The 55,727-nt window shown below is 66.1% G+C and carries 54 protein-coding genes and 1 tRNA gene (2 of these 55 running past the window's edge); 17 read left to right on the top strand and 38 right to left on the bottom strand.

All coding sequences use genetic code 11. From position 1 onward, the window contains the following. Window positions 1–44: the 5' end (the start) of a 2-keto-4-pentenoate hydratase gene (locus ASF16_RS09005; protein ID WP_056165471.1), read on the bottom strand. The gene continues 835 nt to the left of window position 1, outside the view; only the first 44 of its 879 coding nucleotides appear in the window; it begins with the start codon at window positions 42–44; its stop codon lies off the left edge, out of view. 166 nt (window positions 45–210) lie between these two features. On the opposite strand from ASF16_RS09005, the gene ASF16_RS09000 reads away from it, so the two are divergent. Continuing rightward, a complete protein-coding gene (locus ASF16_RS09000) occupies window positions 211–1,347 on the top strand; it encodes an iron-containing alcohol dehydrogenase (protein WP_056165469.1) in 1,137 nt (378 codons plus the stop codon). Window positions 1,348–1,702: 355 nt separating this feature from the next. Continuing rightward, on the top strand, window positions 1,703–4,510 hold the full coding sequence (locus ASF16_RS08995; RefSeq protein ID WP_056165468.1) for an EAL domain-containing protein: 2,808 nt from the start codon (window positions 1,703–1,705) through the stop codon (window positions 4,508–4,510). 99 nt (window positions 4,511–4,609) lie between these two features. On the opposite strand, the gene ASF16_RS26070 is transcribed toward ASF16_RS08995, so the two are convergent. From ASF16_RS26070 to ASF16_RS08980, 5 genes are all read right to left on the bottom strand, one after another. Next, on the bottom strand, window positions 4,610–5,158 hold the full coding sequence (locus ASF16_RS26070) for a hypothetical protein (protein ID WP_156372007.1): 549 nt from the start codon (window positions 5,156–5,158) through the stop codon (window positions 4,610–4,612). Then, complete coding sequence (locus ASF16_RS25370; RefSeq protein WP_082516813.1) at window positions 5,152–5,808, bottom strand: N-acetylmuramoyl-L-alanine amidase; 657 nt, start codon at window positions 5,806–5,808, stop codon at window positions 5,152–5,154. The genes ASF16_RS26070 and ASF16_RS25370 overlap by 7 nt, the downstream gene beginning before the upstream one ends. Before the next feature lie 169 nt (window positions 5,809–5,977). Continuing rightward, window positions 5,978–7,258, bottom strand: coding sequence for a patatin-like phospholipase family protein (locus ASF16_RS08990; RefSeq protein ID WP_056165466.1), 1,281 nt, complete (start codon window positions 7,256–7,258; stop codon window positions 5,978–5,980). Between the two features lie 112 nt (window positions 7,259–7,370). Then, on the bottom strand, window positions 7,371–8,198 hold the full coding sequence (locus ASF16_RS08985; protein ID WP_056165464.1) for an HDOD domain-containing protein: 828 nt from the start codon (window positions 8,196–8,198) through the stop codon (window positions 7,371–7,373). 60 nt (window positions 8,199–8,258) lie between these two features. Next, window positions 8,259–10,628, bottom strand: a complete 2,370-nt coding sequence (locus ASF16_RS08980) for a Tex family protein (RefSeq protein WP_056165462.1) — start codon at window positions 10,626–10,628, stop codon at window positions 8,259–8,261. Window positions 10,629–10,796: 168 nt separating this feature from the next. Here ASF16_RS08980 and ASF16_RS08975 point away from each other — a divergent pair, with 168 nt between their 5' ends. From ASF16_RS08975 to ASF16_RS08955, 5 genes are all read left to right on the top strand, one after another. Then, a complete protein-coding gene (locus tag ASF16_RS08975) occupies window positions 10,797–11,204 on the top strand; it encodes a hypothetical protein (protein ID WP_056165460.1) in 408 nt (135 codons plus the stop codon). A gap of 40 nt (window positions 11,205–11,244) precedes the next feature. Further along, window positions 11,245–12,393, top strand: coding sequence for a DUF72 domain-containing protein (locus ASF16_RS08970; protein WP_056165458.1), 1,149 nt, complete (start codon window positions 11,245–11,247; stop codon window positions 12,391–12,393). 98 nt (window positions 12,394–12,491) lie between these two features. After that, entirely contained in the window at window positions 12,492–12,779 is a 288-nt protein-coding gene (locus tag ASF16_RS08965) for a hypothetical protein (protein WP_056165456.1), read from the top strand. 14 nt (window positions 12,780–12,793) lie between these two features. Further along, the gene (locus ASF16_RS08960) at window positions 12,794–13,561 is read left to right on the top strand and encodes a histidine phosphatase family protein (protein WP_056165454.1); all 768 of its coding nucleotides are present in this window, start codon (window positions 12,794–12,796) and stop codon (window positions 13,559–13,561) included. Window positions 13,562–13,563: 2 nt separating this feature from the next. Continuing rightward, window positions 13,564–14,481 carry an NAD(P)H-hydrate dehydratase gene (locus tag ASF16_RS08955; protein WP_056165451.1) on the top strand — a complete coding sequence of 306 codons (918 nt, stop codon included), beginning with the start codon at window positions 13,564–13,566 and terminating at the stop codon, window positions 14,479–14,481. 125 nt (window positions 14,482–14,606) lie between these two features. On the opposite strand, the gene ASF16_RS08950 is transcribed toward ASF16_RS08955, so the two are convergent. After that, a complete protein-coding gene (locus ASF16_RS08950; RefSeq protein ID WP_056165449.1) occupies window positions 14,607–15,824 on the bottom strand; it encodes a multidrug effflux MFS transporter in 1,218 nt (405 codons plus the stop codon). Window positions 15,825–16,026: 202 nt separating this feature from the next. On the opposite strand from ASF16_RS08950, the gene ASF16_RS08945 reads away from it, so the two are divergent. Next, window positions 16,027–16,359, top strand: a complete 333-nt coding sequence (locus ASF16_RS08945; RefSeq protein WP_056165447.1) for a hypothetical protein — start codon at window positions 16,027–16,029, stop codon at window positions 16,357–16,359. A 122-nt stretch (window positions 16,360–16,481) separates the two neighbouring features. Here ASF16_RS08945 and ASF16_RS26065 read toward each other — a convergent pair whose 3' ends face one another. The 6 genes from ASF16_RS26065 to ASF16_RS08920 form a co-directional block, all read right to left on the bottom strand. Further along, the gene (locus ASF16_RS26065) at window positions 16,482–16,928 is read right to left on the bottom strand and encodes a hypothetical protein (RefSeq protein ID WP_156372006.1); all 447 of its coding nucleotides are present in this window, start codon (window positions 16,926–16,928) and stop codon (window positions 16,482–16,484) included. Window positions 16,929–17,121: 193 nt separating this feature from the next. After that, complete coding sequence (locus ASF16_RS08940; RefSeq protein WP_056165445.1) at window positions 17,122–18,207, bottom strand: GGDEF domain-containing protein; 1,086 nt, start codon at window positions 18,205–18,207, stop codon at window positions 17,122–17,124. A 189-nt stretch (window positions 18,208–18,396) separates the two neighbouring features. After that, window positions 18,397–19,677: a TRAP transporter large permease gene (locus ASF16_RS08935; protein ID WP_056165444.1), complete on the bottom strand. Its 1,281-nt coding sequence runs from the start codon at window positions 19,675–19,677 to the stop codon at window positions 18,397–18,399. After that, complete coding sequence (locus ASF16_RS08930) at window positions 19,674–20,252, bottom strand: TRAP transporter small permease (RefSeq protein ID WP_056165441.1); 579 nt, start codon at window positions 20,250–20,252, stop codon at window positions 19,674–19,676. The genes ASF16_RS08935 and ASF16_RS08930 overlap by 4 nt, the downstream gene beginning before the upstream one ends. Before the next feature lie 30 nt (window positions 20,253–20,282). After that, window positions 20,283–20,732 (bottom strand): type II 3-dehydroquinate dehydratase, encoded by a 450-nt coding sequence (locus ASF16_RS08925; RefSeq protein WP_056165439.1) that lies wholly within the window; start codon window positions 20,730–20,732, stop codon window positions 20,283–20,285. A gap of 129 nt (window positions 20,733–20,861) precedes the next feature. Next, complete coding sequence (locus ASF16_RS08920; RefSeq protein ID WP_056165438.1) at window positions 20,862–21,863, bottom strand: TRAP transporter substrate-binding protein; 1,002 nt, start codon at window positions 21,861–21,863, stop codon at window positions 20,862–20,864. Window positions 21,864–22,058: 195 nt separating this feature from the next. Here ASF16_RS08920 and ASF16_RS08915 point away from each other — a divergent pair, with 195 nt between their 5' ends. Continuing rightward, entirely contained in the window at window positions 22,059–22,844 is a 786-nt protein-coding gene (locus ASF16_RS08915; RefSeq protein ID WP_056165436.1) for an IclR family transcriptional regulator, read from the top strand. A 51-nt stretch (window positions 22,845–22,895) separates the two neighbouring features. On the opposite strand, the gene ASF16_RS08910 is transcribed toward ASF16_RS08915, so the two are convergent. The 19 genes from ASF16_RS08910 to ASF16_RS08820 all read right to left on the bottom strand — a co-directional run bounded on the left by ASF16_RS08910 (window position 22,896) and on the right by ASF16_RS08820 (window position 44,181). Next, a complete protein-coding gene (locus ASF16_RS08910; RefSeq protein ID WP_056165435.1) occupies window positions 22,896–23,495 on the bottom strand; it encodes a methylated-DNA--[protein]-cysteine S-methyltransferase in 600 nt (199 codons plus the stop codon). Window positions 23,496–23,562: 67 nt separating this feature from the next. Further along, a complete protein-coding gene (locus ASF16_RS08905; RefSeq protein WP_056165433.1) occupies window positions 23,563–24,471 on the bottom strand; it encodes an SDR family oxidoreductase in 909 nt (302 codons plus the stop codon). A 205-nt stretch (window positions 24,472–24,676) separates the two neighbouring features. After that, entirely contained in the window at window positions 24,677–25,612 is a 936-nt protein-coding gene (locus tag ASF16_RS08900; protein ID WP_056165432.1) for a glutathione S-transferase family protein, read from the bottom strand. Window positions 25,613–25,642: 30 nt separating this feature from the next. After that, window positions 25,643–27,331 (bottom strand): acyl-CoA dehydrogenase family protein, encoded by a 1,689-nt coding sequence (locus tag ASF16_RS08895; protein WP_056165430.1) that lies wholly within the window; start codon window positions 27,329–27,331, stop codon window positions 25,643–25,645. Continuing rightward, window positions 27,328–27,810 carry a GNAT family N-acetyltransferase gene (locus tag ASF16_RS08890; RefSeq protein WP_235507307.1) on the bottom strand — a complete coding sequence of 161 codons (483 nt, stop codon included), beginning with the start codon at window positions 27,808–27,810 and terminating at the stop codon, window positions 27,328–27,330. Before ASF16_RS08890 ends, ASF16_RS08895 begins: the two co-directional genes overlap by 4 nt. 2 nt (window positions 27,811–27,812) lie before the next feature. Then, complete coding sequence (locus ASF16_RS08885) at window positions 27,813–28,829, bottom strand: NADP-dependent oxidoreductase (RefSeq protein ID WP_056165428.1); 1,017 nt, start codon at window positions 28,827–28,829, stop codon at window positions 27,813–27,815. Between the two features lie 94 nt (window positions 28,830–28,923). Then, window positions 28,924–29,355: a PaaI family thioesterase gene (locus ASF16_RS08880; RefSeq protein WP_082485809.1), complete on the bottom strand. Its 432-nt coding sequence runs from the start codon at window positions 29,353–29,355 to the stop codon at window positions 28,924–28,926. Between the two features lie 138 nt (window positions 29,356–29,493). Continuing rightward, a complete protein-coding gene (locus tag ASF16_RS08875; RefSeq protein WP_056165426.1) occupies window positions 29,494–30,285 on the bottom strand; it encodes an SDR family oxidoreductase in 792 nt (263 codons plus the stop codon). A gap of 212 nt (window positions 30,286–30,497) precedes the next feature. Beyond that, the gene (locus tag ASF16_RS08870; RefSeq protein WP_056165424.1) at window positions 30,498–30,707 is read right to left on the bottom strand and encodes a hypothetical protein; all 210 of its coding nucleotides are present in this window, start codon (window positions 30,705–30,707) and stop codon (window positions 30,498–30,500) included. A gap of 2 nt (window positions 30,708–30,709) precedes the next feature. Beyond that, the gene (locus ASF16_RS08865) at window positions 30,710–32,575 is read right to left on the bottom strand and encodes an acyl-CoA dehydrogenase (RefSeq protein ID WP_056165422.1); all 1,866 of its coding nucleotides are present in this window, start codon (window positions 32,573–32,575) and stop codon (window positions 30,710–30,712) included. Window positions 32,576–32,623: 48 nt separating this feature from the next. Further along, on the bottom strand, window positions 32,624–33,097 hold the full coding sequence (locus tag ASF16_RS08860) for a hypothetical protein (RefSeq protein ID WP_056165421.1): 474 nt from the start codon (window positions 33,095–33,097) through the stop codon (window positions 32,624–32,626). Window positions 33,098–33,401: 304 nt separating this feature from the next. Continuing rightward, on the bottom strand, window positions 33,402–34,577 hold the full coding sequence (locus tag ASF16_RS08855) for an acetyl-CoA C-acyltransferase (RefSeq protein ID WP_056165419.1): 1,176 nt from the start codon (window positions 34,575–34,577) through the stop codon (window positions 33,402–33,404). A 200-nt stretch (window positions 34,578–34,777) separates the two neighbouring features. Continuing rightward, window positions 34,778–36,877 carry a 3-hydroxyacyl-CoA dehydrogenase NAD-binding domain-containing protein gene (locus tag ASF16_RS08850; RefSeq protein ID WP_056165417.1) on the bottom strand — a complete coding sequence of 700 codons (2,100 nt, stop codon included), beginning with the start codon at window positions 36,875–36,877 and terminating at the stop codon, window positions 34,778–34,780. A 440-nt stretch (window positions 36,878–37,317) separates the two neighbouring features. Next, window positions 37,318–38,013 carry an ABC transporter ATP-binding protein gene (locus tag ASF16_RS08845; RefSeq protein ID WP_056165416.1) on the bottom strand — a complete coding sequence of 232 codons (696 nt, stop codon included), beginning with the start codon at window positions 38,011–38,013 and terminating at the stop codon, window positions 37,318–37,320. 6 nt (window positions 38,014–38,019) lie between these two features. Continuing rightward, window positions 38,020–38,811, bottom strand: a complete 792-nt coding sequence (locus ASF16_RS08840; protein WP_056165414.1) for an ABC transporter ATP-binding protein — start codon at window positions 38,809–38,811, stop codon at window positions 38,020–38,022. Between the two features lie 2 nt (window positions 38,812–38,813). After that, window positions 38,814–40,145: a branched-chain amino acid ABC transporter permease gene (locus ASF16_RS08835; protein ID WP_056165412.1), complete on the bottom strand. Its 1,332-nt coding sequence runs from the start codon at window positions 40,143–40,145 to the stop codon at window positions 38,814–38,816. A gap of 4 nt (window positions 40,146–40,149) precedes the next feature. After that, window positions 40,150–41,103, bottom strand: coding sequence for a branched-chain amino acid ABC transporter permease (locus ASF16_RS08830; RefSeq protein WP_056165411.1), 954 nt, complete (start codon window positions 41,101–41,103; stop codon window positions 40,150–40,152). A gap of 70 nt (window positions 41,104–41,173) precedes the next feature. Beyond that, complete coding sequence (locus ASF16_RS08825; RefSeq protein ID WP_056165409.1) at window positions 41,174–42,406, bottom strand: branched-chain amino acid ABC transporter substrate-binding protein; 1,233 nt, start codon at window positions 42,404–42,406, stop codon at window positions 41,174–41,176. A 131-nt stretch (window positions 42,407–42,537) separates the two neighbouring features. Next, window positions 42,538–44,181: a 3-(methylthio)propionyl-CoA ligase gene (locus ASF16_RS08820; protein WP_056165407.1), complete on the bottom strand. Its 1,644-nt coding sequence runs from the start codon at window positions 44,179–44,181 to the stop codon at window positions 42,538–42,540. 222 nt (window positions 44,182–44,403) lie between these two features. Here ASF16_RS08820 and ASF16_RS08815 point away from each other — a divergent pair, with 222 nt between their 5' ends. Then, complete coding sequence (locus ASF16_RS08815) at window positions 44,404–45,090, top strand: Crp/Fnr family transcriptional regulator (RefSeq protein ID WP_056166426.1); 687 nt, start codon at window positions 44,404–44,406, stop codon at window positions 45,088–45,090. Window positions 45,091–45,135: 45 nt separating this feature from the next. Here the strand turns inward: ASF16_RS08815 and ASF16_RS08810 are convergent, their stop codons facing one another. Continuing rightward, a complete protein-coding gene (locus tag ASF16_RS08810; RefSeq protein ID WP_056165404.1) occupies window positions 45,136–46,842 on the bottom strand; it encodes a carboxylesterase/lipase family protein in 1,707 nt (568 codons plus the stop codon). A 183-nt stretch (window positions 46,843–47,025) separates the two neighbouring features. Between ASF16_RS08810 and ASF16_RS08805 the strand changes: the two genes are divergently transcribed. The 6 genes from ASF16_RS08805 (at window position 47,026) to ASF16_RS08780 (ending at window position 51,751) form a co-directional block, all read left to right on the top strand. Continuing rightward, the gene (locus ASF16_RS08805) at window positions 47,026–48,060 is read left to right on the top strand and encodes an AraC family transcriptional regulator (RefSeq protein ID WP_056165402.1); all 1,035 of its coding nucleotides are present in this window, start codon (window positions 47,026–47,028) and stop codon (window positions 48,058–48,060) included. Between the two features lie 98 nt (window positions 48,061–48,158). Continuing rightward, window positions 48,159–49,640, top strand: a complete 1,482-nt coding sequence (locus tag ASF16_RS08800; RefSeq protein WP_056165400.1) for a YdiU family protein — start codon at window positions 48,159–48,161, stop codon at window positions 49,638–49,640. Beyond that, a complete protein-coding gene (msrB, locus tag ASF16_RS08795; RefSeq protein WP_056165398.1) occupies window positions 49,637–50,050 on the top strand; it encodes a peptide-methionine (R)-S-oxide reductase MsrB in 414 nt (137 codons plus the stop codon). The genes ASF16_RS08800 and msrB overlap by 4 nt, the downstream gene beginning before the upstream one ends. Before the next feature lie 24 nt (window positions 50,051–50,074). Continuing rightward, entirely contained in the window at window positions 50,075–50,614 is a 540-nt protein-coding gene (locus tag ASF16_RS08790) for a septation protein A (RefSeq protein ID WP_056165396.1), read from the top strand. 11 nt (window positions 50,615–50,625) lie between these two features. After that, a complete protein-coding gene (locus ASF16_RS08785; protein WP_056166423.1) occupies window positions 50,626–50,895 on the top strand; it encodes a BolA family transcriptional regulator in 270 nt (89 codons plus the stop codon). Between the two features lie 70 nt (window positions 50,896–50,965). Further along, on the top strand, window positions 50,966–51,751 hold the full coding sequence (locus ASF16_RS08780; protein ID WP_056165394.1) for a peptidylprolyl isomerase: 786 nt from the start codon (window positions 50,966–50,968) through the stop codon (window positions 51,749–51,751). Between the two features lie 317 nt (window positions 51,752–52,068). Here ASF16_RS08780 and ASF16_RS08775 read toward each other — a convergent pair whose 3' ends face one another. From ASF16_RS08775 to ASF16_RS27120, 5 genes are all read right to left on the bottom strand, one after another. Beyond that, on the bottom strand, window positions 52,069–52,860 hold the full coding sequence (locus ASF16_RS08775; protein WP_056165391.1) for a heparan-alpha-glucosaminide N-acetyltransferase: 792 nt from the start codon (window positions 52,858–52,860) through the stop codon (window positions 52,069–52,071). Between the two features lie 231 nt (window positions 52,861–53,091). Next, window positions 53,092–53,168: transfer RNA gene (locus ASF16_RS08770), tRNA-Pro, on the bottom strand. Window positions 53,169–53,257: 89 nt separating this feature from the next. Next, the gene (gene infA, locus ASF16_RS08765) at window positions 53,258–53,509 is read right to left on the bottom strand and encodes a translation initiation factor IF-1 (protein ID WP_056165388.1); all 252 of its coding nucleotides are present in this window, start codon (window positions 53,507–53,509) and stop codon (window positions 53,258–53,260) included. A gap of 227 nt (window positions 53,510–53,736) precedes the next feature. After that, entirely contained in the window at window positions 53,737–54,870 is a 1,134-nt protein-coding gene (locus ASF16_RS08760; protein WP_156372005.1) for an HPP family protein, read from the bottom strand. Then, the gene (locus ASF16_RS27120; protein WP_156372004.1) at window positions 54,870–55,031 is read right to left on the bottom strand and encodes a hypothetical protein; all 162 of its coding nucleotides are present in this window, start codon (window positions 55,029–55,031) and stop codon (window positions 54,870–54,872) included. Before ASF16_RS27120 ends, ASF16_RS08760 begins: the two co-directional genes overlap by 1 nt. A 301-nt stretch (window positions 55,032–55,332) precedes the next feature. Between ASF16_RS27120 and ASF16_RS08750 the strand changes: the two genes are divergently transcribed. Continuing rightward, window positions 55,333–55,727, top strand: partial view of an ABC transporter substrate-binding protein gene (locus ASF16_RS08750; RefSeq protein ID WP_056165384.1) — the start only. Its footprint extends 793 nt past the window's final position; the window shows 395 of its 1,188 coding nt (coding positions 1–395); its start codon is at window positions 55,333–55,335; the stop codon falls past the right edge of the window.

Raw genomic sequence — 55,727 nt, 5'->3', positions numbered from 1 at the left:
GCGCCTGCCAGAGCGAGGGAAATGAGGGTTTGCTGAGTGGTCATCGGTGTCTCCGGGTTGTAGAGTGCCTGGAACCTGTCCGGCGCCTGCACTCCACGCTCCTCGCAGAGCGGCCCTGCGCACAGCGCAGTGGCCGACTCCATCTCGCTTCGCAGGCACGGCAACGGACAGCTTCAGCGATCCATCGTAAACGTAACTTCTGCAACCACCATGGCTTTCATCTACTACGTCACCCAGATCCAGTTCGAGTTCGGCGCCGTCCAGTTGCTCAAGCAGGAGTGCGAGCGCGTGGGCATCACGCGCCCGCTGGTGGTGACGGACCCGGGCGTGAAGGCCGCGGGCGTACTGCAAAAGGCGCTGGATGCGCTGACCGGCCTGCCCGTGGCAGTGTTCGACCAGACCCCCGCCAACCCCACCGAGGCCGCAGTGCGCGCGGCGGTCGAGGTGTACAAAGCCCACGGCTGCGATGGCCTGATCGCGGTGGGCGGCGGCTCGGCCATCGACTGCGCCAAGGGCATCGCGATTGCTGCCACGCACGAGGGGCCGCTGACGCACTACGCCACCATCGAGGGCGGCTCGCCGCGCATCACCGACCGCGCCGCGCCGCTGATCGCCGTGCCCACCACCAGCGGCACGGGCAGCGAGGTGGCCCGCGGCGCGATCATCATCGTGGACGACCACCGCAAGCTGGGCTTCCATTCGTGGAACCTGGTGCCCAAGACCGCCATCTGCGACCCCGAGCTGACGCTGGGCCTGCCCCCCGCGCTGACCGCTGCCACCGGTATGGATGCGATTGCGCACTGCATGGAAACCTTCATGTCCGCTGCGTTCAACCCGCCGGCCGACGGCATCGCGCTCGACGGCCTCACCCGCGGGTGGGCCCACATCGAGCCCGCCACCAAGGATGGCAGCGACCGCGACGCGCGCCTGCAGATGATGAGCGCCAGCATGCAGGGCGCGATGGCCTTCCAGAAGGGCCTGGGCGCGGTGCACTCGCTGAGCCACAGCCTGGGCGGCGTGAACCCGCGCCTGCACCACGGCACGCTCAACGCCATGTTCCTGCCGGCTGTGGTGCGCTTCAATGCGGGCGCCGAGTCGGTACAAAAGGACAAGCGCCTGGAGCGCATGGCCCACGCCATGGGGCTGGCAGCTGCGGGCGACATTCCCGAAGCCATCCGCGACATGAACGCCCGCCTGGGCCTGCCCACAGGCCTGGCCGCGCTGGGCGTGACCGAGGCGCTGTTCGACGACATCATCAAGGGCGCGATGGCCGACCACTGCCACAAGACCAACCCGCGCGTGGCCACACCTCAGGAATACCGCGACATCCTGGCGCAGTCGCTGTGATGGTGTGAGGGTGGCGGGGCCCACGGGCCTGCCTCACCGCGGGCTCTGCTGTGCGATGCGCAAACGGGGTTGCTGCCACGGCCCTGCCGCCCCCACGGCCTGCATAACCTTCACGGCCCGAATGACAGTCATGGGCAGCGCGCCTACACCGGCATCGCGGCCACTGTGCGCCATGCCGTCAGGATGGGTGCGCGCTCCGGGACCTCCCCGCATGTTCTTCGGCGCGCAACCACTCACGAAAACTCACAACATGGGTTGTCGCCCTGGCGACGCCGCAGCACGAAGCGCTAGACTCCAACAAACAATTAATTAATTAACAATCATTTACCCTGTGGTCCGGGGAAGGCGATTCACCATGCGCAGCGGAAAACTCAGCAACTGGCTCTGGCGGGGCACCTACCCCCGCCTGTACGTGCCCATTGTGCTGATCATTCTCGCGGTCACTGGCGTGCGCTACCACTATCTGCTGTCTACCGAGATTGCAGAATCCCACCGCCTCGCGACGACCGAGTTGCGCCGGGTGGGCGACGCGCTGCTGCCGGCGCTGTCCGCGCTGCCTGTTGGTGATTCCGAAGGCGCGGCCATCGTGCTGCGCGAAGCACTGGCCGGCTCGGCCGCGGTTCGATCCCTGCAATGGACCGCGGGCACGCAGCCCGCTGTGGAAGCCGCCAGCGCCCGCCCAGCCCCGCGCGCGCCAGACTGGTTTGCCCGCTGGCTCGATGTGGGGCCGCTGGTGCAGCAATTCGGTCAGAACACCTTGTCGGGCCAGCCCGGGCGCCTCATGGTCACGCTGCATACAGAGCCACTGGTGGGCCAGATCTGGAGCACGGTGGTGGTGCAGCTGCGCATCACGGCACTCAATATCTTCACCATCTTCTTTCTGCTCACGCTGTTGCTGCGCGCCAATGCACGCATGCTGCGGCGCCTGGCAGAGGCCACCGACGCCTTCCGCCAGGGCCGTCTGGACACCCGCATGGACGTGACCGGCACGCTCGAATCACGCGCCATGGCCGCCACCTTCAATGACATGGCGGGCAAGGTGCAGTCGCTGGTGCTCTCGCTGCGCGAAACCCAGCATCTGCAAAGCGAGCAGCTGCACTTCACGCGCCAGCTGATCGACGCCCTGCCCCTGCCCGTGTTCGTGCGCGACCCCAAGGGCGCCTACCTGGACGTGAACCGTGCCTGGCAGCGCATCTTCCAGCCCCGGGCGGACCTGGGCCACCCCGCACCGCCCAGCACCTTCTACCCGCCGGAGCTCTCGCCCGAGCGCTCGGCCCAGATCGCCATGGCGCAGGACAACGAGATCCGCATCCGCCCCGCCAACCACCACCCGCCGCGGGACATGGCCTACTACGAGGCGCCGTTCACCACCACCAGCGGCGAGCTGGCGGGCACCATCGGCACGCTGGTGGATGTGACCGAGCGCAAGCGCGCGCAAGAGGCCCTGCGGGCAGAAAAAGAGCGTGCCGAAGTCACCCTCGCGTCCATCGGCGACGGCGTGATCACCACCGACCTGGCGGGCTGCATCGAGACCATCAACGAGGCCGCGCAGCTCATGACCGGCTTCAACGCCGACCAGGCCACGGGCCGGCAGCTCGACACCGTGTTCCGCCTGTACGAAGACCCGGCCAGCCGCAATGCCAACGCGGCCGCGGAACGCGACACCGTGCCCGGCGCGCTGCAGCAGGCCACCCACGAATTGCTGATCCACCGCTCCGGCGAGCGCTACGCCATCGAATACACCGCCTCGGCCATCCGCAAGGGCGACGGCATGGCCGTGGGCTGCGTGCTGGTGTTCCGCGACGTGACCGAAACCCGCAACCTGCGCCACCAGATCTCCTGGCACGCGCGGCACGACGCGCTCACGGGCCTGTACAACCGCGCCGCGCTGGCCGAGCGGCTGACCCACGCGATCTTCGTGGCCCGGCAAAAGGGCCTGCTGCTGGCCGTGTGCATGCTCGACCTGGACCACTTCCAGGCCGTGAACGACGCCCACGGCAACCGCGTGGGCGACCGCCTTCTGAAAGAAACCGCCCGGCGCCTGGGCGCCTTCATCACGCCGCAGGATGCGGTGGCGCGCATGGGTGGCGACGAGTTCGTGCTGCTGCTGGGCGAGCAGGCCGACGTGCCGGCGGTCGAATCCCGCGTGCGCGTGCTGATGCAGCAGCTGGCAGCGCCCTACGCCATCGACGACCGCGTGATCACCACCACCGTGAGCGTGGGCGTGGCGGTTTTCCCGCAGGACGACGCCAACCCCGACACCCTGCTGCGCCATGCCGACCAGGCGATGTGCCAGGCCAAGAGTTTCGGGCGCAACCAGATGCACGTGTTCGACGTGCAGCTCGACCATGCCGTGCAGACCCAGCACACCCGCCAGACCCGCGTGGCCCGGGCGCTGCACGCGGGTGAACTGGTGCTGCACTACCAGCCCAAGGTCCACCTGCGCACCGGCGAGATCCTGGGCCTGGAGGCCCTGCTGCGCTGGCAGCACCCCGAGCAAGGCCTGCTGGGCCCGCAGCATGTGCTGCCACTCATCGAGGACGCGGAGCTGGAGGTGGAGCTGGGCGAATGGGTGCTGCGCCAGGCACTGACCCAGATGCGCCACTGGACCGATGCCGGCATGCTCTGGGAGGTCAGCGTGAACATCTCCGCACGGCACTTCCACCGGCCCAACTTCGTCGAGCGCCTGAAAGACATCCTGCACACCTGCCCGGAGGTGTCGCCCACCCGGCTGGAGCTGGAGATCCTCGAATCCGCCGCGCTGGAAGACATGCAGTACATGCGCCACATGATGCAAAGCTGCCAGGCGCTCGGCGTGCGCTTTGCGCTGGACGACTTCGGCACCGGCTTCTCATCGCTGTCTTACCTGAAAAGCCTGCCGGCCGAGACGATCAAGATCGACCAGTCGTTCGTGCGCGGCATCCTCGACGACGAGGACGACCTCACGCTGGTGTGCGCCATCGTCGCGCTGGCAGCGGCCTTCCAGCGCCATGCGGTGGCTGAAGGTGTGGAGACCGCCGAGCAGGCGGCCCGGCTGCTGGAGCTGGGCTGCGAGCGTGCCCAGGGCTTCGGCATTGCACGGCCCATGCCGGCGCATGAGGTGCTGCCGTGGGTGGCCCTTCGAGAGGTAGCGCGGGCACCCACCGCGCCACTGCATACCTAGTTCACTCGGCGACAATGTGAACTGGCTTGGGGTGTTCACGCCCTTCAAAGCATCGCCAAATGCGACAGCGTCAAATTACTACATGCAGCGCAAACACCGTTATTTTGAACATGGCTCACAGTAATAGAAAAAGACGTCTGTCTCTTTTCCCTTTTGCAACGGAGAGAGGTAGCCCACCTTGCCTTCGCTGGACAGCGAAAAATGGGCAGTTCTTCCATTGGAAAATGTGATTTTCACATTTTCGCTGCTGCACTCACCCTGCTGCCCGTAATAATTCATCACGGCCATCTGCGAGACAGGCACAGAGTTCTTGATAAAGAAACGCACACCCGATTCCGTCAAGCGAGGACCAGCGTCACCGGTGCAAATTTTTCCATCTGCATCAAAGTAATGCGAATTTTTAACCTTGACGTTCTTGATGGTGCCGAGTGGAAAGGCTCTGGCGGTATTTCTCACGCAATCTTCGCGTTCGTCCCGCGATTGGATGCCAGTGCAGCTGTCGAGGCCTGCCTTCACCTCGTTAGCGTTTTTTACAATCAAGCCATTGCTTGAAGGGGGCTGAAAGGCCGGCTCGCCCTTATTTTCTGCAAGACAAGGCAATGCGAGCGACGCGATCGATACGCCTACCAACAAAGGCTTGATCACCATGATGCTGTGCTCGCTTCGGTCGGATTCTTTCTGCTGACCACCGGATGGCGAAACACTTCTGATTCGGCGATTTGAAGTGTTTGCCGCAATTCGGAGACCAGCCAGCGCAAAGATAAGTTTTGCGCATGATTCACGTCTTCATATACCGAATTGTTGTTGAAATAGACCTCTTTTTGTCTTGGAGAAGCTCCAGCCGGGGCCGACTTTCCAGGCGGCAGAAATGCTTTTCCGGCAATTTCTATTCCTATGCTATCCACGTTAGATGGGTATCTGGACAGCGTAGACTTCAGCATTTCGATCTCGTGCATCCGGTCTACGGCACTTTCTTGTGGGAAACCTTTGGATTTTGCAAACGCCGCGGGTTTACACGAATATTCAGCCAGACAACGTGCCTGCAGTGCGCCAACGTGGTTGGTTCGTTTGAACACAGAAGCTGTCTGGTAGATGACCCCGTCCTTGTCGATAAGAAAATGCGCGCCGTTTGCCTTTGCGTTTGCGTAGCTGTTGAGGGAGCTTGAAGCACGGTCTGCGCCAGTTTGATGAACAATAATCCCTTTCACGTCAGTCAACGGCTGTCTTTCGATCTGCGAAAACCGCCTAGGACGTACATGCGCGGAAACCAGCATGCCTTGCTCATCAATTTGCAGCATCTCAACTCCTGTGAATATCAGGCGATTGTATTTATCAGACGATAGCAATCTATAAAATTAGAAACACTTGTGTTTTTTGAAACTTGCGCACAACAAGATTGGCAGCGATGAATGCGACTCCCGTGACGACAGATATACCCTGAGATAGTCACGATACCCTGTATCTCTGTTACAAAATGCCTACTTGCGTCATATTCACCCGCTCCAGCCAGGTTACCCATTCGTCCACCAGTTGCTGGCTAGCGCGTGTGGCCGTGAGCCAAGCCTTGGCGCGTGCAGCGCTGTCGGTGCCGTAGTGGGTGAAGTCGTTGCGGTCCGGCAGCTTGGCATTGGGCAGGGAGCGCACCCAGTCCGGGCTGGGTGACAGCACCACCATGTTGTCCAGGGCGGCGGTGGAGCGGTGGCGCCACTTGAGGCCTTTGTCCAGCCAGCCGGGGACCACGCTGTGCTGGAAATGCGGGTACAGCACCAGCCCGGGCGATGGGCGCGAAGGGTATTTGTGTTGATTTTGGCTGCCACCGCTCTCTCCGCTTGCGCTACCAGCTATTAAATCAATAGCACCATCCAACATCGTGTCCGGTGTCCGTGACTGCGCTTGCGCCGGCATCGGTGCCGATGTGGGTGTCGGTGTAGGTTTAGAAGTCTGCGATGGCTTGCCGTACGCCAGGTGCAGGTGGTAGTCGGTGATGCCGCCATCCCAGTAAGCCCCCCGCGGAGCGCCCGGAATGTTGTGCACCGCCTGCAGTACGAAGGGGATGGAGCAGCTGGCCTGCAGCGCCGGCATGAAGTTGCCGGCGTTCAGCAGCACCTGCCGCGTGCGGTAGTCCGACGTGGCAAAGGGCAGCGCAGCGCATGCCCGGGCGGCAGCGTCGGCCCCCGTGCCCACGGCATCGGGCGATGAAAACACCACCCGCTCCAGCCAGGCGCCCAGGGCCTTGCGGTGCACGGTGTTGGTCAGGAAAGCGCCCAGATAGCCCAGCGGCGTGGCCAGGCCGTGCTCACGCCGCAGCATGTGGCGCCCGCGCGAGGTGACGATGTGCAGCCGGTAGCGCGGGTGGTTGAGCACCTCGTCCACCCGGCCGCCGTAGAACGCATCAAGGTTCTGGCCGAACCGCTCGCTCACGTGGGCCGCCGTGGGCCGCTTCTTGCCGGGCGGCAGGTCGTAGTTCTGGTGGATGTAGTCGTGCTCCAGCCGCTCGAATGCCGCCACCGAATCCTGCAGGCAGGCCGTGGCCATGCGCCACGCGCCGATGGAGGCGCCGACCAGGTGCACCGGCTGGGTGGATTGCGGCAGCCACTGGCCGAAGATGAACCGGTCCATGGGCCCCAGGATGAGCCCCTTGGGACCACCCGCTGCGCCGGGGATCACGCCCACATCGGCGGGCTGCAGGCCGTGTTGTTCAAGGTGTTCGCGGGCGCGGGGGCCGGCATGGATGCGCAGGGCTTTCATGGGCGGGGATTGTCGCAAAGCCCGGCGCTTACGCCTGTCGCGCTGTCATCCGCCACGGCCCTGCGAATCACCCGCTGCGGGCGATACGCCGCACCCGGGCTTGGCGGCCAGTTCACACCACGTAGTCGGCCGCCTCGGGCTTCACCGTCCAGTCGATCGGGTCCTGCTGCAGCACCATGTCGATGTCGAGCCCCAGCGTCAGGCCCACCTCGCCGGGGAACGACACCGCCAGCTCCCGGTCATCCAGCTCGGCCTCGCGGGCGCGGGCGCGCCAGGAGGCCAGGTGGATGACGCCGGCCAGCGGCTCGTAGACGTTGTTGTCGAAAGGTGCGCCCTGGTGCTGCAGGGCGTCCACCACCGTTTCGGGCAGCTGCCACCGGCGGGCCAGGGCCGCGGTGACGTGGCCGTAGCTGTAGCCGAAGATGCGGTGCTCGATCTTGCCGCGCCGCAGGTCGAACGGCGCGACCAGGGTGTTGACGGAGTGCGCCTTGTCCGGGTCGGCCAGGTGGATCACCAGCTCGCCCAGCGCATGCAGCAGTCCGGCCGTGAAGGCGGCGATCTGGTTCTGGTGCACGATGCCTGCGAGCGACCGCGCGAGCTTGGCGGTGTTCAGGCTGTAGCGCCAGAACTGCTGCATGTTCACACCCGGCACCGAGCGGGACGTCGTGCCCAGCGTGGCCGACGACACCAGTGCGCGCACCTGCCCGGTGCCCAGCAGCGCCAGCGCTTCCGGGATGCCGGCGATCTGGCGCGGCAGCTGAAAGGTGGGCGAGTTGGCCAGCTCCAGCAGCCGTGCCGCCAGCGTGGGGTCGGTGCCGAAAAGCTGGCTCAGGCGCCGCAGGCTGGGCTCGTCGTGCGCCAGCTCGTTCATCAGCAGCGCCACGGCGCGCGGCAGGCTGGGCAATGCCACTGGTTGGGCCAGCAGTGCGTTCAACTCCATGGGGTAGGGCACCGAAGGGTTTGGTTGGGCCGATTATGGCCCGCCCTCCCCGCCCGGCACCTAACGATTCTTGGCCTGTTGCAACTTGGCGAACGCCGACGCCATGGCCGACTGCTGCGCGGGTTCGTTGGCCCGGCGCTGCGGCTGGGCATAGCCCCGGCCCGCGCCCTCGAAGCGGTTGTCGCGCGGCGCGCCGCGGTCGCCGCTCTGGCGCGGCGGTGCGGCGTCGAGCTTCATCGACAGGCCGATGCGCTTGCGCTCCACGTCCACCTCCATGACCTTGACCTTGACGATGTCGCCGGTCTTGACCACTTCGCGCGCGTCGTTCACGAACTTGTGCGCCAGCTGGCTCACGTGCACCAGGCCGTCCTGGTGCACGCCCAGGTCGATGAAGGCGCCGAACTGGGCCACGTTGCTCACGGTGCCTTCCAGGACCATGCCTTCCTTGAGGTCCTTGATGTCCTCGACGCCGTCGTTGAAACGCGCGACCTTGAAGTCCGGGCGCGGGTCGCGGCCGGGCTTTTCCAGCTCGCCCAGGATGTCCTTGACAGTGATGACGCCGAACCTGTCGTTGGCGAACAGCTCGGGCTTCAGCGTCTTGAGCATGTCGGCGCGGCCCATGATCTCTGCCACGGGCTTGCCCGTCTTCTCCATGATCTGCTCGACCACGGGGTAGGTCTCGGGGTGCACGCCGGTCATGTCGAGCGGGTTCTCGCCGCCGCGGATGCGCAGGAAGCCCGCGCTCTGCTCGAAGGTCTTGGCCCCCAGGCCCGCCACGTCCATGAGCTGCTTGCGGCTCTTGAACGCGCCGTTGGCCTCGCGCCAGCGCACCACGGCCTTGGCCACGCTGCCCGACAGGCCCGACACGCGGCTGAGCAACGGCACGCTGGCCGTGTTCAGGTCCACGCCCACCGAGTTCACGCAGTCCTCCACCACGGTGCTCAGGGTCCGGGCCAGCTCGCTCTGGTTCACGTCGTGCTGGTACTGGCCCACGCCGATGCTCTTGGGGTCGATCTTGACCAGCTCGGCCAGCGGGTCCTGCAGGCGGCGGGCGATGGAGGCCGCGCCGCGCAGGCTCACGTCCACATCGGGCATCTCCTGCGAGGCGTATTCGCTGGCGGAATAGACGGACGCGCCGGCCTCGCTCACCACCACCTTCTCGATGGCGCGCTCGGCCTTGGCGGCCATCTTGATCAGGTCGGCAGCCAGCTTGTCGGTCTCGCGGCTGGCCGTGCCGTTGCCGATCGCGATCAGGTTCACGCCGTGTTTTTCGGCCAGCTTGGCCAGGGTGAACAGCGAGCCGTCCCAGTCGCGCTTGGGCTCGTGCGGGTACACCGTGGCCGTCTCCACCAGCTTGCCGGTGTCGTCCACCACGGCCACCTTCACGCCGGTGCGGATGCCCGGGTCCAGCCCCATCACCACGCGCGGGCCGGCAGGTGCGGCCAGCAACAGGTCGCGCAGGTTGTCGGCAAACACCTTGATGGCGACCTTCTCGGCGTCGTCGCGCAGGCGGGCGAACAGGTCGCGCTCGGTCGACAGCGACAGCTTCACGCGCCAGGTCCAGGCCACGCTCTTGCGGATCAGGTCGTCGGCGGGCCGGCCTGCATGACTCCAGCCCAGGTGCAGGGCGATCTTGCCTTCGGCCAGGCTGGGCTTGCCAGGCTCTGGCTCTACGGGCAGCACCAGCTTGGCTTCCAGAATCTCCAGCCCCCGGCCGCGGAACACCGCCAGTGCGCGGTGCGACGGCACGCGGCCGATGGGTTCGTCGTATTCGAAGTAGTCGCGGAACTTGGAGACCTCAGGGTCGTTCTCGTTCTTGCCGTCGACCTTCTTGCTGCGCAGCAGGCCTTCGGCCCAGAGCCATTCGCGCAGGCCCTGCACCAGCACGGCGTCTTCGGCCCAGCGTTCGGACAGGATGTCGCGCACACCGTCGAGCACGGCCGGCACGGTGGAGAAGTCGGCGCCGGGCTTGCCGTCGTCCAGCACCTCGGGCGGCTTGGTGAAGGCCACAGCCTCTTTGGCGGGGTCGAGCGTGGGGTCGGCAAACAGCTTGTCGGCCAGCGGCTCGATGCCGAATTCGCGGGCGATCTGGCCCTTGGTGCGGCGCTTTTGCTTGAAGGGCAGGTAGATGTCTTCCAGCTCTTGCTTGGTGGGCGCGGCGGCGATGGCAGCGCGCAGCGCGTCGGTCAGCTTGCCCTGCTCGTCGATGCTCTTGAGCACCGCGGCGCGGCGGTCTTCCAGCTCGCGCAGGTACGACAGGCGCGCTTCGATCTCACGCAGTTGGATGTCGTCCAGGCCGCCGGTGACTTCCTTACGGTAGCGCGCGATGAAAGGCACGGTGGCCCCACCGTCCAGCAGCTCGACGGCTGTGCGCACCTGTTGTTCACTGACCCTGATTTCTGCGGCCAACTGCCGGATGATCTGCTGCATGTGTGGGCGAACTCTCTCTGACGGCGAACCGGCCTTTGCCCTGCGGGGCGCAGCCGGTTCTGAAACAAACAAAACGCGAAGCGCGGGAGTTTGCCACAGGCGCTTTGGCCCCCACCCGACCCCACGGCGTGGTGGTCCCGCAGAGGTCCCTAGAATGCGCAGGCTGCCATGAACGCCCCCATCCCCTTCCCCATCCGCACCGAATGCCCGCCCGGCACCTGCGTGTGCGGGCGGGACGCATTGATCGAGGCGCCTGGCGGCGACGTGCGCATTCTTCGCCTGACGCGCACTGAAGAAAAGAAACTGCTCGAGCGGCTGGAAAACCTGACCAGCCTTGAAGACCTGCGCCGCATGCAGGCACGCCTGGAGCAGCAACTGGGCGTGCGCCTGTCCATCACCCCCGGCCCGAACGAGGTGCGCACGCTGCGCGGCATCGCCATCCTGGTGCTCGATCAGCCCGGCCTGTGCCGCAAGACGCGCCAGGCCATCCCCGCCGCCATCAAGAAGAGCCTGGACCAGCGCCCCGAGATCACCTACGAACTGCTTGATGAAAGCGGGCTGTTCGGTGGCCTGTGAGCCTGCCCCCATAAACCAAAGCCCCGCCCTGCCCGCCTGAATGCAAGACGACCTGTTCGGCGGCCCGCCCGCACCGCCGCGCTCGCCCGCCGCCTATAAGCAGCCACCCGAGTCAGGCACGGCCACGGACGGGCTCATCGCCCACCCGGCACAGCCTTCCCGACCACGCCGCACCGGCGTGCACCCCGCCCCCGGCCACGACGACCTGCGCGCCCTGGCTGCCGCCTTGCCCCCGCAACTGCGCATGGGCACGTCGTCGTGGACTTACCCGGGCTGGAAGGGCCTGGTGTGGGAGGGCGATCATTCCGAAGCCATGCTGTCCAAACAAGGCCTGCCGGTGTATGCCCAGCACCCGCTGCTGCGCACCGTGAGCATCGACCGCAGCTTCTACCGGCCGCTCACGGTGAGCCAGTACGAACGCTACGCCTCACAGGTGCCCGACGATTTCCGCTTCGTGGTGAAGGCGCCCAGCGTGGTCACCGACGCACTGGTGCGCGCCGAGGATGGCCGGGGCCGCGAGCCCAACCCCGCGTTTCTGAGCCCCGACCTGGCCCGCAGCGAGTTCGTGGAGCCCGCCCTGCAGGGCCTGGGGCACAAGCTGGGGGTGCTGGTGTTCCAGCTCAGCCCCCTGCCGCTGGCGCAGCTCGACCGCCTACCGCTGCTGCTGGAGCGCCTGCGCGCCATGCTGCTCGCGCAGCCCGCACTGGCCCCGCTGGCACCCGACGGCGTGATCGCTGTGGAGGTGCGCGACCCCGAGTGGCTGACCCCCAACTTCGCCGCCGTGCTGCGCGAGGCCGGCGCCACCTACTGCCTGGGCCTGCACGCCAAGATGCCGGCCCTGAAGGACCAGTTGCCGGTGCTGCGCGCGCTGTGGCCCGGCCCGCTGGTGTGCCGCTGGAACCTGCACCCGGTGCACGGCCCGTACGGCTACGAAGACGCCGAAAAGCTGTACCAGCCCTACGACCGCCTGCACCACCCCGACGAAGAAACCCGCACCGAGCTGGCCGCCGTGATTGCGGGCATGACCGGGCGCGGTCAGAACGCCTTTGTCACCATCAGCAACCATGCCGAAGGCTCAGCCCCGCACACGGTGCTGGGGCTGGCGCGCGCGGTGGCTGCGGCCAGCGGGCACGCCACGCTCGGTGCCGATGCGTCGGCGCAAGTGGAGTCCGCTGGCAGAGCGGTGTAGGACACGGATCACCGCCAGCAAAACCGCAGGCTGACAGCGTGCGGCATTCACCTCGGCAACGATGAAGGCAACGACATCCAATCCAAGGGGAACCACACATGGGCATTCGCCAAAAAGTCAAAGAAGTACGCAATTGGGATGAGGCACGCCCGAGCTTCCCTGCAGAGCATTGGTTGGTGCTGGGCGCAGGCCTGCTGGTCATGCGCAGCGCCGGCAAAAGCCGGGGCTTTCTCGGCCGCATGGTCGGGCGCGCCGTCGGCAGCGCACTGATTGCCCGCGCCGCATCGGGCCGCAATGGCGTGGTGGGCAAGTTGGCAAGTGCCAGCGCCCCTGGCGCAGGCGTTGCAGGTGTGGTCCGCGCACTGCGCGACCGCACCACGCGCTGACCCGCTGCACCGCCATGGAAACCCGTTGGCCCGCCGCGCTGTGGGTGGTACGGCATGGACAAAGTGCCGGCAACGTGGCCCGCGATGCGGCTGAGGCCGCGGGCCTGGAGACCATTGACCTCGCTTGGCGCGACATCGATGTGCCGCTGTCGGACCTGGGCACCGAACAATCCATTGCCCTGGGGCAATGGTGGGGCCAGCAGCCGGTGGATGCACAGCCCGAGGTGATCCTGTGCTCGCCCTACATCCGGGCTGTGCAGACCGCGCGGCTGGTGGCGGAGCACAGCCGGCTCGAGCATGTCACTCTGCGCCTGGACGAACGGCTGCGCGAAAAGGAGTTTGGCATTCTGGACCGGCTCACCAAGTTCGGCATCCAGCAGCAGCACGCCCAGCTGCACGAGCAACGCACGCACGTGGGCAAGTTCTACTTCCGCCCGCCGGGCGGCGAGAGCTGGTGCGACGTGATCCTGCGCCTGCGCAGCCTGCAGGAGATGGTCACGCGCGAATACGCGGGGCGGCGGGTGCTGGTGGTGGCCCACCAGGTCATCGTCAACTGCATGCGCTACCTCATCGAGCAGATGACCGAGGAACAAATCCTCGCCATCGATCGCGAGGGCGACGTGCCCAACTGTGCGGTGACCATCTACCGCGCCCACGCGGAAGGCGAAGGCCGTACCGACCAGGCCATGCAGCTGGTGCAGGCCAACTTCCTCGCGCCACTGCACGCTGCCAACGCGGCCGTGACCCGCGAGCCCGACGCCACCACCGCCCCCAAGCCCTGACCATGTCTACCCATGCACGGTTGCCCCGCCCCCGGGCGCTGACGGAGTCGCTGCTCGCCCGCTGGCCGCTGCCCGATCCGGGCGACCATGCAGACAAGGAAACGCGCGGCCATGTGCTAGTGGTGGCAGGCAGCCACGAGATGCCCGGTGCCGCCCTGCTGGCCGCCATTGCCGCGCTGCGCGCGGGTGCCGGCAAGCTGACGGTGGCCGCACCCGAGCGCGTGGCACTGGGCCTAGCCCTGGCCATACCCGAGGCGCGTGTGATGGGCCTGGCAGAGACGCGCGGCGGCGGGTTTGCCGCGCGCGACTGCGACCGGCTGGGCCCGCTGGCCGAGGGAGTCAGCGCCGTCGTGCTCGGCCCCGGCATGCTGGACGAAGCACGCAGCGTGGCCTTTGTGCGCACCATGCTGCCGCTGTTCACGCAGAGCACGGTGGTGCTCGATGCCTACGCCATGTCTGCCGTGGGCGACCGGCCCTTCGATCAGCCGGTAGTGATGACGCCGCACGCTGGCGAGATGGCCCACCTCACAGGCCAATCCAAGGACGAAATACTGGCCGACCCGTTGGCCGCCGTGCGCGCTGGCGCGCAGCGCTGGGGGGCGTGCGTGGCGCTCAAGGGGGGCATCACCTTCATTGCGCAACCCGACGGCAGCGCGCTGCGGTTTGCGGGGGGCACGCCAGGGCTGGCCACATCGGGCTCGGGCGACACCTTGGCCGGGTTGATCGGCGGGCTGGCGGCGCGCGGCGCACTGCCACTGCACGCCTGCGCCTGGGGCGTGCTGCTGCACGCACGCGCCGGCGCTGCACTGGCCCGAGACCAGGGCACCCTGGGCTACCTCGCACGCGAACTGTCCGCGCAGGTGCCGGCACTCATCCACGCCATGGGGCGACGCACCGGCGGCAAAGGGCCAGCAGGATAAGCAAAAAAAATCTGCCCTGCCGCGCTCTGGGTGAGCGCTAGCAGCTATATTTTCGATAGCATATGGCCGCAACCGTGTCGTTGAGCTGCGGGCCGTGGGCTCGGAGCTTTGGCGTCTTTTTGGCCCTACAAAGCCTGACCGTGCCCATCACCTGGCACCGCTCGACTGCGCCCCAGCGTCACCCAGGTGAGCACCAGGCCCATCAGCGCGCCACTGGCCATGCCCACCACCATCGGCAGCGGTTTGCCGGTGGCAAACAGGCCCACCACGCCCATGGCCACGGCGCCAATCAGCATCTGCAGCGTGCCCAACAGGGCCGATGCGGTGCCCGCGATGGCGCCATGCTCCTCCAGCGCCAGCACCGAGGTCGTCGGGATCACCAGCCCCATGAGTGCGCTGGCGAAGAAGTACAGCCCCAGCAGCACGGCCAGCTGGTCGCCCCCGGCCAGGTAATAGGCCAGCAGGGCCACCATGATCACACCCGCCCCGGTGACGGCCGCCTTGACCGTGTTCACCAAACCAAAGCGCCGCCCCAGTTGCGCATTGAACTGCGCCGCCGCAAAGAACGCCGCAGCGTTGACCGAGAACGCCAGGCTGTACTGCACCGGCGTGAGGCCATAGTGATTGATCAGCACAAACGGCGAGCCCGCCAGGTACACGAAGAACCCTGCCATCGAACACCCGCCGATGAACACCAGGCCCAGGTAGTGCCAGTCACGCAGCAGCAGCGCGTAGCCCGACAGCGCGCTGCCCAGGCTGCTCTCCAGCCGGTCGGCCGCGGGTCGCGTCTCCTGCAGGCCCTGCGACACCAGCACCAACCCGGCCACCGCCGCCGCGGCCACCGCCCAGAAAACGCCACGCCAGCCCGTCAAGGCGATCACGCCGCTGCCGGCCAGAGGCGCAAGCAAGGGCGAAATGCTGAACACCAGCATCAGCAGCGACATCAGCCGCGCGGCCTCGGTGCCCGTGTGCAGGTCGCGCACCACGGCCCGCGGTATCGCCATGCCCGCCGCAGCGCCCAGCCCCTGCACGAAACGCAGGGCCACCAGCGTCTCGATGTCGGTCGCCAACGCGCAGCCCACGCTGGCCACGGTGAAGAGCAGTAGCCCGGCATACAGCGGCGGCTTGCGCCCCGCCATGTCGGAGATGGGTCCGTAGAACAGCTGGCCCACGCCCAGCGAGACGAAGAACGCCGTGAGGCTCCACTGCACCGCGGAGACGTCCGCCCCCAGGCTGGCGCCGATCTCGGGCAGCGCCGGCAGGTACATGTCGATGGCAAAGGGGCCGATGGCCGAGAGCAGGCCCAGGATGAGGGCCATCTTGAAGAAACGGGTCGTTTGCATAGCCGGCCATTGTCACCAGTTTGGTGCGCGGCTGCGGGAAAACCCTGAATTCCCCTGCTTGCGCGCATGCAGGCGGCAGATTACTACGGCCGCGATTTCGCGTGATGCGAACGCCACTGTTCGTTGGAAACTTCGACATCGGATTTGGACGCGGTGCGTCGCAGCAGGCGGCTAGACTTCCGCTGTCGGCCAGAACCGGACCATGATGGTCCCTTCCAAAATGAAGCTAGACGATCAGCAAGACCTCACGGTGCGTCGCGCCTTGATCTATTGGGACGAGCGATGGGATTGGGAGTGTCCGTCGCTATTTGGTCTGTCGCACGAGCAGTACGGCATCGTCGTCCGATCATGGCCGGGCAAATCTGATACCCACCTGCTCGCAGCGTCAGCAGCTCTCCGCGAGCTGCTATATGGCGCTTCGGCATTGCACGATTGCGAGGCTGTCAGGGCTGTCCTTGGTGCGGATAAAGCATCAGTCGTAACGTTACTCGAAACCTTGATGGGCGAGCTTGACAAGCGAGCATCATGCATGTGACTCGCCCGAGCAAGAGAGCCATTGAGTCATACCTACTCGCGAGCACCAGCGAACTGCCGCGCTTGGAGAGTCCGCTTTCGGGCGAAACCTAGGACTGCTTTGGGCCCAAAGCCGACTACCCTTCACGAAAATGGGAAGGTGCCTCCGGTGGAAAACGAGGGGCAAACTTCGGACTGACCTCTACAGAAGGCCAGCACCTGTTTCTGCAGCTCGGCAACTAGCACCGGGTCGGAAACCAAGGTCACCGGATACTGGTCAGCATCGACTTCGCACCAAAGGTTCAGGCTTCGCGCTGCGTCACAAATAGCAGATAGTGCATCTGCAAATTCACTAGCGGTCGGCCAGGGATATGTGCGACGCGGGTCCAATCTGGGAACCAACGAAAGTTGCAATTTGCTGGCGTTGGTAGTCGGCTCCACGAGACCCAGCAAAGTGCCATCAAAGAAGCAAAGTTCCTCGGTCGATTCGCCCCATTGAGTTCGAAAGAAGTTTCGCGACAATCCAGGCGTCTCAATATCTACGGTCAAAACGAAGATGTCGGGGGTGCGTATGAATGGAAAATCTTGCATTGCCGAACGCCTGCTTGTGGCAAATTTCGGTCATCGTATCAGCGCGGCACTCCCATGAAATCAAGGCCCACGCTCACTTCAACAAGTTCCGAAGAGCAGTAGCCTGGATTCACGCAAGCAAATCCACCATGCGTGCGCAACGAGAGCTCAACGCCACCCCCGGCCGCTTCAGCTTGACTGCCGACGGCTGTCCCTAAAGATCAACCTCGCCTCTCCCCGACCCCTCTCCCAGGACCTGCGCCAGCTCGATCCTATTCCGCCCGCCCTGCTTCGCACGATACAGCGCCCTATCGGCCTGGCGCACCAGCTCTTCGGGCAATTGCTCGCGCTGCGGCTGCAGGCTGGCCACGCCGAAGCTCACCGTCACAATGCCGTGCGGTGCGCCCTCATGCGGCAGCGCCAGCTGCACGATGGCCTCCTGGATGTGGCGCGCCACGTCGGCGGCGGCCTTCAGGTCCGAGCCGGGTAGCAGCACCACGAACTCCTCGCCGCCAAAACGCGCGGCCAGCTCGCCTTCGCGCCGCGCGCCCGTCTGTACCAAGGTGAGGGCCAGTGCCTTCAGGCAGGCGTCGCCCGCCAGGTGGCCGTAGTGGTCGTTGAAGTGCTTGAACACGTCCACGTCCAGCATGATGAGCGCCAGCGGCGTGCGGGCCCGCTGGGCCCGGGCCCATTCGCGCGCCAGGGCGTCGTCGAAGTGGCGGCGGTTGGCGATGCCCGTGAGGCCGTCGGTATTGCTCAGCAACTCCAGCCGGTGGTTGGCCTGCGCCAGCGCCTCGGTGCGCTCGTCGACCAGCGCCTGCAGCTCACTGTTGCGCTGGCGCAGGTCGTCGATGGGGTACACCTCGCTGCCGTGCGGCTTGCCGTAAGGGATGGAGACGCTCACGTGGGCGATCTTCCAGTCGCCCTCGGTGCCCTGCCCTGCGGTCGCCGCGGGCTCGCGCCGGAACAGCACCACCTTGCGGGCCGTCTCGCGGGAGAACAGCGCGTCGGGGATCGGCAAGTGGATGTGAAAGAACGCGGTGGCCGCCAGCAGGTCCGGGCCCAGGTCCTGCACGAACAGGTCCACCATGTCGATGCCGATGCGCGCAGGCACCTGGGTAAAGTCCTGCTGCGTCACCTCGACCCATTCGGCCCGGCTTTTCACCAGCCTATCGCTGCTGCCGGCAAAGCCGCTGAAGCTGTCGCAAAAGCGCGCGAGCAGCCGGGTATCGCGTGCGGCATACATCTCGATGTACTCATCGAAAAGCATGCGGGTGAGTCGCTCGCGGTCCGGGGGCATGCAGGGGGTCCTTGTCGTGGGGTGGTGGTGATGGGGCGGCGCCAGCGGCCGCATCACGCGGGCATGGCGACAGGTGCGTTTGAATGTAACACCCGCTGCGCCGCAACAACCACCCCGGCTTACCCTGCGGCCGGCCCTGCACCGGTACCGCTGGGCCCTGCTCAGTCACCCCAGCCGCGCCCGCCTTCGTCACCCATGGAACCACCGCGCGGGGCCCATCACCAGCCAGGGGAACAGCACCATCAGGAACATGATGGCGAACTCCGCGATCATGAAGGGCACCACGCCGCGGGTCACGTCGTCCATCGACATCTTGCCCACCCCGGCCACCACGTTCAGCACCGTGCCCACGGGCGGCGTGACCAGGCCGATGGAGTTGTTGATGATGAACATCACGCCGAAGTAGACCGGGTCGATGCCGGCGGCCGTCACCACCGGCATCAGCACAGGGGTCAGGATGAGGATGGTGGGCGTCATGTCCATGGCGGTGCCCACCAGCATCACCAGCACCATGATGGCCGCCATCAGCAGCACCTTGTTGTCCATGAAGGGCTGCAGCAGCCCCACCACCTTGGACGGCAGGTCGGCCACGGTGATGAGCCACGCGCTCACCATGGCGGCGGCGATGAGGAACATCACGATGGCGCTGGTCTTGGCCGCGGCCACGAAGATGCCGTACAGGTCGCGCCAGGTGATCTCGCGGTAGATGACGGCCGACACGAACAGCGCGTACACCGCCGCCACCACGGCCGCCTCGGTGGGCGTGAACACGCCCATGCGCAGGCCCACGAGGATGATCACCGGCAGCATCAGCGCCCACAGCGCCTTGCGCAGGGCCGTGAGGATCTCGCCCGCGGACTTGCGCGGCGGGGGCACGATCTTCTCGCTGCGCACCAGCACGGCCCACGTCAGCCACAGGGCCGCACCGATCAGGATGCCCGGCACGATGGCCGCGAGGAACAGCTTGGAGATCGACACGTTGGCCGCCACGCCAAAGATCACGAGGCCGATACTCGGCGGGATCACCGGGCCGATGACGCCGGTGGCCGCGATCAAACCGCCTGCGCGCGACTTGTCGTGCCCGGCCTTGACCATCATGGGCAGCAGCAGCGCGGTGAGCGCCGCCGCATCGGCCACGGCCGAGCCCGACAGGGCCGACAGCAGGCAGCCGGCCATGATGGTCACGTAGCCCAGGCCGCCCTTCACATGGCCCACCAGGGCCAGCGCAAAGTCCACGATGCGGCGCGACAGGCCGCCCACGTTCATGATCTCCCCCGCCAGCATGAAGAACGGCACGGCCAGCAGCGGAAAGCTGTCGGCCCCGCTGATCAGGTTTTGCGCCAGGATCTGCGCGTCGAACAGATCCAGGTGCCACATCAGCGCCACACCGCTGGCCAAGAGCGAGAACGCGATCGGGATGCCCATGGCCATGGCGAGCAGCAGCGCGCCGACAAAGACGAAGATGGTCATCGCGCGCCCTCCTTGCCGGGGGACGCATGGGTGGTGCCCGCCGAGCCCAGGATCTGCTGCAGCTGCACGGCCTCTTCGGACTCCTGCACCATCACCAGGTCCTCATCGGCGATCTGGCCGCTGAGCAGCCGGTACAGATCAATCGCCAGGATCAGCGCCGCGCACACGGCAAACACCAGCCCCGCCGCGTAGACGATGGCCATGGACGCGCCCGTGGTCGGCGCCGTCACGTCCCAGTTGATGCGCGCCTGCGCCAGGCTGCCCTGGAACAGCAGCCACACGATGTAGAGCATCACGACATGGCCCAGGGCCAGGCAGATCTTCTTGCCCACGGCCGGCAAGCGCTGCACCACCATGTCCACCCCCAGATGGCCATGCTCGCGCAGTGCGACGATGGCCCCGAGGAAGGTCATCCAGATGAAGAGCCAGCGCGAGACCTCTTCCGACACGGTGATGCCCGAGTTGAAGCCGTAGCGCAGCACCACGTTGCCGAACACCAGCACCACCATCAACGCGAGCATGGCGGCGATCACCGCCTCCAGGCCGCGGCAGGCGCCATCCATCCACCGATTCATGTTGTATTTCCTGTGATGGAGGATGGGTACTCAGGCGGGCTGCGCAGCCTCGCGCAGGCTCTCCACCAGCGAGCGCAACGCCGCCAGGTAAGAATGCGGCCCGAAGCCCTGCACCGTGGCCTTCACGGCCGGCGAGATGATGGAATGCGCGCGCCATGCCTCGCGGGCGGCGATGTTGGACATGTGCACTTCGATCACCGGGAACGGCATGGCTTTGATCGCGTCGTGCAGCGGCACGCCGTGTTGCGTGAGGCCCGCGGGGTTTACCAGCGCGCCCTGCGCGGCGTCTATGTGGTCGTGCAGGAAGTCGATGAGCGCGCCTTCGTGGTTGGACTGCACGATGGCCAGTTCTACCTGCAGTTCGGCTGCGAGCTTTTGCAGCCGATCGTTGATCTGCGCCAGCGTGGTGGTGCCGTAGATGTGGGGTTCGCGGCGCCCGAACAGGTTGAGGTTCGGGCCGTGGAGGACGAGGATTTTCATGGGGTGTTAAGGGTTGAGAGCGGCTGACAAAGCTCAGCGAAGCGGTTCTGGCTAGGCGCTGCGTCGCAGGCAGTGCGAATAGCACGACAAGACGCAGCAACGACGCCAGAAGAGTTTTGCCAGGCGCTCTTACTTGCGGATGCGGGCGAGTTCGCTGTTGTAGAGCTTCACAATGGCCCGGTCGTAGGTGGCGGCGAACTTCTCGATCACGGGCTTGGCGATCTGCTGCATGCGGGCCAGCTCGGCCGGCGCGATCTCGTTGTAGGCCATGCCCTTGGCCTGCAGGTCGCCCACCGATTTCTGCGCGGCGGCGCGGCTCACCTGCCGCTGGTAGCCGCGCGCCTCGTTGGCGGCGTCGTGCATCATCTTTTGCTCGGCGGGGGTGAGCTGGTCCCAGAACTTCTTGCTCACCAGCACGATGTTGGCGGCGTACACGTGGTTGGTGGCGCTCACGTACTTCTGCACCTCGAACATCTTGTTCGACAGGATCACCGCATAGGGGTTCTCCTGGCCGTCCACCGCCTTGGCCTCCAGCGCGCCGTACAGCTCGGCAAACGGCATGGGCACCGGGTTGGCCTTGAAGGCCTTGAAGGTGTCGAGGAACACCGGGTTGGGGATCACGCGCAGCTTCAGGCCGTCGAAATCATCGGCCTTGGTGATGGGCCGCTTGCTGTTGGTCACGTTGCGAAAGCCCAGGTCCCAGTAGCCCAGGGCCACCAGGCCTTTCTCGGGCAGCTTGGCGATCAGCGTCTGGCCCAGCGGGCCGTCCAGCAGCGCATCGGCCTGGGCGAAATTGGCCACCGCGAACGGAAAGTCCACCAGCCCGAATTCCTTGACGATGCCGGCCAGCGAGGTGGTGGCCGGGGCCGACATCTGCTGCACGCCGCCCTGCAGCGCCGACTGCTGCTGCAGCTCGTTGCCCAGCTGCGAGGCGGGGTATTCCTGCACCTTGAGCTTGCCGCCGCTCTTGGCTGCCAGCAACTCGGCAAAGCGCTTCACGCCAAAGCTCACCGGGTGGTCCGCATTGTTGAGGTGACCGAAGCGGATCACGCGCTCTTGCTGGGCCGCGGCCGGCAGGGCCAGCAACAGGGACAGGCCGGCGGTGGCCAGAAGGCAGGCAGTTTTCTTCACGGGGCATCTCCATCAAAAAAGGGGCAAGGCTTGCCAGGGCGCAACCGATGTCGCCGCCGCAGCACTTGGGACGCATCGTAGAAAAAAGTGGAAAGTGTTTCCATAGTAGAAACCCTTTAACAAATTTTGGTACATTGCTGCCCAACCGGTGCCAGCGCCCCCAGCCTGCCCGTCCTCTTTCGAAAGCCATTGCCCATGAGCAGCATCCTCGAGCGCAGCTTCAAAGTCCTGGAACACCTCGCGCCCCACCCCGAAGGCAAGGCGCTGTCGAACCTCGCGTCCGAGCTGGACATGCCGCTGAGCGCCACGCACCGGCTGCTGGCCGAGCTGGTCCGCTGCGGCTATGTGCGCCAGGAGCACAACCAGGGCAACTACATGCTGACGATCAAGCTGGTATCGCTGGGCCTGGGGTTCCTGAGCGCCAGCGGCATCGTGGACATCGCCCAGCCGCTGCTGGACCGCCTGGCTGCCGAATCGGGTGAACTGGTGCGCCTGGCCGTGGTGGACGGCAGCGAGCTGACCTTCGTCGCCAAGGCGCAAGGCGCCGTGCGCGGCCTGCGCTACGACCCGGACATGGGCCTGTCGGTGAACCTGTCGTGCAGCTCGGCCGGCCATGCGTGGCTGTCCACCCTGAGCGATGAGGAAGCGCTGGCGCTGGTGTCACAGCAGGGCTTTGGCAAGCCCGAGGACTACGGCCCCAACGCGCCCACCACCGTGAAGGCTCTGCTGGCCTACCTGAAGGCGGCGCGCCAGCGCGGCTTCAGCATGATCGTGGAAGTGTTCGCGCCCGCCATGACGGCCATGGCCGCGCCCATCCGCAGCAGCCACAACGGCGCGGTGATCGGCGTGGTCACCATTGCAGGGCCGCTGGTGCGCCTGACCGAGGAGCGCATGCTGGCCCTGGGCCCTGCCCTGCTGGCGACCACCGAAGAGCTGGCGATGGCCAGCAGCGGGTCAGCGATGCTCAGAAAACGTGGGTAGGTCCGTGGGGCGGTAACTGCAGTTACGGCTGCGGCTGCGGCTGAACCCGCATCAGCCCCGGGGCGCAAACAGCGCCAGCGTGTCGTGCGCAAAGGCGCCCTCGATGTCGAGCATGCGCATCTTGGTGGCGGCGCCGCCCCCGGCCGAGAAGCCACCGGTCTTGCCATTCGCGGCCAGGATGCGGTGGCACGGCACCACCGGCGCAAACGGGTTGTGGCCCAGCGCCTGGCCCACGGCGCGCGCGGCACCGGGCTCGCCCAGCGCGGCGGCCATTTCGCCATAGGTCATGGTCTTGCCCGGCGGGATGCGGCGGGCCAGTGCGTACACGCGGGCGTTGAACGGCGGCACGCCGTCGGTGGCCAACGGCACATCCAGCAGATCGTCGTGCACGCCCTCCAGCGTGGCCACCACGCGCGCGGCCCAGGCGGCCACGGCGGGCGGCATGGCGCATTCGGACAACTGCGGAAAGCGCCGCTGCATGCGGGTGCGCGTCGCGGCCTCGCCCGCGTCTTCGGGCAGTTGCACGCCCACCAGCAGATCGCCCTGCCATGCGATGCCGCAGTGGCCGATGGCGGTGCCGAACAGCGCGAAGCCGCGATCGCCGCAGGCGCTGCCCTGCTGCGCGGCGATGGTGTCTTGCTCTGCAGTCATTGCTATATTTTTAATAGCTGTTGGCACTTTTGCAGCAAGCGGCAGGGGCCCGTTCAGTCCTGAACCCTCAACCCTCGGCCCTCAACGCTGCCCGCAGTTGCTCGCCCACTTCGGGCTTGCTGGCAAACGGGTCGGTGGGGTTGCGGCTGAGCATGATGTCTTCCATGCGCGTCTGCACCGAGGCGATGGCCTTGGGGTGGCTGTAGATGTAGAACTGGCCCTGCGCCGCTGCGTCGAACACTTTCTGCGCGACTTCGGCCGCGGTCACCTTGCCGCTGCCCACGGCCTTGTCGCTCATGGCCTGGCCGATGAGCTGGCTCTTGGTGGGCTTGTCGGCCGGCATGTCGCCAGGCCGGTTGCGGTGGCTCTGGGCGATGCCGGTGGGCACGAAGAACGGGCACAGCACGCTGGCCTTGATCTGGTCCGTGACCAGCGACAAATCCTGGTACAGCGTCTCCGACAGGCTCACCACCGCGTGCTTGCTCACGTTGTAGATGCCCATGTTGGGCGCATCCACCAGGCCCGCCATGCTGGCGGTGTTGACGATGTGGCCGCGCCAGGCCGGGTCTGCCTTGGCGGCCGCCAGCATCATCGGCGTGAACAGGCGCACGCCGTGCACCACGCCCCAGAGGTTCACGCCCAGCACCCATTCCCAGTCCTTGACCGAGTTCTCCCACACCAGGCCGCCCGCGCCCACGCCGGCGTTGTTGAACACGAGGTGCGGCGCGCCGAAGCGCTGCTGCACATCAGCGGCCAGCTGCTCCATCTGCGCGGCGTTCGACACATCGACCTTGCGCGCCAGCACCTGCACGCCCGCGGCCTGCATCTCGGCCGTGGCAGCGTCGAGCGCGTCCTGCTGAATGTCCACCAGTACCAGGTTCATGCCCAGGCGGGCGCCGATGCGCGCGCATTCGAGGCCGAAGCCCGAGCCTGCGCCAGTGAGGACGGCGGTCTTGCAGGCAAAGTTGTCGATCATGGTGGTGTCTCCTTGAAGTGGTGTGTGGTTTTGTGTGTGTTCAGCGACAGGGCATGTATCGATGCATCCGTGCGGTGACCGGGTCATCCATCGCCCTGCCGTTCGCCCTGAGCTTGTCGAAGGGTGTCCGCGAGGGCTGCCCTGGCTTCGACAGGCTCAGCCCGAACGGAAGTGGGTGTGGTTGTGAGGTGGCGCGGCGCCGCCGTCAGGCCTTCGCAGCCCGCAGCACATACCCGATGCGCGGGAAGTGCACGTGCACGGTGCCCGCGCGCGGGTCGGTGCGGCGCAGGGTGTAGCGGGTGCGGGTGGCGGCGATCAGCTCGCCCTCGGTCGGCTCGGTGCCGAAGCTCTCGGCGGCGATGGCGACCTGCGAGCCCAGCGGGATGCCATGCTCGTCCTGGAACACATCGTCCATCAGCGGCAGCGGCTCTGCGCCGGCCGCCACGGTGATGGCGTCTTCGGCCGCGAACTTCTCCATGCGCCCGTGGCCCAGCGCGGCCACACGGTCCATCCATTCGAGCACCGCGGGCGTGGCCGCAAAAATGTCGGCCATCACCGGCACGCACTGGCGGGTGAACCACAGCGGGTGGTAAGCAGCAAAGTCGGCAAGACACGGCTCGGCGCCGAACAAAAAGTCATGCTCCTCGGCCATGTGCGCGATGCGGCGCAGGTACGAGCGGTAGGCCGCCGTGGCGTCTGCGGGGCGCAGGCGCTGCATGCCCGCGCTCATCTCGCGGCGGTCTTCGCTGAAGGCCTGGGCCACGTTGGGCGGCAGGTTGGCGAACATGGCCGATGCGCCCTTGGGCTGCAGGTTGTAGGCCATGGCCGCCCAGAACAGGCTGCTGTCGGCCCACTGCGCAAACACCCGGGCCACGCCCTTGAGGTGCGGCGGGTACAGCACGGGCTCGGGCTGCTCGTGCTCCAGCACGTCGCAGATCAATGCGGAGTCGCAGTAGATGTCGGCACCGACCTGCAGGAACGGCGTCTTGCGGTAGCCGCCCGTGAGCGCCACCACATCGGGCTTGGGCGCGATGCTGGGGATGATCACGGACTTCCAGGCCAGCTTCTTGAAGCCCAGCACCAGGCGGATCTTTTCGGAAAACGGCGACGAGGGGTAGTGGTGCAGGATGAGATGGGACATGGGTTTCTCCGCAAAATTCTGTGGGGTGAATCAGATCGGAAGCGCGCGGGCCAAGATGGCGTCCAGGTCCACGCCCGCACCCAGCGTGCCGAAGCTGTAGCCCCAGTCGCCGGCCAGGCGCGAATCGCAGAAGGCACCGAACACGGCGCCGGGTGCACTGCGGTACAGCAGCGCGGCCTGCACGGCCAGGGCCACGTCCTGCGCCAGGCGGCGGGCCTCGGCCTCGGTGGTCATGGCGTCCACGCGCAGGGGCAGCGCGCTGGACAGGCGGTCGAGCGCCGGGTGGGCGCCGCGCGCGGGGGCCAGTTCGTCGGCCAGGGCCGCAGCGGTGTCGGCGCGGCGCACGGCGCGCAGCAGGTCCAGCGCCATGATGTTGCCGGCGCCTTCCCAGATGGAGTTGAGCGGCATCTCGCGGTAGATGCGGGCCATGGTGCCTTCGCCGCCCTCTTCCACGTAGCCGTTGCCGCCCAGGCATTCCATGGCCTCCTGCGCAAACACGCTGCCGCGCTTGCACACCCAGAACTTGGCCACGGGCGTGAGCAGGCGGGCCATGACGGCCTCGTGCTCGCTGGAGGCCTTCTTGTCGAAGGCGCTGGCCAGGCGGATGGACAGTGCGGTGGCGGCCTCGCTCTCCAGCGCCAGGTCGGCCAGCACGTTGCGCATGAGGGGTTGCTCGATGAGCTTCTTGCCAAAGGCCGACCGCTGGCGCGTGTGGTGCAGCGCGATAGTCAGCGCCTGGCGCATGAGGCCGCTGGTGCCCAGGGCGCAGTCCAGCCGCGTCATGGTGCCCATCTCCAGGATCTGCGCCACGCCGCGGCCTTCGTCGCCCACGCGCCAGGCGTTCGCGTCGATGAATTCGACCTCGGAGCTGGCGTTGGCGTGGTTGCCCAGCTTGTCCTTCAGGCGCTGGATGCGGATGCTGTTGAGCACGCCGTTGCGGTCGTCCGGCAGCACGCGCGGCAGGAAGAAGCAGGTCAGCCCGCCGGGCGCCTGCGCCAACACCAGGAAGGCATCGCACATGGGCGCCGAGAAGAACCACTTGTGGCCCGTCAGGCGGTAGCGCGGGCCCCAGGCATCCTCGCCGTCGGCCACGGCCTGGGTGGTATTGGCGCGCACGTCCGACCCGCCCTGCTTCTCGGTCATGCCCATGCCCATGGTGAGCGCGGATTTTTGCGAGAACAAGGCCAGGCGCGGGTCGTATTGCGTGCTGGCCAGGCCCGCGCTCCAGTCGGCCCACACGGCGGTGTTGCCGCGCAGTGCTGGCGTGACCGCATAGCTCATGGAGACCGGGCACAGCACCGAAGGCTCGGCCTCTGTGAACAGCATGAAGCCGGCGGCCCGCTCGGTGTGGGCGTACGCCGCTGCTGCACCCGTGCGCGACCAGGGCGTGGCGTGCAGGCCGTGGCGCAGCGCCGCGCCGATCAGCGCGTGGTAGCTGGGGTGGAACTCCACCACATCGGTGCGGTGGCCGAAGCGGTCATGGGTGTGCAGCTGCGGCTTGTGCGTGTTGGCCAGGCGCGCGTGGGCCTGTATTTCGGCCGAGCCCATCTCTGCGCCCAGGGCCGTGAGGCCGGCCAGCGGCAGCGCGGGGCTGTGCAGGCGCAGCGCATCCTGCAGCGGCTGGTTGGTGGTGAACAGGTTCACATCCGCCCACGGCGTGCTCTGGTTGAACACGTCGTGGGTGCGGGCCAGGCCCGCAGCAGGTGCCGTTGTGGTCATGACGGGCTCCGCAGCATTTCGACGTGGGGGATGTCGTCTTCGAGGTATTCGTCCGACACCGTGACAAAACCCAGGCTGCCGTAGAAGCGCTGCAGGTGCGCCTGGGCGCTGATGCGAATGGCGTGGCCCGGCCACGCCGCGGTGCAGCGGGCGATGCCCTCTTGCATGAGCGCACGGCCCGTGCCGTTGCCGCGCGCCTCCTTGGCGGTGACCACGCGGCCGATGGACGGCTCGGAGTAGTTCACGCCCGGGTCTGCCACGCGCAGGCAGGCCTGCAGCACGCCAGCGTCGTCGTGGCCCAGTAGGTGGTGCGACTTCTTGTCGGCGCCGTCGGGGTCCTGGTAGGGGCCCTGCTCCAGGATGAACACCTTGCAGCGCAGGGCCAGGGCGTCGTGCAGCGCGTGCACGCCCAGGTCGTCGAAGCGGGCCCAGGTCCAGCGCAGGTGGGGCGACGGGCTGCTGGTTTCCATCATGCCCATGCTCAGATCAATTTCACGAGCTGCTTGCCGAAGTTCTTGCCCTTGAGCAGGCCCAGGAACGCTTCGGGTGCGGCGGCAATGCCGTCCGCCACGGTCTCGCGCGGGCGCAGCTTGCCGGTGCCAACCAGCGTGCCCAGCTCTTTCAGGGCCTCGGGCCAGACTTCCATGTGCTCGCTCACGATGAAGCCTTCGACCTTCATGCGGTTGATGAGCATGAGTGCAGGGTTGGCCATGGGCAGCGGCGCGCCGTCGTAGCCGGCGATCATCCCGCACAGGGCGATGCGGCTGAAGGCGTTCATGCGCAGCATCACCGCGTCCATGATCCATCCGCCCACGTTCTCGAAGTAGCCGTCGATGCCGTTCGGGCAGGCTTCCTTGAGCGCCTTGGACATGGCCTTGACGTCGCTGTGCTGCTTGTAGTCGATGCAGGCGTCAAAGCCCAGTTCCTCCAAGGCGTACTTGCATTTTTCAGCACCACCGGCAATGCCTACCGCGCGGCAGCCGCGCGCCTTGGCCAGCGCGGCAAACGCGCTGCCCACGGCGCCGGTGGCGGCGCTCACCACCACGGTGTCGCCTTCCTTGGGGGCGATGATCTTGACCAGGCCATACCAGGCCGTCACGCCGGGCATGCCCACGGCACCCAGGTAGTGCGACAGCGGCACGTGGGCCGTGTCCACCTTGCGCAGCGCGCCGGGGGCGTTGGCGTCGACCACGCTGTATTCCTGCCAGCCGCCCATGCCCACCACCTTGTCGCCCACGGCGTACTTGGGGTGGCGGCTCTCGGCCACCTCGCCCACGGTGCCGCCGATCATGACCTCGCCCAGGCCCTGCGACGCGGCGTAGCTCTTGCTCTCGTTCATGCGGCCGCGCATGTACGGGTCCAGGCTCAGGTAGTGGTGGCGCACCAGCACCTGGCCGTCCTGCAGCGCAGGCGTGTCGGTGGCGACCAGCTTGAAGTTGCTGGCCACGGCCTCGCCCTGGGGACGGTTGTCGAGAACGATTTGCTGATTGCGTGGCATGGGGAGCTCCTTGAACGTTTGCTACTATTTTTATAGCTGCCAGCGCTTATATATCAAGCGGTAGCGGCCATTTTTACTTGAATTTCGGGCGGACTCAGTCAGTGGAAATCACCTTGAGGCCATTGACGCTGCGCCCGTCCACCGGCAGGCGCTTGACGTACTTGAAGGTGCCGGTGGCGTGGCTGCAGATCTTGCCTTGCGCGTCGTACACCGTGCCTTCGGTGAAGGCCATGGTGGCCGTGCGGTGGATGAGCCGCCCCTTGGCCACCAGCGGGCCGCGGGCGGGCTGCATGAAGCTGGTCTTCATCTCGATGGTCACCACGCCCATGTCGGGGGTCTCGCTGCGCGCGGCCGTGGCCATGGTCACGTCCAGCAGCGTCATCGACGCGCCGCCGTGGGTCACGTCGAACGAGTTCAGGTGCTCGGGCTTGGCTTCGTAGCGCAGCTCGGATTCGCCCTTCTCCATGCGGTGCAGGGTGAAGCCGAGGTGGCTGACAAAGGGGATCTCGACACCAAATTTCAGCACGGGCAACTCCAGGTTTTGTAGGGAGGCAAAAGCATACGCCTTCGCCTGCCACAGCGGCACAACCCCGGGCATGGCGAGGACATCAAGTCCACCGCCAGCACCAGCCTGCACGCCGCGCAGGCGTGCAGCCGGGGGCCATCAGCCTCCGGTGACGATGCTCACGCCGCCGTCCACTGCCAGCCACTGGCCGGTGATGTGCTTGCCCGCATCCGACGCATACAGCGCGCACAGGCCCTTCAGGTCCTCGTCGTCGCCCAGGCGGCCCAGCGGCGCGTGCGCGGCCAGGGCTTCCTCGCCCATGGCCTTCAGGGTGCCCACCGTCATCTTGCTCGGGAAGAAGCCCGGGCAGATGGCGTTGACGCGGATGTTGTACTTGCCCCATTCAGCCGCCAGCGCGCGGGTGAAGTTGATCACCGCGCCCTTGGACGTGTTGTAAGCGATGGTGTTCATGCCCTTGGGATTGCCGCCCAGGCCCGCGATGGACGCCACGTTGATGATGCTGCCGCTGCGGCGCGCGATCATGCTGTGCTTGGCGATGTGCTGGCTCAGGATGAAATAGCCGCGCACGTTCAGGTTCATCACCTTGTCCCAGGCGTCCACGGGGTGGTCTTCGGCCGGGGCGCCCCAGGCGGCGCCGGCGTTGTTCACCAGGATGTCCACGTGGCCCAGGCGCTCCAGGGTTTCGTCGGCCAGGCGGCGGATGTCGGCCTCGTTGGAGCAGTCCGCGGCGATCCAGCGCGCGTCGATGCCGGCGGCCTGCAGGTCGGCGGTGGCTTCTTCCAGGTCGGACGCCTTGCGCGAGCTGAGCACGATCTTGGCGCCCGCCTCGCCCAGCGAATGGGCCAGTTGCAGGCCCAGGCCGCGCGAGCCTCCGGTCACGAGGGCGGTCTTGCCGGTCAGGTCGAACAGTTGCTGGATGGTGCGGGTCATGAAGTGTGTCTCCTTGGGTTTGTGGGTCTGCAGTCAGGGTGCGAACGGCCCGCCCTGCGGGCGTGCGGCCATCCGGCACATGAAATCAAGTCACGCAATGATTGTGCGATGCAACGCGGGGGCGCTATGTCGCGGGAGTGTCGCTGAGGTCGCGAGGCGCGTCACTACCGTGGTGTGGATGGGGCCGCGGCATGCAAGGGGTGCCATGCGCATCATGGCGCAGGGTCTGCCCGCAGCCGCGAGCGCACGCCGATCAGCACCAGCCCCACCACGGCAGCCACCCCGCCCACGGCGATGAGGGTCCAGCCCAGCGCATCGTCCGTGCGCGCCGTGGCGATGCCCAGCACCAGCACCAGCAAGCCGCCGTAGATCAAGGCCCAGATGAGCTGGTGCAGGCGCTGCAGTGCGCGTGGTGTGGCCATGGTCAGAACGCCTCTTCAGGAAAGCTGGCGCAGGTCGCATCGCGGGTGCTCACCACCTGCAGCCACGCGCCGATCTTGGGCAGCTCGTAGTGGAAGAAGTAGCGCATGGCGCCCATGCGGCCCACGCTGGCGGGCTGTGCCAGCACGGCGTCGTCGGCCAGCGTCGCCAGCGCCAGGTCCAGCCAGACCCAGGCCAGCACCGTGTGGCCGAAGGCCTGCATGTAGGGTACGGCATTGGCCAACGCATCGGCCGGCTGGCCCGTGGCCCACGCGGCCTTGGTGGCGGCACCGATCTGCTGCAGGGCCGCGCCCAGTGCGTTGGCATGCGCGGCCAGCGCGGGCACCTGGATCGCCCGCTCGATGGTGGCGTTGATGCGCCCGGCCAGCAGCGTAAGGCCGCGCCCGCCTTCCATCAGCACCTTGCGGCCCAGCAGGTCCATGGCCTGGATGCCGTGCGTGCCCTCGTGGATCATGTTCAGGCGGTTGTCGCGCCAGTACTGCTCCACCGGAAAGTCGCGCGTATAGCCATAGCCGCCGTGGATCTGGATGGCCAGCGAGTTGGCCTCCAGGCAGAACTCGCTGGGCCAGCTCTTGGCGATGGGGGTGAGCACCTCCAGCAGCAGGCGGGCCTCGTCGGCCGCGGCGGCGTCGCCCGTGTGCTGCTCGTCCACCAGACGGGCGCAGAACAGGTTGAGCGCCAGCGCGCCTTCGCCATACGCCTTCTGGGCCAGCAGCATGCGCTTGACGTCGGCGTGTTCGATGATGCGCACCTGCGGCTGCGCGGCATCCTTGACCACGGCGGCGGGGGCGCCACCGGCCGCGTCCTTGGCGCCCTGCACCGGGCGGCCCTGCGGGCGGTTCCTGGCGTAGTCCAGGCTGGCGTAGTAGCCCGCCAGGCCCAGCATGGTGGCCGCCATGCCGATGCCGATGCGCGCCTCGTTCATCATGTGGAACATGCAGTGCAGGCCCTTGCCCGCCTGGCCCACCAGATAGCCCACGGCGCCGGCCTGCCCGCCCACCGGGAACTTGCCCTCGCCGAAATTGAGCAGCGTGTTGGTGGTGCCGCGCCAGCCCAGCTTGTGGTTCAGGCCCGCCAGCGCCACGTCGTTGCGCTCACCGGTCAGCTGGCCCTCTACATCGACCATCTTCTTGGGCACGATGAACAGCGAGATGCCGCGCGTGCCAGGCACGAGCTTGCCGTCCGGCCCCGGGATCTTGGCCAGCACCAGGTGCACGATGTTCTCGGTGAGCTCGTGGTCGCCCGAGCTGATCCACATCTTGTTGCCCGTGAGGCGATAGCGCGCGCCCAGCGGGTCGGCTTCGAAGTCGCTGCCATCGGGCACGGCGCGCGTGGCCACGTCCGACAGCGACGAGCCCGCCTGCGGCTCGGACAAACACATGGTGCCCGACCAGCGGCCGTTGAATTCATTAAGTGCGAACACTTCCTTTTGCAGCGCCGTGCCGTGCGCCATCAGCAGGTTGGCGTTGCCCGAGGTCAGAAGGTTGGACCCGATGCTGATCGACGCCACCGCGAAGAAACTGTTGGCCGCCGCCTCTACCGTGTAAGGCAGCTGCATGCCGCCGATGTCGTAGTCCTGCGCGGCCGACAGCAGGCCCGATTCGGCGTAGGCCTTGCGGGCCTCGTACGTCGCCGGGGGCAGGATGACCTTCTCGCCGTCGAAGTGCGGCTCCTCGATGTCCACCGTGCGGTTGTGCGGCGCGTACTTCTCGCGCGCGATGCGCTCGCAGGTGTCCAGCACCGCGTCGAAGGTCTCGCGCGAATGGTCAGCGAAACGGCCGCGGGCCGAGAGGCTCTCGGCCTCCAGCCAGTCGTACAGCAAAAAGTCGAGCGTGGAACGCAGGGTCATGAGGTCTCCTTGAATGCTGCATGCCCTGCCCCCTCGCCGGCGCGAGGATCAGCGGGCGGGCAGCGCGATGTTCTTGAAACACCAGTACTCCATGTCCGAATCGGGCTTGGGCTGGCAGCTGGCCTCTCCGAGCTGCAGGCGCGTGGCACCTGCCGGGAGCGGCGGGAAAGTGATCTTCAGAAACTTGGTGCGGCCGGGCTTGACCGTGTCCATCTTCACGTTGCACAGCGTGAGGCCGCTGATCGCGCGCTGCGGCAGCACCGCACCGCTGTCCAGGTCCTTGAGCGTGAAGGCATCGGGCGAGCCCGTGGGCTGCGCGCAGGCTTCGAACGCCTCGTCGGTACTGTTCTTCACCACCAGGGTGACGCGGGTCTGCTTGGCGTCGAGCACGATTTCCTGCAGCACCACGTCGGCGTCGGACTCCAGCGGCTGCTGGAGCTTGAAGCTCTGTGCGTGGGCACCGCAGGCCACGGCCAGCGCGGAGAGTGCGGTGAGAAATCGAAGTGAAGTTGTGCGACGCATGGGAAAACCGGTGAAAGGAAGAAAAAGAAGAACGGCGGAGACGGCCCGGCACCCTGGGGCGCCAGCAACCGCGGCGGATTCTGCCGCGCGCCGGTGCCGCCGCTGGGGTTTGCGCGCCGCCACAAGGCAACAATTTGTAGCCCCTTCTTCTCAACCCCCTGTCACTGCATCCATGGCCCTGCCGCATTCAGAGACCCGCCACCCGCACGCGCTCGGCGGCCATGTATGCAAGCCCCTTATACAGACCGGCCTTGGGCAAGGCCGGCCCGGTGCGCATGCCGGCAGAGCGCCGGAACGCTATCGGTCAGAACACCTCGAAGACGCCGGCAGCACCCATGCCGCCGCCGATGCACATGGTCACGCACACCTTCTTGGCGCCGCGGCGCTTGCCTTCGATGAGCGCATGGCCCGTGAGGCGCTGGCCCGACACACCGTAGGGGTGGCCCACGGCGATCGCGCCGCCGTTCACATTCAGGCGGTCAGCCGGGATGCCCAGCTTGTCGCGGCAGTACAGCACCTGCACGGCGAAAGCTTCGTTCAGCTCCCACAGGTCGATGTCCTGCACGGTGAGGCCCAGCTTCTTGAGCACCTTGGGCACCGCGAACACGGGGCCGATGCCCATTTCGTCGGGCTCGCAGCCAGCCACGGCAAAGCCGAGGAAACGGCCCAGGGGTTTGAGGCCCTTCTTGCTGGCGTACTCTTCGCTGGTCACCACGCAGGCGCCTGCGCCGTCGGAGAACTGGCTGGCATTGCCGGCCGAGATCACGCCCCCGGGCAGCGCGGGGCGGATGCCGCTGATGCCTTCCTTGGTCGTGCCTTCGCGCGTGCCCTCGTCCTTGCTCACGGTGACCTGCTTGGTGATCAGGCCCAGCGTCTTGTCGGCAATGCCGGCGGTAACGGTGATGGGCGCGATCTCTGCATCGAACAGGCCGGCGGCCTGGGCTGCGCAGGCCTTTTGCTGGCTGGCGGCGCCGTATTCGTCCATCGCGTCGCGGCCGATGTTGTAGCGCTTGGCCACCTGTTCGGCGGTCTGCAGCATGCTCCAGTAGATCTCGGGCTTTTGCTTGGCCAGGGCCAGGTCCTGGATCATGTGCAGGTTCATCTCCTGCTGCACGCAGGAGATGCTTTCCACGCCGCCTGCCACGTACACGTCGGCTTCGCCGGCGATGATGCGCTGGGCCGCGGTGGCGATGGTCTGCAGGCCCGACGAGCAAAAGCGGTTGATCGTCATGCCCGACGCCGTGATGGGCAGGCCGGCCTTGAGCGCGATCTGGCGAGCGATGTTGCTGCCCGTGGCGCCTTCCGGCGTGGCGCAGCCCATGATGACGTCGTCGACATCGGCGCCGTCGATGCCGGCGCGCTGCACGGCATGCTGCACGGCGTGGCCGCCCAGGGTGGCGCCATGGGTCATGTTGAAGGAGCCCTTCCAGCTCTTGGCGAGCGGCGTGCGGGCGGTGGAGACAATCACTGCGGAGGTCATGGGAAATCCTTTAATCGGTGAACGGGGTGCGCGCCGGTGCTTCGCTTCGTCAATGAGCTTACAAATGAAATGGATGCGTTCTCGTGCCAGGCAAGGCGCAAACCGCAGTCATAGCCAAGCTATGACGAGGATTTGCAACGCAGCATGGTGAGAGAAGGCGCGATTTCATGTACGCGATTTGGCGAAGCGAAGTACCTGGTTTACTGGAAGGCCTTGCCTTCGGCGGCCAGCTTGGCCAGCAGCGGAGCGGGCTTCCAGGCGTTGGCGTCGTCCATGGGGTTCTGGGCAAAGCGGTTCATCGCCTGCACCACGTTGAACAGGCCCACTTCGCTGGCGTAGTGCATCGGGCCGCCGCGGTGGATGGGGAAGCCGTAGCCGGTCAGGTACACCATGTCGATGTCGCCGGACTTGCTGGCAATGCCCTCTTCCAGGATGTGCGCGCCTTCGTTCACCAGGGCGAACACCAGGCGCTGCACGATTTCCTCGTCGGAAATCTTGCGGGGCGCCGTGCCCAGGGTCTTGCGGTGCTCTTCGATCATCTTGTTCACCACATCGCTCGGGATCGCGTCGCGCTTGCCGGCCTGGTAGTCGTACCAGCCTGCGCCGGTCTTCTGGCCGAAGCGGCCCAGCTCGCACAGCAGGTCTGCCGTCTTGCTGTACTTCATGTCGGGCTTTTCGCTGTAGCGGCGCTTGCGGATGGCCCAGCCGATGTCGTTGCCGGCCAGGTCACCCATGCGGAACGGGCCCATGGCAAAGCCGAACTTCTCGATGGCCTTGTCCACCTGCTGGGGCGTGGCGCCTTCGTCCAGCAAAAAGCCGGCTTGCTGGCTGTAGCGCTCGATCATGCGGTTGCCGATGAAGCCGTCGCACACGCCCGAGACCACGGCGGTCTTCTTGATCTTCTTGGCCACGGCCATCACGGTGGCCAGCACGTCCTTGGCGGTGGCCTTGCCACGCACTACTTCCAGCAGCTTCATGACGTTGGCAGGGCTGAAGAAGTGCATGCCCACCACGTCCTGCGGGCGCTGGGTGAAGTTGGCGATCTGGTCCACGTCCAGCGTGGAGGTGTTGGACGCCAGGATGGCGCCGGGCTTGGCCACGGCGTCCAGCTGCTTGAACACGGCTTCCTTCACGCCCATTTCTTCGAACACGGCCTCGATGATCAGGTCGCAGTCCTTGAGCTCGTCGTAGCTGAGCGTGGTGGACAGCAGCGCCATGCGCTGGGCGTACTTGTCTTCCTTGAGCTTGCCCTTCTTGACCTGCGATTCGTAGTTCTTCTTGATGGTGCCGATGCCACGGTCCAGGGCTTCCTGCTTCATCTCCAGCATCTTGACGGGGATGCCGGCGTTCAGGAAGTTCATGGCGATGCCGCCACCCATGGTGCCCGCACCGATCACGCCCACCAGCTTGATGTCGCGCTTGGGGGTGTCCGACGGCACGTCAGGGATCTTGCTCGCAGCGCGCTCTGCCATGAACAGATGGCGCAGCGCGCGGGACTCGGGGGTCCACATCAGGTTGATGAAGATTTCGCGCTCTACCAGCATGCCTTCGGCAAACTTCTTCTTGGTGGCCGCTTCGACCGCGTCCACGCACTTGGCGGGCGCCGGGAAGTTCTTGGCCATGCCCTTGACCATGTTGCGGGCGAACTGGAAGTACGCGTCGCCTTCAGGGTGCTTGCAGGGGAAGTTGCGCACCAGGGGCAGCGGGCGCGCATCGGCCACGCTTTGCGCGAACGCCAGGGCTTCCTCGGCCAGCGACTCTGGCGATGCGGCCAGCTTGTCGAACAGCTTCTGGCCGGGCACGCCGGCAATCAGTTCGCTCTTGACGGGCTCGCCGCTCACGATCAGGTTCAGCGCGGCTTCGACGCCGATCACGCGCGGCAGGCGCTGCGTGCCGCCCGCGCCGGGGATCAGGCCCAGCTTGACTTCAGGCAGTGCGATCGAGCAGCCGGGCGCTGCAATGCGGTAGTGGCAGCCCAGCGCCAGCTCCAGGCCGCCGCCCATGGCGACGGTGTGCATGGCGGCGACCACGGGCTTGCCCGAGTTCTCGACGGCGAGGATCACCGACAGCAGGTTGGGCTCTTGCAGCGACTTGTCGGTGCCGAACTCCTTGATGTCCGCACCGCCCGAGAAGGCACCGCCGGCGCCGGTGATGACGATGGACGTGACCGCTGCATCGGCATTGGCACGGGCCAGGCCGTCCACGATACCTTGGCGGGTGGCCAGGCCCAGCCCATTGACGGGAGGGTTTGCCAGCGTGATCACGGCAACGGAGCCGTGGACTTTGTATTCAGCGGTCATGGTGCTGTTGTTCCTTGGAGAGTGAAAAAGAACGATCGTGCGTTTTTATTGTAGGGGCTTCGAAACAGTTTGGCGTGTCAATTTGTCCCGGGCGGGACAAGGGGGTTTCAGATATCCCCTGACGAGTAGATTCATGCGGGCAAAAAAAGAGGCGCCACTCAAGACCGGGCGCCTCTGTGGATCGCGGGTTAGCGGCACGCATTCCAGTGCGCCCGCCCTGCCCCGGATCTTTGCAACTGGCGCGCCCCGAGGCCAGGGCAGCCAAGCAAGGGCCGCCCCGCAGCGAGGGCTGCGTCCCCCTTCCCGAATCGCGCAGCGATTCGAGAGAAGGGGCTGAGTGCCGCGGCTCCAAGCCTGCCTGCGCAGGATTGGACGGCACGAAGGGCTGCCGTCTCTGGCGGCTGCACCGGGGCGCGCAGCGCCTCAGGGGGATCGCTCTGCTAAACCTCCAGCCACTCCTTGCGAATGTAGTTGTCGGCCCGCAAGCTATCCGGCGTGCCCTGGAACACGATGGACCCGTGCCCCATCACCAGCGCCCGGTCCGAGATCTTCATCGCGATCGTCAGCTTCTGCTCGATCAGCAGCACCGAGATGCCGCGCGCCTTCAGGGTTTGCAGATACTGCCCCACCAGCTCGACGATCTTGGGCGCCAGGCCCTCGGTGGGCTCGTCGATGATGATCAGGTCGGGGTCGCCCATCAGCGTGCGGCACAGCGTGAGCATCTGCTGCTCGCCGCCGGACATCACGCCCGCCTCGGTGTGCTGGCGCTCCTTGAGGCGCGGGAACATTTCGTACATGTCGTCGAACGACCAGCGGCTGCCCTTGCCGTTGCCCTTTTGGCCCAGCAGCAGGTTCTGGTGCACGGTGAGGTTGGGAAACACGTCGCGGCTCTCGGGCACGTAGCCCAGGCCCAGGTGGGCGATCTCGTAGGCCTTCTTGCCGTTCAGGGCCTGGCCCTTCCATTCGAGCGTGCCCTCCCAGTCCACCAGGCCCATGATGGCCTTGGCGGTGGTGGATCGGCCCGAGCCGTTGCGCCCGAGCAGCGCCACGATCTCGCCGGGCTGGACGTCGAAGCTCACACCATGCAGCACATGGCTCTTGCCGTAGTAGGCGTGGAGGTTGTCAATTTTCAGCATAGTCAGTCAGTGTCCCGCGCCTTGCTCATCGGCCACGACGGAGCCCAGGTAGGCCTCTTGCACGCGCGCATTGGCGCGCACCTTGTCGGGGGTGTCGAAGGCGATCACCTCGCCATAGACCACCACCGCGATCTTGTCGGCCAGGCCGAACACCACGCCCATGTCATGCTCGACGGTCAGCAGGGTGCGGCCTTCGGTCACTTCCTTGATGAGGTGGATGAAGCGCGTGGTCTCGCTCTTGCTCATGCCGGCGGTGGGCTCGTCCAGCAGGATCACGTTGGCGCCGCCGGCGATGGTGATGCCGATCTCCAGCGCACGCTGCTCGGCGTAGGTGAGGTTCATGGCCAGGGTGTCGCGCTTCTTGTCGAGCTTGATCATCTCCATGAGCTCTTTGGCGCGCTGGTTGGCGTCGTGCAGGTTCGACAAAAAGCGCAGGAAGGTGTACTTGTAGCCCATGCTCCACAGCACGCCGCAGCGCAGGTTCTCGAACACGCTCAGCTTGGGGAAGATGTTGGTGATCTGAAAGCTGCGCGACAGGCCCTTGCGGTTGATCTCGTACGGCGCCAGGCCGTTGATGCGCTGGCCGTTCAGGATCACGTCGCCGCTGGTGGGCGCAAAGCGCCCGCTGATCAGGTTGAACAGCGTGGACTTGCCAGCGCCGTTGGGGCCGATGATGGCCACGCGCTCGCCAGGAGCCACGACCAGGTTGGCGCCACGGATGATTTCGGTCTTGCCAAAGCTCTTGCGCAGGTCGCGCAGTTCCAGGGCGTAGGCAGGGGTTGCGTTGTCAGCGGCCATGTTCACAGCGCCTCCGTACGCTTGATGTGGTGTTCGATTTCTTCCTGGATCGTGCCCCACTGGCGCAGGAACTGGCGACGGCACAGCTCGAACAGCCCGAAGCCCGTGACCATCACGAAGATGGCGCCGAACCAGCTGGCAAAGCCCTTGGCGTTGAGCGTGGCGCCCAGGAAGGTCAGCTCCGGCCCGAGTGCGGCGTTCAGTTGCAGGTGGTAGGTCATCTCGATCATGCAGGCCGCCCCCAGCACGCCCACCAGCGCGGTGCCGGCCAGCGCCAGGTACGAAGTGCCCAGCTGGCGCAGCTTGCCGTATTTGGCCAGGCGCAAATTCATCATGATCAGGCTGGCGATGCCGCCGGGCGCATACATCACCATGAACAGGAACACGAGGCCCAGGTACAGCAGCCAGGCCTTGGACAGCTCGGACAGCAGCACCGAGGCCAGCACCAGCAACACCGCACCGATGATGGGCCCGAAGAAGAACGTGGCCCCGCCCAGGAAGGTGAACAGCAGGTAGCCGCCCGAGCGGATCACGCTCAGGCTGTCGGCGCCGGTGATGATCTCGAAGTTGATGGTGGCCAGGCCCCCGCCGATGCCTGCAAAAAAGCCCGCAATGATGAACGCGAAGTAGCGCACGCGCTGCGTGTTGTAGCCGATGAACTCCACGCGCTCGGGGTTGTCGCGCACCGCATTCAGGATGCGGCCGAGCGGCGTGCCGGTGAAGGCGAACATCGCCGCGGTGCACACGAAGCAGTAGGCCGCGATCAGGTAGTACACCTGCATGCCCGAGCCGAAGTTCAGGCCGAAGAAGGCCTTGCCGTACGTGCGGTCGGTGGTGATGCCGCCTTCGCCGCCGAAGAACTCGGGGAACATCAGCGCCATGGACGCCACCAGCTCGCCGATACCGAGCGTGATCATGGCGAACGTGGTGCCCGACTTCTTGGTGGTGACGAAGCCCAGGATGATGGCGAAGAACGCGCCGGCCAGGCCGCCCACCAGCGGGATCAGTACCAGCGGAATGTTGACCGTGCCCTTGGTGGCCATGTTCATCGCGTGGATGGCGATGAACGAGCCCAGCCCGGTGTAGACCGCATGCCCGAAACTCAGCATGCCGCCCTGCCCCAGCAGGATGTTGTACGACAGGCAGATGATGATCAGGTAGCCGATCTGCGACAGCATCGTCAGCGCCAGGCTGCTGCGAAACAGCATCGGCGCGACGATGAGCATGGCTGCGAACAGCGTCCAGATGACGAATCGGCCCACGTTCCAGGGCTTGAACCGGTAGTAGGAGCTGGCGCGGGAGCCAGTGGTGGTAGGTGTCGAATTGGAATTCATGGCTTCAGTCCTCCCGGGTACCCAGCAGACCCTTGGGCCTGAAGATCAGGATCAGCACGAGGAACAGGTACGGCAGGATGGGCGCCACCTGCGAGATGGTGAGCTTGAGCAGCGGGTAGCCGAAGGTCTGGTCGGTGACGGCCACGCCCACCGCCTTGAACACATGGATGAGCGAGTAGTCGAGCGCCACGGCAAAGGTCTGCACCAGCCCGATAAGCAGCGACGCGAGGAAGGCCCCCGCCAGCGAGCCCATGCCGCCCACCACCACCACCACGAAGATGATGGAGCCCACCGACGCCGCCATGGCGGGCTCGGTAACGTAGGTGTTGCCGCCGATCACCCCGGCCAGGCCCGCCAGGGCCGCGCCGCCGCCGAACACGAGCATGAACACGCGCGGCACGTTGTGGCCCAGCGCCTCCACCATGTGCGGGTACTTGAGCGCCGCCTGGATCACCAGGCCGATGCGCGTGCGGGTGAGCAGCAGCCACACCGACACCAGCATCAGCAGCGCGACCAGCATCACGAACGAGCGCGACTTGGGGAACTGCGTGCCGTACAGCGAAAACAGGGGGCCCTGCAGTTGCGTGGGCAGGCCGTAGGGCACCGTCGAGCGGCCCCACACGAGCTGCACCACTTCCAGAATGAGGTACGAGAGCCCGAACGTGACGAGCAGCTCCGGCACGTGGCCGAACTTGTGCACGCGGCGCAGGCAATAGCGCTCGAACGCGGCACCCAGTGCAAACACCACCAGCGGCGCAATCACGAGCGCCGGCCAGAAGCCCACCAGTCCGGAGATGGTGAACGCGAAATAGGCTCCCAGCATGTAGAAGCTGGTGTGCGCAAAGTTGAGCACACCCATCATGCTGAAGATCAGCGTGAGGCCCGAACTGAGCATGAACAGCAGGAGCCCGTAGCTCACGCCGTTCAGCAGCGAGATCACGAAAAACTCAGTATTCATTGGAATTTTTCACTGCAGGGGTAAAAAAAGAGGCCCGAGTGGCTCGGGCCTCGAAGCGATTGCGCAGGGTTTACGGACGCTTCATCTGGCACGAGGAGGGCGTGCTGGCCACATAGGGCTCGTAGTACTTCACGGGCACGAAGGTGTAGCCCGTGTTCTCCGAATCGAGCGGGTACTTGCCGCCGGCCTTCTCCCACTTGGAGATGAACAGGCCCTGCTGCAGCTGGTGGTCCGTCTTGCGCATCTCGACCTCGCCGTTGAAGCTCTTGAACTTCATGCCTTCGAACACCGCGGCCACCTTGACGGGGTCGGTGGACTTGGCCTTGGCAAAGCCTTCGGACAGCATGGTGAAGGCGTGGTAGACCGCACCGGTGTACATGTCGTCGTTGAACTTCTTCTTGTAGTCCACCACGATCTTGTTGATCTCGCCGGGCAGGTTCATGTGGGCGTAGGCCACCATGTACACGCGGCCTGCGGCGGCCGAACCCATCGCAGTGGGGCTGCCGGTGACGGAACCGTAGTACGTGTAGAAGTTGACGTTGTTCAGGCCCGCATCGTTGGCAGCCTTGATGAGCAGCGCCAGGTCCGAGCCCCAGTTGCCGGTGATCACGCTGTCGGCGCCCGACTGCTTGATCTTGGCGATGTAGGGCGCGAAGTCGCGCACCTGGGCCAGGGGGTGCAGGTCGTCGCCGACGAACTGCACGTCAGGACGCTTGCGGCCCATCATTTCCTTGGCGTACTTGGCGACCTGGTGGCCGTGCGCGTAGTTCTGGTTGATCAGATAGACCTTCTTGACCTCGGGCATGTCCTTCATGTACGTGGTCAGGGCTTCCATCTTCATGGAGGTGTCCGCGTCCAGGCGGAAGTGCCAGTAGCTGCACTTGCTGTTGGTCAGGTCTGGGTCCACCGCAGCGTAGTTCAGGAAGAGGACTTCCTTGCCGGGGTTGCGGGCGTTGTGCTTTTCCAGCGCGTCCATGATGGCCAGGGCCGGGCCGGAGCCGTTGCCCTGCACCACGTACCGTGCGCCCTGGTCCATGGCCGAGCGCAGCGCGCTGGTGGTCTCTTGCGGGCTGAGCTTGTTGTCGATGCCGATGATCTCGTACTTGACCCCTGCGGCGTTCTTCTTGTTGAACTCTTCAGCGATGAACTGGAAGCTCTTGAGCTGGTTGGTTCCCACGGCCGCCATCAGGCCGGAAAGCGGGTCGAGCCAGGCGATCTTGACGGTCTCGCCCTTTTGAGCGAACGCCCCGCCAGCACTTGCCAGGATTACCGAGGCTGCTACAGCCTTAATAGCGAACTTCATGGTCTTGTCTCCTTGTAAATATATAAAACGCAGCGTACCGCGTTGCAACAAAGCGATGCTCAGGGATTGCCCCTACCAGCGTCGCACACGCGACTGGCCCCGCGCTCCCCCGAGCGCCGGGCCCGTCTTCATCACAGGCCCGGAAGCTTGTAATCCTTCAATTGCTCGCGCAATCTGGTCTTGAGCATCTTGCCGGTGGCGCCCAGCGGAATGGCATCGACGAACACGACGTCATCGGGGATCTGCCACTTGGCGGTCTTGCCCTCGTAGAAGGCGAGCAGCTCTTCGCGGGTGACCTCGGTGCCGGGCCTCTTGACCACCGCGACGATGGGGCGCTCGTCCCACTTGGGGTGCGGCATGCCCACGCAGGCAGCCATGGCAATTGAAGGGTGCGCCATCGCGATGTTCTCGATGTCGATGGAGCTGATCCACTCGCCGCCGGACTTGATCACGTCCTTGCTGCGGTCGGTGATCTGCATGAAGCCGTCGGCGTCGATGGTGGCCACGTCGCCCGTGGGGAACCAGCCGCGGCCCTGCGCGTCCTTGACGAGCGGGTTGCCGCCCTCGCCCTTGAAGTAGCTGTCCACGATCCACGGGCCCTTGACCAGCAGGTCGCCGTAGGTCTTGCCGTCCCACGGCAGTTCCGCCCCGTCGCCGCCCACGATCTTCATGTCCACGCCGTAGATCGCGCGGCCCTGCTTTTGCAGGACCTTCATCTGCTCGTCCTTGGACAGCGCCAGGTGCTTGTTCTTCAGGGTGCACAGCGTGCCCAGCGGGCTCATCTCGGTCATGCCCCAGGCGTGCAGCACCTCCACACCGTAGTCTTCCTTGAACGCATGGATCATGGCGGGCGGGCAGGCCGAGCCGCCGATGACGGTGCGGCGCAGCGTGGAGAACTTGAGGCCCGCGGGCTTCATGTGGCCGAGCATCATCTGCCACACGGTGGGCACGCCCGCGGCGTAGGTCACCTTCTCGGCTTCGATGAGTTCGTAGATGGACTTGCCGTCCATGGCCGGGCCCGGGAACACCAGCTTGCAGCCCGTGAGCGCGGCCGAGTACGGAATGCCCCAGGCGTTGACGTGGAACATGGGCACCACCGGCAGCACCGAGTCGCGTGCCGACAGGCACATCACGTCGGGCAGCGCCGCGGCGTAGGCGTGCAGCGTGGTGGAGCGGTGGCTGTACAGCGCGGCCTTGGGGTTGCCCGTGGTGCCGCTCGTGTAGCACATGCTGGACGCGGAGTTCTCGTCGAACTCGGGCCAGGCGTAGTCGGGCGCATAGGCGCCGATCCACTCTTCGTAGCTGGCCAGTCCCGGCACGCCGGAGTCTGCCGGCAGCTTGTCCGCATCGCACAGCGCTACCCACTTCTTCACCGTGGGGCACTTGGCGTGCACGGCCTGCACCAGGGGCAGGAAGGTCAGGTCAAAGCACAGCACCTGGTCTTCGGCGTGGTTGACGATCCAGGCGATCTGGTCGGGGTGCAGGCGCGGGTTGACGGTGTGCAGCACGCGGCCCGAGCCGGAGACGCCGAAGTACATCTCCATGTGGCGGTAGCCGTTCCAGGCCAGCGTGGCCACGCGGTCGCTGAACTGCAGCTTCAGGGCATCCAGCGCATGGGCCAGGCGGCGCGCACGCGCCCCGAGGTCTCGGTACGTGTAGCGGTGGATGTCGCCCTCGACCCGGCGCGAGACGATTTCAGCGTCGCCATGGTGGCGCTCGGCGAACTCGATCAGCGACGAAATCAAGAGCGGTTGGCTCTGCATCAGACCCAGCATGGGGGCTCCTTGGATGTGGTGGTGAATGGAAAGATCATCGTAGCGCGGTGCGGGCCTTCGGACGTGTCACGCTGGTGGTGAAAACCCGCAGTCCGCGGCGCGCATTCCATCGGGGCAAGGGCAGTGTGCGCCGCAGGCGCGGGCTTGCCAACACCTGTCGCCCCGTTGACAAACGCACAGGGAATACCCTGCATGGCTTCTGAACCCGGGACAATGCGGCGCATGCTCTGCTTTGCGCCCACCGCCCAGCGTTTCATCGAAGCCCAGCCCTGGTTCGCCAGCGTGCCCGCAGCCCTGCAGGAGCGGCTGCGGGCCGAGGTGTTCTCCATCCAGGGCGACAAGGGCGCGGTGATGATGCCCGCCGGCAGCGCCGTGCAGGGCTGGTACGCCGTGCTGTCTGGCCTGGTGATGCTGCAAAGCCCGGCCAGCAAGGGCCGCTCGTCGGCGTTCATCGGCGTGCCCGACGGCGAGTGGTTCGGCGAAGGCTCGGCCATGAAGCCCGAGCCGCGCAAGTACAACGTGGTCGCACTGCGGCCCACCACCTTGCTGTGCCTGCCGCTGCCGCTGTTCAACGCGCTGCGCGAGACGCACCTGGGCTTCAACCAGTTCCTGGTGCTGCACCTGAACATGCGCCTGGGCCAGGCCATGACCATCATCGAGGCGGGCCGCACGCAGTCCACCGAGCACCGCGTGACGCTGTACCTGAGCCGGCTGTTCTGGCGCAGCACGCGCCGGCTCAACCTCACGCAGGACGAGCTGGGCCAGTTGGTCGGCCTGTCGCGCCAGACGGTGAACCGCGTGCTGCAAACGCTGGAAGGGCTGGGCATCGTGTCTCTGGACTTCGGCAAGGTGGCCATCGTGGATGACGACGCACTGAGTGCATACCTTGCCGCCACCGTGGCATCCTGAACGGACATGGGCTTGGACATCACCGGGCAGGCTGACTGAACACGCTTACTGAACGCTGAGGCGCGCAGCCTTCTGGTCCGCGTCGAAGATGAACCTGCGCGGCCAGGCCTGCCACTCCTGCCCCAGGCCGGCGTGGTTGGGGTTGCCGGTGTGCACGAAGGCACGCACGCCGTCCATCATCACGCCCGACAGGGCCAGGCGTCCCGGCTGGTTGGCGGTGCTGTTGGCGGCCTTGGCCAGCAGCGAAGGGCCGAAGTTGCCGAACACGAACGGCAGATCGAAGCCGTGGGCTGCGCCGTACACATCGTTCCAGGGCGCGGGCTGCTGGGCCCAGTTGAACTGGTAGCTCCAGACGTCGGCCTGGTGGGTGCGCAGCGTGTTGAGCAGGTTGTCGCGGCTCGGGTCGATGAAAGCGGCGCCCAGCAGCTTCATGCGGGCGTTGTAGCCGGTGACCGGCGCGGTGACGGGCAGGTACGACGCGTCGATGACGTCGGCCGCGGTGAGCGCGGTGGGCGCATCGGGGTTGAAGCTTTGCGTCATCGCAAAGCGCTCGGCGTCGCTGATCTTCATGCCGGGCTTGCCGCCCAGCAGTGCGAGGAAGGGCGCGAAGAGCTTGGCCTCGTCCAGCGTGTAACCCGACAGCACCGGCACCTTGTGGTAGCGCCCTGCCCCGATGGCGGCGATCGGGTCGACCGGAATCACCACGCCATCCGGGATGGGACCCGAGCCCGTAAGGCCGCCTTTGAGCACGGTCTGCAGCACCACGCGGCCGTCCTTGCCGCGCAGGTAGCTGGCGGTGTGCGCGGGCGTCCAGCCGGACACCAGCACAGCCGCCGCTGCCGCGTCGGGCGCCAGCCCGTCGGCCACTGCCAGGGCCGCCAGCAATGCCCCCGCCTGCGCCGCGTATTTGCTGGCCGGGTTGAGCGTGGGGATGGTGCCTGCGGGCAGGTTGGTGGGCAGCGAGATGCCGGCGCTGACCGGCAGTGCCTTGTGGAACAAACCTGCGGCTGCCGGTGCGGTCAGCAGGGCCAGCACATTGGTGGCACCCGCCGACTGCCCCATCAGCGTGACGTTGCCCGCGTTGCCGCCAAAGCGGCCGATGTTGTCCTGGATGAAGCGCAGCGCCTGGATGTTGTCCAGCAGCGCGTAGTTGCCGCTGTACGCCTGGCTGCCGGTGTGCAGCGCGGGCAGCTGAAAGAAGCCCATCACATCGAGCCGGTAGTTGGCCGTGACGACCACCGCGTTGGCCTTGCGCGCCAGCGCCGCGCCGTCGTACACCGGGTCGGCCGTGTAGCCCGATATGCCGCTGCCGCCGTGCAGGAACAGCAGCACGGGCAGGTTGTTGTCTCCGTTGGCCGGGCGCCAGATGTTCAGGGTCAGGCAGTCTTCGTTGCCCACGGGGGTGCCCAGGGTCTGGCCGATGGTGTCGTCAAAGCGGTTGTTGGCGCCGGGGCCGTACAGGCGCCCCATCTGCAGGCAGGCGCTGCCAAACCGCGTGGCATCGCGCTCGCCCGTCCAGGCTGCGGGCTCTGCGGGCGGTTGCCAGCGCAGGTCGCCCACGGGGGGCTTGGCAAACGGCAGGCCCTTCCAGGCGTAGGTGCCGGTGGTGGCGCTGTCGTCGGTGCCGCGCACCGCGCCGTAGCGGGTCTCGCGCAGCTCGGGTGGCGTGCCACTGGAGCCGCCGCAGGCCGTACCCATCAATGCTGCCAGCACGGCGGCGCCAAAGCGCACGCGGCGTTGAAAATCAGCCATGTCTTGTCTCCTTGGGGGTTTTCAGGAATGGGTCGGGCCTCTCTGAAGCGTCACACTTGCGGCAGGGCCAAACCTCAGCGACGATTGTGTGAACGCATCGCCATCGGCCCACTATCGCAACCGTGCCAAAACAGTGACTTCAGAACACCACCCTCGCGTTAACCCTGACCCGGCAGCCCGGCCATGACACCGCGCACCAGCTCCGCCGCGTGGGTTCGCGGCATTGCGGACATGTTTGCAGCCGAAGGCCTGCCTGCCGCAGACCTGTGCACTGAAGCGGGCATCGACCTGCCCGCCCTGCTGCAGCAGCAGACCCGCGTGGATGTGGACCGCGTAAGCCGCCTGTGGGAGGCCGCCGCGGCGCGGTACGGCCAGCCCGGCCTGGGCCTGGAGCGGGACCTGGCGGCGCGCTACGGCAATGTGGACCTGGTGGGCTATGCGCTGGCCTCCGGGCCCAACCTGATGGTGGGGTTTGAGCACCTGCAGCGGCAGATGGCGCTGATATCGGACGCCACCACCTTCGAGATGCAGCGCGACCCGCGCGGCCAGGGCTACTGGCTGGCGATCAGCCACATAGGCGCCACCCGGCCCATCCCGCGCCAGCGCATCGAGTTCGCGGTGCTGACCTTGTTCATGCTGTGCGGCTGGCTGACCCGGCGCGATATGGTGCCGCTGGCGGTGCAGTTGACCACGCCGCTGCCGCAGGACGATGCCCGCTACCGTACGGCGTTCGGCCTGTTGCCGCAGTTCGGGCAGGGGGCCAACCGGTTCCTGCTGTCAGACGCCGATCTGCTGGCGCCCATACCCACTCACAACCCCAGCCTGTGGGCGCTGCACGAGCGCATGGTGGAGTCGGAGCTGGACCAGCTCGGCCAGACGCTGGCCAGTACCAAGGTGCGCACCGAGATTGCGCGCGTGCTGCACCTGGGCGAGCCGCGGCGCGAAGACATCGCTGCGCGACTGCACCTGACCGACCGCACGCTGCAGCGGCGTCTGCAGGCCGAATCCGTGAGCTACCAGCAGCTGCTGGACGACACACGCTGCGAGCTGGCGCGCCAGCACCTGAGCGATGCGCGGCGCACCCTGGGCGAGATCTCCGACCTGCTGGGCTTTGCGGACCAGAGCAACCTGTTTCGCGCCTGCAAGCGCTGGTTCGGCATGCCGCCCGGCCAGTACCGCGCGCAGGTGCTGCAGCCCGAGCCCGAAGCCGCGTCCTGACAAGGGGGATGGCCAAGGCAGAGCAAGCCAGGGGCCTGTGTGTCGTGGCCCATGGCCCTGTCGGCTCGGGGGCATCGACGGTGCGAGACAATCGGGCGATGAATCAGCGCGCCGACAGCGAAACCCTTGCCGACATCGGCCTGGCCTGGAACCATGGTTTTGCCGCCCTGGGCCCCGACTTCTACACCGAGCTGCGCCCTACTCCGCTGCCCGCGCCCCACTGGGTGGGCACCAGCGCCGACGTGGCGCGTCTGATCGGCCTGGACCCTGCGGTGCTGCACACCGACGAGGCGCTGCAGGCGTTCACCGGCAATGCGCTGCTGGCGGGCTCGCGCCCTCTTGCCAGCGTCTATAGCGGCCACCAGTTCGGCGTCTGGGCCGGGCAATTGGGCGATGGCCGCGCCATCTTGCTGGGCGAGACGGCCAGCGGCCACGAGGTGCAGCTCAAGGGCGCCGGCCGTACGCCCTATTCGCGGGGGGGCGACGGCCGCGCCGTGCTGCGATCCAGCATCCGCGAATTTCTGTGCAGCGAGGCCATGCACGGCCTGGGCGTGCCGACTTCGCGCGCGCTGTGCATCACCGGATCGCCCGGCCCCGTGCGGCGCGAAGAGGTCGAGACCGCCGCGGTGGTCACCCGCGTGGCACCCAGCTTCGTGCGCTTTGGCCACTTCGAGCACTTTGCAGCCAACGGGCTCGAGCCCCAGCTGCAGACGCTGGCCGACTACGTCATCGACCGCTACTACCCCGCATGCCGCGGCACTGCCGAATTCGGTGGCAACGCCTATGCAGCACTGCTGCAGGCCGTGAGCGAGCGCACCGCGCGCCTGATGGCGCAGTGGCAGGCCGTGGGGTTTTGCCATGGCGTGATGAACACCGACAACATGAGCATCCTGGGCCTGACCATCGACTACGGGCCGTTTCAGTTTCTGGACGCGTTCGTGCCGGGCCATGTGTGCAACCACAGCGACACGCAAGGCCGCTACGCCTACAACCGCCAGCCCAACGTGGCGTACTGGAACATGTTCTGCCTGGCCCAGGCCCTGCTGCCGCTCATCGGCGACGAAGAGCTGGCCAAGCAGGCGCTGGAGTCGTACAAGACGGTGTTCCCCGAAGAGTTCATGGCCCGCATGCGGGCCAAGCTGGGCTTGCCCACGGCACGCGAGCAGGACGGCGCACTCATCGACGGCATCCTGCAGCTGCTCGCCAAAAACGGCGTGGATTACCCCATCTTCTGGCGCAGGCTCTCGCACGCGGTGGGCAGCAGCGATTTCGAGCCCGTGCGCGACCTGTTTGCGGACCGCGAGGCGTTCGACGCATGGTTGCTATCATATTCAGAGCTACTTGCGCTGGATGATCAAGCGGTAGCGGCCGATTCGATGCTCAAAACCAACCCCAAATTCGTGCTGCGCAACCATTTGGGCGAACAAGCCATCCGCGCAGCGAAACTTGGCGACTTCAGCGAAGTCCAAACCCTTCAGCGGCTGCTGGAGCGCCCCTTCGACGAGCACCCCGGGCACGACGCCTACGCAGCCTTTCCGCCCGACTGGGCGTCTTCCATCGAGATCAGCTGTTCATCATGACCCACCCCGTGCAAAAAACCGACGCCGAATGGCAAGCCGTACTGCGTGACAAGGGCGCCGAGCCCGTGGCCTTCCAGGTCACCCGCCATGCCGCCACCGAACGCCCGTACACCGGCAAGTACGAGGCCCACTGGGCCGACGGCAGCTACCACTGCATCTGCTGTGGCGCCAAGTTGTTCGATTCGGTGACCAAGTTCGACGCGGGCTGCGGCTGGCCCAGCTTCTCCGAAGCCATCCCGGGCGCGATCACCGACATCGTCGACCGCAGCCACGGCATGGTGCGCACCGAGACGGTGTGTGCACAATGCGGGGCCCACCTGGGCCACGTGTTCGAAGACGGCCCTGCACCGACCGGCCTGCGCTACTGCATGAACTCGGCCTCGCTGGACTTCGAAACCGACAAAGGCTGACCGCCGAGACCCTCCGCTGATTCCATGAAAATTCTGATCGACTTCTTCCCCATCCTGCTGTTCTTCGGGGCCTACAAGTTCTACGGCATCTATGTGGGCACCGCCGTCCTGATGGCCGCCACCGTCGTGCAGATGGGCCTGATCTACGCGATGGAGCGCCGGCTGCAGACCATGCACAAGGTGACGCTGGTGCTGATCCTGCTGTTCGGCACGCTCACGCTGGTGCTGCAGGACGACCGCTTCATCAAATGGAAGCCCACGGTGCTGTACGGCGCCATGGCCATCGCCCTGGCCGTGGCCGTGTGGATCTTGAAGAAGAACTTCCTCAAGATGCTGCTGGGCGCCCAGCTGGCGTTGCCCGACGCGGTGTGGGCCCGCCTGAATGTGGCGTGGATCATCTACTGCGCGTTCATGTCGGCGGTCAACGCTTATGTGGTGCTCAACTTCAGTACCGAAGCGTGGGTCGACTTCAAGCTGTGGGGCTATGCCTTTCCGCTGGTCTTTCTGGTGTGCCAAGGCTTCTATATTGCCCCGCACCTCAAGAACGACGAGCCCGTGGCGTGAGGGGTGCCGACATGACCACGTCCATCTCCATAGCGCAGCAGATGCACCAGACCCTGGCCCAGCGGCTCACGCCCACCGCCCTGGAGGTGCTGGACGAAAGCGCCGCCCACGCCGGGCATTCCGGGGCCAATGGCACCGGCTTCGGCACGCATTTTCGGGTGCGCATTTCGTCACCTTTGTTTACAGGCAAGGCCCGGGTTGCCAAGCACCGCCTTGTGTATGATGCGCTGCAAGAATTTATTGACCGAGGCGTCCACGCCCTTGCCATTGAAGTTCTCTGAACCGGCCCAAGTTATTAAGACGCCGGATTTCAGCTGGCACAAAAACAACCTTTCAATTTTTGGATTCCGCATGAAGAAACAGCTCCTGTCCGGCCTCGTGGCCGCTGCCGTGCTGGGCACCATGGCCCTGCCAGCTTCCGCCCAGAACGTGGCCATCGTCAACGGCAAGGCCGTGCCGAAAGAGCGCGTTGAAGCCCTCAAGCAGCAAGTGGAACGCTCCGGTCGCCCCGTGACGCCAGACATCGAAGGCCAGATCAAGGAAGAAGTCATCACCCGCGAAATCTTCATGCAGGAAGCGCAAAAGCGCGGCCTGGAAGGCTCCGCCGACTACAAGTCGCAAATGGAACTGGCACGCCAGACCATCCTGATCCGCGAACTGTTCGCCGACTACCAAAAGAACAACCCCGTGACCGACGCCGAGATCCAGGCCGAGTACGACAAGTTCGCGGCAGCCAACAGCGGCAAGGAATACAAGGCCAGCCACATCCTGGTGGAGAAGGAATCGGACGCCAAGGCGATCATCGCCTCCATCAAGAAGGGCGCCAAGTTCGAAGACATCGCCAAGAAGCAATCCAAGGACCCAGGCTCCGGTGCCAAGGGTGGTGATCTGGACTGGGCCAACCCATCGAGCTACGTGGGCGAGTTCAGCGAAGCCCTGGTCAAGCTCCAAAAGGGCAAGATGACCGACACCCCCGTGAAGAGCCAGTTCGGCTACCACATCATCCGCCTGGACGACGTGCGCCAGGCCGAGTTGCCCAAGCTGGAAGAAGTGAAGCCCCAGGTGGCCCAGCAACTGCAACAGCAAAAGCTGGCCAAGTTCCAGGAAGACCTGCGCACCAAGGCCAAGGTCGAGTAATCGACAAGCGCTTCTGGGCACACCAGACGCAGGCGGCTCGGCCTACCGAGCCCGCCACCAACAACGCGGCCCAGGCCGCGTTTTTTTATGGGTGGTTGGACCAGTGCTTACCTTGAGGGAAAAGACTTCATCAGGCTGCGCCACGCCCGGCCTGCAGCCAGAGATCATGCGGGGAATCTCGATATGCAGGAATCCCGCGTTTGTGCTGTTCCAAGTCGATCCAGGCGACTCCAACGCGCCAAGCCTTCCCACAAGCCCCTGTCCCGCGACTTCTGCGCCAGGCCTCACGGCACGAGCAGGAATGTGGCGTCAGGCCGCTAGGCTCTCCACCAGGCTACCGCCATCAGCACGCCGATCATCACTGGCTGGTGCACCATGTAGTAGCTCAGACTCCACCGCCCCAGCCAGGCCAAGGGCCGCAAAGCCGTCGGTAGCCGCCACTGCAACCAGGCGCTGCGCCGGGCCAGCAGCCATTGGCCGGTAGCAAGCCCCCACCACATCACGCCCAGCCAGGGCAGCACGGGCACATAGTCCTCGGTGAATGGCTTGCGCCCCACCAGGCCCAGCCAGTTGAGCCAGCGGCTGTTGAACCAGGGCGCTGCGTCGGCCCAGGCGCCGGTGAGCAGATGATGGGCCAGCGGCGGCAGCGCCAGGGCCAGCAACCCCGCCAGCCACAGCCAGCGACCCCAGCCCGCTGTGAGCCGCGCCACCAGCAGCATGACGGCCATGCCGTGCAGCACACCGAAGTAGATGAAGCTCTGCGGAAACATCACCACCGAGCCCACGGTGACCAACAAGGCACAGCCCGCGATCTGCGCCCATCGCCGCCCAAAGCGCGCCCACCCCTGCCCCTGCTGCAATGCGATGGCCTGCCCCAGGCCTGCGCAAAAGAGAAAGAGGCTCACGATGACCGTGCGCTGCGAGGTCCAGAACGGGTCCACGCGGAAGTTCTGCGGCCAGAAGCCCAGATGGCTCAGGTCGAAGCAGAAGTGGAACACCGTCATCCACACCATTGCCAGGCCGCGCAGCGCATCCACCGTGTCGTAACGGGCGGGCCGCGGCGCAAAGACAAAGGGAGACGGAGACGAAGGCACAGGAAGTGGGGTCATCGTGTTCGAGGTGGGTCAGCACAACGCCATCAAGGGCCCTGTAGCAGCCCTGAAGGCACAAGACAGTATGCGGTGGTGCGAATGGTGCCTTGGTGCGGCGGTGCACTTGATATTCTGCCGTGCTGCACACGCACTCCTTTCGAGCCGAATCGAGCTTGTCACCCGGCTGCAGAAAAGTGGGTCCACAAAGCAAAAAGGCCTTGCAGCATGTGCTGCAAGGCCTTCAAACATTGGTCGGAGCGGCGGGATTCGAACTCGCGACCCTCTGCTCCCAAAGCAGATGCGCTACCAGGCTGCGCTACGCTCCGACAGCTCGTATTCTATAACGGAATTTCAGCTGTTTTGGGTTCGTTGCGGTTTTTTTGAAATTTTCAACACACCGCACGCGAACACCAGGTTATCGATTGCCGCCAGGGCCCGGGCCGCGGCCTGCCAGGTGGCGGAAAGTGATGCGGCCCTTGCTCAGGTCGTAGGGCGACATTTCCAGCGACACCTTGTCACCCGCCAGGATGCGGATGTGGTGCTTGCGCATCTTGCCGCCGGTGTAGGCGATCAGTTGATGGCCGTTTTCCAGCGTGACGCGAAAGCGCGAGTCGGGCAGGACTTCCGTGACGGAGCCTTGCATTTCAATGAGTTCTTCTTTGGCCATGTTCTATCTCTTCAAACAAATATTCTGTGATCGGCGCCTGACTACTTGTGCATCCACCATGGCAGCTACGGCGTGACCGGTTGTACTCGGCACACGGTGCATTGCGGGCGGTGGGAGTCGCTGCACCCAGGGCGCAGATCAGGCAGAAAGCCGGGGGAGACGGCGTCAATGGACAGGCAAAGCGCTGTGCAAAGCCTGTCAATTGTACCGCGGAACCCTGTTTTTGCCTATGGCGCGGCGGTGGGGGCTGCAGCACCCGGCACAGGTGCCGTAGCGAGCGCGGCAGCGGGCCGCTCACCGCTGTCCGACGGGCCGCCCTGCCCCTCTGAGCCGTCGCGCCCCTGCACTACGATGGCCAGCGTCCGCACCAGGTCCGTCTGCGTGATCACGCCCACGAGGCGTTCTTCGGCGTCCACGATCGGAATGTGGTGATGGCCACCGTGCGAGAACAGCGGCACCAGGTCCATGGCGTGCTGGTCCGTGCGGGCCACCTGCACGGGGTGCGACATGATCTCGCCCACCGTGCCGGGCTGCTCGCCGCGCCCCATCACCAGGGCACGCAGGCGCCGGCCCAGGCCTTCGTGGACGTCCAGGTTGGCCAAGCGCATGAAGTCCGCCACGGTGACGATGCCGGTCACGAGCTGCTGGTCATCCACCACGGGCAGTGCCTTGATCTGCCGGGTGCGCATCAAGGCCCAGGCGTCCTTGAGCGACACGCCCGCCTCCACGGCAAAGGGAGGCCTCGACATGATGTCCGCGCAGCGCACCTCGCCCAGCGTGCGCTGGAACGCAGCCCGGCCCGCCAGGTAGAGCAGCCCTTCCAGATCCGCACGGCTCACGTCCAGCACCTGGTTGTAGTGCGCCAGCGCTGCATCCACATCGCCTGCGGTAAACGCACCAGGCGCCACGCTGGCGCGCACGGGCGTGCGCTGGGGGTGCGGATAGCTGCGCCCGGTCAGGCTGTTGTAGACCACGCCCGCCACCAGCAGCACGACCACGTTGAACAGGATCGGGAACATCGCCAGGTGCACGCCGTCGCCCGCCGTCAGCACCACATACAGCGCCATGGCGCCGCCCGGCGGGTGCAGGCAGCGCAGCGGCACCATGAGCGCCACGGCCAGGCCCACCGCCAGCGCGCCAGCCAGCGCAGGATCGGGCACCAGCATGGAGCACACCCCGCCGACCACGGCCGATAGCGTGCTGCCGCCCAGCACCGGCCAGGGCTGCGCCAGCGGGCTCGAGGGCATGCCGAATACCAGGATGGCGCTGGCACCCAGCGACGCAATCATCCAGGGCCCGTGCGCGATGCCAACGCCCTGCGCCCACCATCGGCTCAGCAACGCGGTGATGAAGACCCCCATCACGGCACCCACGATGAAGCGCAGCCGCTCGCGCCGTCGATGCCAAGCGGCGCGGGCCAGAAGTTGCGCAGCCAGCGCCCGATGCGGGCGCGGGACGTGATGGCAACGGGCTGGGGCTTGGCAGCGGAAGAAGAAGCGGAACGGGACTCGGAAGAGGACATGGAACAGTCTGAGACGGGCAGCGACACCCTCTCGTCGCAACACAGGACAGCAGCTGGCTCTGCGGGCCGCGGAGCCCTGCAGCAGCCATGAAAAAGCGGACCCGCATTGTGCTCCGCTGCGCAGCACAGCGCACGCGCAGGGGCTCCGCCAACGCAAGCGGCGGCGCGCTTGGTGAACACCGCCCACCAGCCCGAAGGCCCACCAGCCACGATCTGCGCCACCGGTACGGGTAAGCCATAGTTTTCTGCGGGGAGGCCTTGGGTTAAATTGCTTTAAGCCTAAACAAAGGAGACCCACCCCATGACCACCCGCCGACTCGTCATCAGCCGCAGCGCCGCCCTCGTGGGCGCTGCATCCACCGGCCTGCTGCTGCCCTCCATCGTCCGGGCGCAAAGCGGCAAGGTGCGGGTCGGCTTCATGCTGCCGTACACCGGCACCTTCGCGCAGTTGGGTGTGGCCATCGAAAACGGCGTGCGCCTGGCCATCGACCAGCAAGGCGGCAAGCTCGGCGGCCGCGAGATCGAATGGTTCAAGGTGGACGACGAGTCCGAGCCCAGCAAGGGCGTGGAAAACGCCAGCAAGCTGGTGCAGCGCGACAAGGTGGATGTGCTGATCGGCACCGTGCACTCGGGCGTGCAGATGGGCATCCAGAAGGTGGCGCGCGACACCGGCGTGCTCAACCTGATTCCCAACGC

The organism is Acidovorax sp. Leaf78 (assembly GCF_001422735.1).
Lineage (GTDB): Bacteria > Pseudomonadota > Gammaproteobacteria > Burkholderiales > Burkholderiaceae_C > Acidovorax.
The sequence above is the reverse complement of the archived record's forward strand: the minus strand, read 5'-3'. Positions and strand labels throughout refer to the sequence as shown.

Bases quoted from the DNA above. Each gene is read 5' to 3' on its own strand.
- ASF16_RS25370 (WP_082516813.1), bottom strand. From the start codon at position 5,808: ATGCTGCAAATTGATGAGCAAGGCATGCTGGTTTCCGCGCATGTACGT.
- ASF16_RS08955 (WP_056165451.1), top strand. From the start codon at position 13,564: ATGTCTACCCATGCACGGTTGCCCCGCCCCCGGGCGCTGACGGAGTCG.
- ASF16_RS08995 (WP_056165468.1), top strand. From the start codon at position 1,703: ATGCGCAGCGGAAAACTCAGCAACTGGCTCTGGCGGGGCACCTACCCC.
- ASF16_RS08885 (WP_056165428.1), bottom strand. From the start codon at position 28,829: ATGCCACGCAATCAGCAAATCGTTCTCGACAACCGTCCCCAGGGCGAG.
- ASF16_RS08875 (WP_056165426.1), bottom strand. From the start codon at position 30,285: ATGACCCGCACCATCCAGCAACTGTTCGACCTGACCGGCAAGACCGCC.
- ASF16_RS08935 (WP_056165444.1), bottom strand. From the start codon at position 19,677: ATGACCATCTTCGTCTTTGTCGGCGCGCTGCTGCTCGCCATGGCCATG.
- ASF16_RS08815 (WP_056166426.1), top strand. From the start codon at position 44,404: ATGCTCTGCTTTGCGCCCACCGCCCAGCGTTTCATCGAAGCCCAGCCC.
- ASF16_RS08965 (WP_056165456.1), top strand. From the start codon at position 12,492: ATGGGCATTCGCCAAAAAGTCAAAGAAGTACGCAATTGGGATGAGGCA.
- ASF16_RS08990 (WP_056165466.1), bottom strand. From the start codon at position 7,258: ATGAAAGCCCTGCGCATCCATGCCGGCCCCCGCGCCCGCGAACACCTT.
- ASF16_RS08840 (WP_056165414.1), bottom strand. From the start codon at position 38,811: ATGGCCGCTGACAACGCAACCCCTGCCTACGCCCTGGAACTGCGCGAC.
- ASF16_RS08930 (WP_056165441.1), bottom strand. From the start codon at position 20,252: ATGAATCGGTGGATGGATGGCGCCTGCCGCGGCCTGGAGGCGGTGATC.
- ASF16_RS08970 (WP_056165458.1), top strand. From the start codon at position 11,245: ATGCAAGACGACCTGTTCGGCGGCCCGCCCGCACCGCCGCGCTCGCCC.
- ASF16_RS08800 (WP_056165400.1), top strand. From the start codon at position 48,159: ATGAATCAGCGCGCCGACAGCGAAACCCTTGCCGACATCGGCCTGGCC.
- ASF16_RS08895 (WP_056165430.1), bottom strand. From the start codon at position 27,331: ATGACCACAACGGCACCTGCTGCGGGCCTGGCCCGCACCCACGACGTG.
- ASF16_RS08850 (WP_056165417.1), bottom strand. From the start codon at position 36,877: ATGACCGCTGAATACAAAGTCCACGGCTCCGTTGCCGTGATCACGCTG.
- ASF16_RS08975 (WP_056165460.1), top strand. From the start codon at position 10,797: ATGAACGCCCCCATCCCCTTCCCCATCCGCACCGAATGCCCGCCCGGC.
- ASF16_RS08830 (WP_056165411.1), bottom strand. From the start codon at position 41,103: ATGAATACTGAGTTTTTCGTGATCTCGCTGCTGAACGGCGTGAGCTAC.
- ASF16_RS08910 (WP_056165435.1), bottom strand. From the start codon at position 23,495: ATGACTGCAGAGCAAGACACCATCGCCGCGCAGCAGGGCAGCGCCTGC.
- ASF16_RS08905 (WP_056165433.1), bottom strand. From the start codon at position 24,471: ATGATCGACAACTTTGCCTGCAAGACCGCCGTCCTCACTGGCGCAGGC.
- ASF16_RS27120 (WP_156372004.1), bottom strand. From the start codon at position 55,031: ATGTCCTCTTCCGAGTCCCGTTCCGCTTCTTCTTCCGCTGCCAAGCCC.
- ASF16_RS08760 (WP_156372005.1), bottom strand. From the start codon at position 54,870: ATGGGGGTCTTCATCACCGCGTTGCTGAGCCGATGGTGGGCGCAGGGC.
- ASF16_RS08870 (WP_056165424.1), bottom strand. From the start codon at position 30,707: ATGGCCACACCACGCGCACTGCAGCGCCTGCACCAGCTCATCTGGGCC.
- ASF16_RS08900 (WP_056165432.1), bottom strand. From the start codon at position 25,612: ATGTCCCATCTCATCCTGCACCACTACCCCTCGTCGCCGTTTTCCGAA.
- ASF16_RS08790 (WP_056165396.1), top strand. From the start codon at position 50,075: ATGAAAATTCTGATCGACTTCTTCCCCATCCTGCTGTTCTTCGGGGCC.
- ASF16_RS09000 (WP_056165469.1), top strand. From the start codon at position 211: ATGGCTTTCATCTACTACGTCACCCAGATCCAGTTCGAGTTCGGCGCC.
- ASF16_RS08940 (WP_056165445.1), bottom strand. From the start codon at position 18,207: ATGCCCCCGGACCGCGAGCGACTCACCCGCATGCTTTTCGATGAGTAC.
- ASF16_RS08925 (WP_056165439.1), bottom strand. From the start codon at position 20,732: ATGAAAATCCTCGTCCTCCACGGCCCGAACCTCAACCTGTTCGGGCGC.
- ASF16_RS08810 (WP_056165404.1), bottom strand. From the start codon at position 46,842: ATGGCTGATTTTCAACGCCGCGTGCGCTTTGGCGCCGCCGTGCTGGCA.
- ASF16_RS08845 (WP_056165416.1), bottom strand. From the start codon at position 38,013: ATGCTGAAAATTGACAACCTCCACGCCTACTACGGCAAGAGCCATGTG.
- ASF16_RS08860 (WP_056165421.1), bottom strand. From the start codon at position 33,097: ATGCGTCGCACAACTTCACTTCGATTTCTCACCGCACTCTCCGCGCTG.
- ASF16_RS08865 (WP_056165422.1), bottom strand. From the start codon at position 32,575: ATGACCCTGCGTTCCACGCTCGACTTTTTGCTGTACGACTGGCTGGAG.
- ASF16_RS08985 (WP_056165464.1), bottom strand. From the start codon at position 8,198: ATGGAGTTGAACGCACTGCTGGCCCAACCAGTGGCATTGCCCAGCCTG.
- ASF16_RS08980 (WP_056165462.1), bottom strand. From the start codon at position 10,628: ATGCAGCAGATCATCCGGCAGTTGGCCGCAGAAATCAGGGTCAGTGAA.
- ASF16_RS08785 (WP_056166423.1), top strand. From the start codon at position 50,626: ATGACCACGTCCATCTCCATAGCGCAGCAGATGCACCAGACCCTGGCC.
- ASF16_RS08915 (WP_056165436.1), top strand. From the start codon at position 22,059: ATGAGCAGCATCCTCGAGCGCAGCTTCAAAGTCCTGGAACACCTCGCG.
- ASF16_RS08780 (WP_056165394.1), top strand. From the start codon at position 50,966: ATGAAGAAACAGCTCCTGTCCGGCCTCGTGGCCGCTGCCGTGCTGGGC.
- ASF16_RS08825 (WP_056165409.1), bottom strand. From the start codon at position 42,406: ATGAAGTTCGCTATTAAGGCTGTAGCAGCCTCGGTAATCCTGGCAAGT.
- infA (WP_056165388.1), bottom strand. From the start codon at position 53,509: ATGGCCAAAGAAGAACTCATTGAAATGCAAGGCTCCGTCACGGAAGTC.
- ASF16_RS08950 (WP_056165449.1), bottom strand. From the start codon at position 15,824: ATGCAAACGACCCGTTTCTTCAAGATGGCCCTCATCCTGGGCCTGCTC.
- ASF16_RS08775 (WP_056165391.1), bottom strand. From the start codon at position 52,860: ATGACCCCACTTCCTGTGCCTTCGTCTCCGTCTCCCTTTGTCTTTGCG.
- ASF16_RS26065 (WP_156372006.1), bottom strand. From the start codon at position 16,928: ATGCAAGATTTTCCATTCATACGCACCCCCGACATCTTCGTTTTGACC.
- ASF16_RS08835 (WP_056165412.1), bottom strand. From the start codon at position 40,145: ATGAATTCCAATTCGACACCTACCACCACTGGCTCCCGCGCCAGCTCC.
- msrB (WP_056165398.1), top strand. From the start codon at position 49,637: ATGACCCACCCCGTGCAAAAAACCGACGCCGAATGGCAAGCCGTACTG.
- ASF16_RS08855 (WP_056165419.1), bottom strand. From the start codon at position 34,577: ATGACCTCCGCAGTGATTGTCTCCACCGCCCGCACGCCGCTCGCCAAG.
- ASF16_RS08820 (WP_056165407.1), bottom strand. From the start codon at position 44,181: ATGCTGGGTCTGATGCAGAGCCAACCGCTCTTGATTTCGTCGCTGATC.
- ASF16_RS08960 (WP_056165454.1), top strand. From the start codon at position 12,794: ATGGAAACCCGTTGGCCCGCCGCGCTGTGGGTGGTACGGCATGGACAA.
- ASF16_RS08805 (WP_056165402.1), top strand. From the start codon at position 47,026: ATGACACCGCGCACCAGCTCCGCCGCGTGGGTTCGCGGCATTGCGGAC.
- ASF16_RS26070 (WP_156372007.1), bottom strand. From the start codon at position 5,158: ATGGTGATCAAGCCTTTGTTGGTAGGCGTATCGATCGCGTCGCTCGCA.
- ASF16_RS08945 (WP_056165447.1), top strand. From the start codon at position 16,027: ATGATGGTCCCTTCCAAAATGAAGCTAGACGATCAGCAAGACCTCACG.
- ASF16_RS08890 (WP_235507307.1), bottom strand. From the start codon at position 27,810: ATGGGCATGATGGAAACCAGCAGCCCGTCGCCCCACCTGCGCTGGACC.